Source organism: Butyrivibrio proteoclasticus, from assembly GCF_900115735.1.
In the GTDB taxonomy this organism is placed as follows: domain Bacteria; phylum Bacillota; class Clostridia; order Lachnospirales; family Lachnospiraceae; genus Butyrivibrio; species Butyrivibrio proteoclasticus_B.
The window spans coordinates 173,015-230,685 of record NZ_FOXO01000002.1; the positions used below are offsets into that span (position 1 = coordinate 173,015).

Here is a 57,671-nt window from a genome sequence, read left to right on the forward strand (position 1 = left end):
AGAGATGCCATTAATAGAAAAACTTGTGACTATATGTATGCAGCTTATGGTTGAACCGTGGCAAAGTGTTGTTGCCATCAACCCTGTAATGGAAAGAATTGAGACAAATCCTCAATTTGCACAGGTTATCTCACCGACAGATATGATAGCCATCGTCACATTGAATATAAAGATTGGCGATACAGAAGGTCTTATGAATGTCTGTCTTCCATATTTCACTTTAGAGAGTGTTATGGATAAGTTGAATACAAAGTTCTGGTTTTCTACGATGCAAAAGAATAATGATGAAGATTACCAGGATACTTTGGAAACCATGGTTAAGCATGTAGATGTTCCGGTAAAAGCAATACTTGGACGCTGTAATGTATCTGTGAGTGATTTTGTTCATTTGCAGGCCGGTGACATAATACGACTCGATAACAGAGTAAATAATGATATGCAGATATATGTAGGAAATATTTACAAATTTACGGCATTACCTGGTACAGCAAAAGATAAATATGCTGTCAGAATAACATCAGTTATTAGAGAGGAGGAAGAGTAGGAGCATGGATGGAATGTTGTCTCAGGACGAAATTAATGCTTTACTTTCCGGAATGGATTCATCAGGCGGCCAAGACGCATCAGCGGAAGCTCCTGCCGATTCCGGAGGAGATGCATCAGCAGATGCTGCTGCACAACCTGTTGGAGGCAGTACAATTGATGAGTCGCTTTTAACCGATTCTGAAAAAGATGCTATTGGTGAAGTAGCTAATATCAGCATGGGATCTTCAGCAACAACGCTGTACTCCCTTGTAAACCAAAAGGTTAACATCACTACACCTCAGGTAGAGTTGGCTAATTGGGAAAATGTTATAAATAACTATGAGAGACCATGTGTATTTATTCAGATCAAATATACAGTTGGTCTTGATGGTACAAATATTCTTATTCTTAAGGAACACGATGTAATGGTAATCACTGACCTTATGATGGGCGGTGATGGTACTAATACAGATGGTGAAGTTGGAGAACTTCAGCTGTCAGCTATTTCTGAAGCAATGAATCAGATGATGGGTGCTGCTGCCACATCTCTTTCTACGATGATCAACCAGAAAGTTGATATTAGCCCGCCTCAGGCAACACTTTTGGATATGATCAATGATGACCCTTCTGATATTGCAGATTTCCTGACGGGAACATTTGTAAAGATTTCTTTTAAGATGCAGGTGGGCGATCTTGTTGACTCAACTCTGATGCAGTTGTACCCTATAGAATTTGCAAAAGCATTGAAGGATACGGTTATTGCAGGGGATTCAGGTGATGGTGGTCAGGAAGCTGCTGCTCCGGAACCTGCGCCTGCTCCAGCACCCGGAGCTGATGCTGCCGGAATGCCACAGATGGATCCTTCTATGATGCAGGGACAGCCTATGCCACAGATGGGAATGCCGCAGATGGGAATGCCGCAGATGGGAATGCCGCAAATGGGAATGCCACAAATGGGAATGCCGATGATGGCGCCACAAATGATGAATATGAATGTTCAGCCTGCTCAGTTCCAGAATTTTGCAGGTGGAACTACAATCATGGCAGGTGGAGAAAATATTGGAATCATCAAGGATGTGCCGTTAGAAGTAACTGTAGAGCTTGGACGAACGGCAAAACCTATAGCTGATATTCTTGATTTTGCTCCCGGTACAATCATAGAACTTGATAAAGTTGCCGGTGAACCTGTAGATGTTCTTGTTAACGGAAAGTTTGTAGCAAAAGGCGAAGTAGTAGTTATTGAAGAAAGTTTCGGTGTTCGTGTGACCGAAATTGTTCAATAGGATAAAAAATGACGGCAGATTCTTACATTCAGTTCATTTCTGTTCTCTTAATATTTGTTGTCATACTGGCTGTGACATATTATGTTACCAAATTTCTTGCCGGTTATCAGAAAGAAAAAAGTAATCTTGGTAACATAGAAGTTATTGAGACAGGAAGACTCACCACCAACAAGTATATACAAATAGTCAGGCTTGGAGATAAGTACATGGCTGTTGCTGTTGGCAAAGATGAGATAACGGCTCTATGTGAAATTGACAAGGATTCTCTTAAGCTGGCTGATGATGAAAGTCAGAATGCCAGCTTTAAGGAGATATTTGACAAATTCAAAAGCGAGATAAAGGGTAAATGACAAAAAAACGGGGAGATGGGAATAAAATAACTGGCTTTAAAAGCAGCCTAAAAAGAGGGATACTGGCTGCTTTAGTTTCTATTGCTTTAATTTCTTTTATTTCTATTTCTGTCCCTGTAAAGGTATATGCTACTTCAGAAGTAGTAGTTGATACAGATCCAACAGATCCGACTACAGACAGGGATACGCACCTTACAGGTTCACAGGAGGAGAGAACAAACATAAATCCTCCTGGTACATCAGAAGATCCAGACGATCTAAAAAAATTGAATATAGCCAACACTGTTACAGTTACATATGATAACGGTAATGGGTCTGTTAATGGTGCTTTAAGGATTCTTATAACTCTTACGCTTCTTTCTCTTGCACCGACTCTTCTTGTAATGATGACTTCCTTTACAAGAATCATTGTTGCATTACATTTTACGCGTACAGCCATAGGAACCCAAACATCACCACCAAACCTGGTGATGATTGGGATTGCTTTGTTTATGACACTTTTTATAATGCAGCCGACACTGACTGAAGCGTACAATACTGCTGTTGTCCCATTTGAAGAAGGCCAGATTGACCAGACGGAATTTTTTGAGACAGCAATGAAGCCGTTCAGACACTTTATGTACGGTCAGACATTAAAAAAAGATGTGCTTTTGTTTATGCAGATTGATGGAATTGAATGGGACGGGGAACTTGAAAGTATCCCAAATGTGGTTTTGATCCCAAGCTTTATTGTAAGTGAACTTAGAACTGCTTTTATCATAGGATTTATGATATATATTCCATTTATTGTTATAGATATGGTCGTTGCATCGGTGCTTATGAGTATGGGTATGATGATGCTGCCACCTACTACTATATCGATGCCATTTAAAATTTTACTGTTTGTTTTGGCAGATGGATGGAGTCTTATTATCGGGAATCTGGTCAAGTCGTTTTATTAAGGAGGTGCTCTATGATTACTCTGTCAGATATAAATACAATTATGAACAGTGCACTTTTTCTTGTAATAAAGATGTCACTTCCTGTTCTTTTGACATCAATGATAATAGGTCTTGTGATTTCAATTTTTCAGACTGTTACATCAATTCAGGAACAAACACTTACGTTTGTACCTAAGGTAGTAGGGGTTTTTCTGATGATCATGCTCATTGGAAACTGGATGCTTACTGAATTATCTGGTTTTATTATTTCCCTTTGGTCTGATTTTTCAATGTACGTTAGGTAGAGGAATAACATGATAGATTACTCCTTTAGTTATGGCGATCTTGAAATATTTTTGCTGGTTGTAGTGAGGGTCACCAGTTTTATATTTGTCTGTCCTTTCTTTGGGGGAAGACAGACACCGAATCTTGTAAAAATCGGATTTGGAATTTTGCTTTCGATTTTAATTTATGGTGCTGTGCCTTTTAACCCGCCGGATTATGTTACGACCATAGAATATACAATTATTGTTTTAAAAGAAGTTATGGCAGGATTTTTACTTGGGTATGCAGTTCAGCTAAGTACTCTGATAGTGAATTTTGCAGGTATGATCGTTGACATGCAGATTGGACTTTCAATGGTTAATCTTTTTGATCCTAATACCAATGAACAATCCACTATAACAGGTACATTCTACGCACAGGTATTAACAATTATGCTTATTATATCGGGAATGTATCACTTTATTCTGAAAGCTCTTGCAGATTCTTTTTCACTGATACCTATAAATGGTATCGTTATCAATTCAGACAGGATGTTAAATGCAGTAGTTGCATTTTTGAGAGATTATATTGTTATTGGTTTCAGAATAGCGCTGCCAATCTTTATTATTACCTTTATTACTAACGTTGTACTTGGTATTCTTGCGAAGGTTTCTCCACAGATGAATATGTTCTCTGTTGGTATTCAGATAAAAATAGTTATTGGCCTGGCAATAATGCTTATAACTGTCACAATGCTCGACAATGCAGCTAATTTTATTTATGTAAATATTAAGGAGCTGATGAACGAATTTGTTTACAGTATGCAAAGTAGTTGAATATAAGCCTATATTGATTGCATATGACCTTCAGTTTTTTGCAGAAGATGCAAATGGTGCAGAAAAAACAGAGCAGCCTACTGCTAAAAAGCTTGAAGATGCCAGAAAAGAAGGTCAGGTGGCAAAGAGTCAGGAAGTAGCAACAGCGTTCAGTCTTCTTGCGCTTTTTGTGATTCTTAGATTTACATATGGTTTCATGGGTGAAGTATTTAGCAATACATTTCAATATATTTACAATTCAATTCCAAATGTAGCCAGAACATATGATGGCAATTTGCCAATTGCATATATTAGCAGCCTTGTAATACATGGAATGCTGACACTTCTTATACTTTGTGCACCGTTTTTTATAGTTGGTTTTACAGTGTCTTTAATTTGCGATATTGTGCAGGTCGGTTTTAAGCCAACAACAAAGCCGCTTCAGCCAAAACTTTCCAAGCTTAATCCTATTTCCGGAATGAAAAAAATTATTTCAACAAGAAAAATCTTTGAGCTTGCGAAATCTATTCTGAAGCTGGCAATTATGTCTGTTGTTATAATTTCATTTTTTTCAAAACGTAAAGAATCACTTTTTTTACTCTATGATATTTCGCTTAAACAGGCTATTGGTCTTATGGGAAATCTTATCATAGACCTTGGACTTAGAATAGCAGCTGCGTATATGATAATTGCCTTTTCAGATCTTATTTATCAAAGACGCAAATTTAATAAAGATATGATGATGACTAAGCAGGAAGTAAAGGATGAATTCAAGAATTCTGAAGGAAATCCGGAGATTAAAGGCGCTCAGAAGCGAAGAATGATGCAGGCTTCTCAGCGAAGAATGATGCAAAATCTTCCTAAGGCTGATGTTGTCATAACAAACCCTACTCATTATGCGGTTGCAATAAAATATGATGCCGAAGAGGCAGACGCTCCTATTGTTGTTGCAAAAGGTGCTGATTATCTTGCTCAGAAGATAAAAGAAATTGCAAGAGAAAACAACGTAGAGATCGTTGAAAACAAACCTTTGGCCAGAATGCTGTATGCGAATGTGGAAGTCGGAGAACTTGTTCCGCCTGAACTTTATAAAGCTGTTGCCGAAGTACTTGCTTATGTATATCACTTAAAAGGCAAAGTCTAATGATCATATATAAAAAATATTTCATGGAAAGGAGATAATGGCATGGATTTGAACAAGATGAGAAACAGAGTCTATGATTATGGTCTCGCTCTCTATATTGTAGCGGCTGTTGTAATGCTTATTATTCCCCTTCCTGACTGGATGTTGGATATACTCTTGGCATTTGATATGTCCTTATCGTTCGTTATTATGTTTACGGCAATGTTTGCAACAGAAGTTCTTCAAATGTCTTTTTTTCCAACAATTCTTCTCTTTACGACTATTTTCAGAATTGCTTTAAACGTTTCTTCTACAAGGCTTATTTTGACACAGGGAAGTGCAGGTCAGGTCATTACGGTGTTTGGATCGTTTGTTGGTGGTGGAGATCTTATTGTAGGCGCCATTATATATGTGATTCTTATCATTGTACAGCTCATGGTAATCAACAAAGGATCTGAACGTGTTGCTGAAGTTTCTGCAAGATTTACACTTGATGCTATGCCCGGAAAACAGATGGCTATTGATGCAGATCTTAATACCGGTGCTATAACAGATGCGGAGGCAAAAGAAAGAAGAAATAAGATTCAGGAAGAAGCAAGCTTTTTCGGAGCTATGGACGGTGCTACCAAATACGTTAAGGGAGATGCAACTGCCGGTCTTATTATCACAGCAGTTAACCTTATTGGTGGCATTGCTATGGGTGTTCTTAGAATGGGCATGGATGTAAATACAGCCATAAATACCTATTCAATTCTTACTATGGGTGACGGACTTGTAAGTTCTATCCCTTCGCTGATGATTTCAATGTCAACAGGTATACTGGTAACAAAGGGGTCAAAGGAGGCAGATTTTGGACATGCGCTCATAAATCAGCTTTTTGGAGTTCCCAAGACTCTTTATCTTGTTGGTGGTGTAGTGGCAGGCCTTGGCATTTTTTCTCCTTTACCTACACTTTTATACGTCTCTTTTGGAGCTGGTTTTATCCTTCTTGGAAGAGTGGCAAGTCAGACTATTGAAGAGGTTCAGACTGAATCTGAAGCCACAGCTACTGAAGAAGCTGCTGCCGAGGAGATAAGACAGCCTGAAAATGTAACAAGTCTTTTGCAGGTTGATCCTATTGAGCTTGAGTTTGGATATGGAATTATTCCTCTTGCTGATGTCAATCAGGGAGGAGATCTTCTTGACAGAGTAGTAATGATAAGGCGTCAGGTAGCGCTTGAACTGGGTACTGTTGTACCAATTATTCGTCTTCGCGATAATATTCAGTTGAATCCTAATCAATATATCATTAAAATTAAAGGTATACAGGTAAGTGATGGAGAAATTTTGTTTGACCATTACATGGCTATGAATCCGGGACACGTAGAGGAAGAAATAACTGGTATTCCAACTTTTGAACCATCGTTTCATCTGCCTGCTATCTGGATTACTGAAGGACAGAGGGAGAGGGCAGAAAGCTTTGGCTATACAGTAGTTGATCCTCCGTCTATTATAGCTACGCATCTCACAGAGATCATAAGGGAACACATTGCTGAACTTATGACCAGACAGGATGTTCAGAATCTTGTTGATAATCTCAAAGAAAATAATCCTGCTCTGGTTGATGAACTTGTTCCTAAACTTATGAGCCTTGGTGAGATTGAAAAGGTTTTACAGAATCTGTTAAAAGAAGGCATCTCCATTCGTGATCTTGTTACAATTTTTGAGACATTGGCAGATTTTGCCCCATCTACTCATGATCCGGATATATTAACCGAGTATGTGAGACAGTCACTTAAGCGGGCAATTTCAAATAAGTTTTTTATGCCTGGTGAGACAACAAGTGTTGTCACACTTGATCCCAAAATTGAACAGGAAATCATGAGCAGTGTAAAACAAACTGAAACTGGCGCTTATCTGACTCTTGATCCGGCAAGGACAAAGTCAATTCTTAATTCTGTTGGTGAGCAGGTAAGAAAACTTGAGGAAGCCGGTAAACAGGCAATTATAATGGCTTCGCCTATCGTCAGGATGTATTTTAAGAAGATGACTGAGGACTATTACAAGGATTTGGTTGTTATTTCTTATAACGAAGTTGAGGCTAACGTTGAATTACAATCTGTAGGGATGGTAACTGCATAACATGATTATTAAAAAGTATGTTGGAAAAACAGAGAATGAGGCTACAGAAGAGGCGAAAAAGGAGCTTGGGGCTAACATTGTTGTTATGAATGTTAAACCCATGAAAAAGACAGGCTTCTTTTCATTTTTTAAGTCTCAAAAAATTGAAGTTACAGTAGCTCTTGAAGATGAGCCGGAGATGCCGGTGGTCAGATCTGTTCCTTTGCATAAAGATATGGTTGTGAATAGCCAAAGGGATACAATTGCTGCTGCGACGCTTAATGCAACAAAACTTAGGGAAGACAAAGATATTAGAGAGGATAATAGTGCTATAGAGGAGAAACTTGATAATTTAAGTTCATTACTTGAAAAGAACTTTCTAAAATCCGAAAGAGATGTATCAGAACCTATTCCGGATCAAGCAGAAGATACTGCGGTAAAAACTTCGCAAAAAGCTGCTGTTTCTGAGGAAACGCTTTCTTTTATCAAACTTCTTTATAATACTCTTATCGAAAACGAGGTAGATGAGATATATGTCAATCAGTTGACTGATGAAGTTGAAAAAGTAAGCAAACCAGGTCTTCCTTTTGATTATGCTCTTGCAAATGTCTATCAGAAGATGGTTCTGAAGTTCGGAAAATCAGAACCGATTGATTTGGAAAAATCAGGTCCTCGGGCAGAAATATTTATAGGTCCCACCGGAGTAGGAAAGACGACTACGATTGCGAAACTTGCTTCTGAACTTTCTGTGCCGCAGAAAAAGAAAGTAGCTGTTTTAACTATTGATACATACAGAATTGCTGCTGCTGAACAGCTTCGCACATATGCTTCGATTTTGGAAATACCATTCAGGGTTATCTATTCAGTAGATGAAATGAAGCAGGCTGTAGAAGATTTTAAGGATTATGATTACATCATGGTTGATACAGCAGGGCATTCGCTCCACAATGATGAACTTAAACAGGATGTTGAGAGCTATATCAGAGCTTTGGAAGACATAATTGAATGTGAGAATTTCCTTGTTTTATCTGCGACAACGAAATACAGAGATCTAATTGAAATTGCTGATGCGTACTCAGAAATGGTGACTTACAAGCTTATATTCACAAAGATGGATGAAACCGGTGCTAAGGGAAATCTTTATAATGTTAGGATGCATACTGGTGCTCCAGTTGCTTATATAACAAATGGTCAGAATGTTCCTGATGATATAGCAGTGTTTGACGCGCAAAAGATCGTAAAACATCTGCTAGGTGGTAAGTGAGTAGTTCGACGTTGGGGTAAATTATGGATCAGGCACAACAGCTTAGAAATATAATAAAGAATTCCAGTAAGCCGGTTAGACCTCTTGCCAGAATAATAACTGTTACGAGTGGCAAGGGGGGAGTTGGTAAGTCGAATGTTGCTATTAATCTGGCAATCCAGTTCAAGAGAATGGGAAAAAGGGTTATAATTCTCGATGCAGATTTTGGACTTGCCAATATTGAGATAATGTTCGGAACTGTTCCGAAGCATAATCTGTGTGATTTGATTTACCAAGGTAAGAATATAAAGGATATTATTACCTGGGGGCCTGAAGATGTCGGATTTATATCTGGAGGCTCAGGAATCTCTGGAATGTATAACCTAAGCCGGGATTATTTGGTTTATATTATTGTTAACCTGGCTGAACTTGATGCAATAGCTGATATAATAATAATAGATACATGCGCGGGAATATCTGATGCAGTTATGGAATTTTTGGTTGCAAGTGGAGAAATTATTTTGGTGACAACTCCGGAACCTACATCCATAACGGATTCCTACTCACTACTTAAGGCCCTTAATCAATCACCTAGATTTTCCAGAGAGGACACTATGGTAAAAGTGGTGTCAAACAGAGTAACATCTGAAGATGAGGGACACCAGCTTTTTAACAAATTAAACACTGTTGTTACAAGATATTTGAAATTGCCATTAAATTACATGGGTGCAATACCTCAGGATCAGATGTTGGCAAGAAGTGTAATGCAACAGTCGCCGGTATCAATTGAGTATCCAAATGCAAAATCGACGAAAGCATTTGAGGCAATTGCTTCACAGCTCATGAATCCTGATGATGCAGCACTTATTAAGCCAAGAGGAATGGCGGCTTTCTTTTCACATATTATTACAGGAAGAAAACTTAGCACAGTGCCTTCGGCAAGTCCGAATAGTATTGGTAGCATACAAAATACACAATGATTGGAGATAACTATTCAATGCTTAGTGATTATATTTCGCCTGGAAATAAAGTAGAGTTAAAGGCTACTGGTAAGGTTTGGATGGAAGACGATTCAAGAACCAAGCACATATATATGAGTAAAGTGATGGATGTAACTTCTGATGACATGATAGAGGTATTAATGCCATTCGAACAGGGAAAGCTGGTACTTCTGCCTGTTGATGGTGAGTATAGTTTATGCTTTTACAGTAATAAGGGGTTATTCCAATGCTTTTCAAAAATTGTCGACAGATATAGAAGCGACAATATGTATATTCTTGTTTTAGATCTGACATCTGAATTACAGAAGCTTCAAAGAAGAGAGTATTACAGATTCAGTTGCGCTTTGGAATTAAAATCAAGAATTTGCACCAAAGAAGAATTGGAAGCATTTGAGAAGAACAGAAAATATCTTGTTGATCCGGGTGAACATCTTCAAAGAGCTGTTGTAGTAGACATAAGCGGTGGTGGTTTACGGTTCGTTGCTAACTTCAAATATGAAGAAGAAGATACGATTTACTGCTCATATAAACTCCCGGGTGCTACAAATGCTAATGATTATGAAATGATATGTAATGTATTAAAAGTTCAGGAGCTTGAAAACAGACCTGGACTTTATGAGCATCGTATTCAGTATCTGTTCATTGATGAGACTTCCAGAGAAGATATTATACATTTTATCTTCGAGGAAGAACGAAAAATAAGAAAGAAGCAAACTTAATTATGAAAAAAATTTTGATTATTGATGACTCTGCACTCATGAGAACTGTTCTAAGTGATATCATTAATTCAGATTCAAGATTCCAGGTGGTTGATAAGGCCAAAGACGGAGTTGAAGGTCTGGAACTTCTTAAAAAGAATAGTTATGATGCTGTCGTTCTTGATATCAATATGCCAAGGATGGACGGGATTACATTATTAAGAGAGCTTCAAAAGAATAAGATCAAGGCTAAAATCATGATGTCTAGTACAGATACTAAAGAGGGTGCAAAGGTTACAATGGATGCACTTGATTTAGGAGCACTTGATTTTGTCCATAAGCCAGACCGTGCATCAGAATGTCGTGGTGAAGATTTTACCAAACATTTTATTGAAACTCTTGCAGCAGTAGCAAACTCGAGAGCACCGCTACCTGCAAAGAATTTTTCTATTGAGGAAGTAAAGGAATCGAGAAAAGTAGTCGAACTTGTGAGCAAATCAGCAAGTAAGATTACAGGTAACAGGATTGTTGCGATTGCGTCGTCAACAGGCGGCCCAAGGGCTCTTCAATCTGTAATACCCAAGCTTCCTAAAAATCTTAAAGCACCTGTTGTTCTTGTTCAGCACATGCCGGAAGGCTTTACGGCTTCTCTTGCTGAGAGACTTGATTCTCTAAGTGAGGTAACTGTTAAAGAGGCGGCAGAAGGGGATGTTCTTGCTCCTGGATGTGTTTATATCTCAAAAGGTGGCAAGCACATGCATATTGTAAAGAATGGATCAAAGAGTGTAATTCATTACGTTGATGGTCCTACCAGAGAAGGAGTGAGACCTTGCGCTAACTTTATGTATGAGTCTTTGATGGATTCAGATTACGACGAAATTTGTTGCGTGGTCCTTACCGGAATGGGTGCTGATGGAACAGAAGGAATCAAGAATTTAAAATCCAAGAAGAAAGTTCATGTAATCGGACAGGAAGAAAGTACCTGTACCGTTTATGGAATGCCCAAAGCTGTAGCAACCGCTGGACTGGTTGATCAGGTTGTTAAACTTGAGAATGTAGCCCAGGAAATAATAATGAATGTCGGTGTGAATTGAGGGTTTTCATAATCTTTTAATACTTCTTTAAGTTTTTTTTCTGCATTCCTCCATTCAAAAAGCCGATATTATGTTCAAAAGTATGCGATAATAAAAGCATACTTTTGAAAGACCTATCACTTTTAAATATGGAGGTAAAGTTGTTATGGATGTTTCCCAGTATCTAAGTGTCTTTCTCGATGAAGCAAAGGAGCACCTTCAGTCACTTAATGATAACATTATGACTTTGGAGCAGGATCCTGAGAACGAAGATTGCATTAATGAAATCTTCCGTTCTGCCCATTCTATGAAGGGTATGGCCGGAACAATGGGCTATACCAGGATGCAGAATCTTACTCATGATATGGAGGATGTTTTCTCTGATGTTCGTAGCGGTAAGATAAAGATCAAATCTGCCGACATCGATGTTCTTCTTCAATGTCTTGATGCAATTCAGGGATATGTAGACAATATCACCGAGAATCAGGACGAGGGTACTGATGAACATCAGGATATCATAAAATCTCTCGCAGATATCAGAAATGGTGGTGGCGGCGGACAAGCTGCAGCACCTGCAAAGGCAGATAGTGCTCCGGCTGCTGAAGCTGCGCCTGCTGATGGACCTGCTGAAGGAGCTGACGGTTCTTCGGATTACAGGGCTATTCGCCTTGATCCGTCTGTTAAATCCACATTGGAAGAAGCTAAAAGTCAAGGCAAGAAAATCTATGGTGTTACTGTACATATACAGGAATCGTGTATTCTTAAAGCTGCCAGAGGTTTTCTTGTATTTAAGGGGTTGGAAGAAATTGGTGAAATAGCATGCTCAGAGCCCAATACCCAGGATATAGAAGATGAAAAATTTGATTTTTCCTTTAGTCTGATTTTGATTACGGATGAGTCAAAGGAAAAGGTTGAAGAAATAGTAAAGTCAGTTTCTGAAGTTGAAACCTGTGAATGTGGTGAATTTGATCCTAGCGGAGCGAAATCTTCAGAAGAAAAGGCAGAAAATGCACCTGCGGATGCTCCTGCTGAAACTAAGCCTGCTGAAACTAAGCCTGCTGCACCTGCTGCAGCAAAGCCTGCTGCTGCAGCTGCCGGAGGGGCAGGAAAGAAACCTGCAGGAAAGCCTGTAGTAAACAGAACTGTCCGTGTTGATATTGAAAAGCTCGATGTTCTCATGAACCTTGTAAGTGAGCTTATTATTGCTAAAAACTCACTTATATCAGCGGCAAACACATCTGGTGTAAGCAATGGTAATGTAAATGAACAGATAGAGTACCTTGAGAGTGTAACTACAAACCTTCATGAATCAGTTATGAAAGTTCGAATGGTTCCTATTGAGAGTGTACTTCAGAAATTCCCACGTATGATCAGAGATCTTAATAAGACTCTTGGCAAGAAGATGGAACTTACTATGACTGGTGAGGATACAGAAATGGATCGTACCGTTGTTGATGAGATTGGTGATCCATTGATGCATCTTATCAGAAATAGTGCAGATCACGGTATTGAATCAGCTGATCTTCGTGCTCAGCGAGGAAAGCCTGAAGTGGGACAGATTTTCCTTCATGCCTTCCAGGATGGGAACAGCGTTGTCATTGAGGTTGGTGATGATGGTAATGGTATTGATGCAGAAGCAGTTAAGAATAAAGCTATAGAAAAAGGCGTTGTATCTCCTGAACAGGCAGCTCTTTTGACAGAGAAACAGTGCGTGGAGCTGTTGTTCCATCCGGGATTTTCAACGGCTAAACAAGTATCTGAAATTTCCGGTAGAGGTGTTGGACTTGACGTTGTTAAGTCAAAGGTTGAATCACTTTCTGGTGAAGTAACAGTTAAGACTAAACTCGGCGAGGGATCAACCTGGATTATAAGACTTCCTCTTACACTTGCTATTATCCAGGCATTGATGGTTATCATTGGCGAAGAAAAATATGCGATTCCTCTTGATTCTATCCAAAGTATAGAAGATGTTTCACCATCAGATATAAAGTTTGTTGAAAACAAGGAAGTTATCAACCTTCGTGGTAGTGTTCTTCCTCTTATCAGATTAAGCGAAGTTCTTGATACTGAGTCTACTAAGGACCCGGAAGAGGATATGGTTGTTGTAATTGCCAGAAAGGGCGACCAGCTTGCAGGTCTTGTTATTGACGAACTCATGGGCCAGCAGGAAATCGTTATCAAGCCTCTTGGAAAGTACACTAATAAATGTAAGCTTATCAGCGGAGCTACAATCCTTGGCGATGGCGAGATTGCTCTTATCCTTGATACTAATTCTATTTTCTGATTTAAACCTTAAGTTTGATAAAGGAGAAAAAAGATGAACGAACTTAGAGATAATTCCGAGGTTGGAGAACTTATCCAGTATATTGTTATAAAAATTGATGATGAGCAGTATGGCATCAACATCAAGTTCATTGACAACATAGTTAGAATGCAGCAGATTACAAGGGTTCCGCAGGTTGATGAATACCTCAAGGGTGTTATCAATATTCGCGGTGAAATAGTTCCTGTCATGAGTGTTCGTATGAAAATGGGACTGACAGCTGACGAGATTACTAATAAGTCCAGGATTATTATCCTAAAGACTGAGTCGGGCGACCTTGTTGGAATAATTGTCGATCAGGTAAATCAGGTTCTTACGATCGATTCCAATAATGTTGAGAAAGTAAGATATGATGACAAGAAAGCAAAATCAAATACTTCATTTGTAAGTGGTGTTGGCCACTATGAGGGCGGTCTTGTTTCTATTTTAGACCTTGAAGCAGTTGTTTCTGATAAGGAAGCAAAAGAAAAAGCTGCTAATGCCAGCTGATGGAGGATAAATAATGGGAGAAATGAGTTTGGATAATTTATCCAATCAGTATTTTGATGTATTAAAAGAACTGGGTAATATTGGTGCAGGTAATGCTACCACAGCACTTGCACAGATGATAGGTACTAAAGTAGATATGTCAGTTCCACAGGTAAGGCTTCTTGATTTTAAAGATGTTGGAGACCTGATGGGTGGAGCTGAGAAAATAATGGCAGGTATTTATCTTGCAGTAGAAGGTGATATTGATGGAAGCATCATGTTTCTCCTCGGAAAGCAGGCTGCGAGACATCTTGTAGATAAGCTCATGGGAACTGGTGCAAAGCCGGAAGAGGCGGATTTTGATGAGGTTGAAGTTTCTGCGCTTAAGGAAGTGGGTAATATTATTACAGGCTCTTACCTTAATTCGCTATCAATGATGACAAATCTTAAACTTATTCCTTCCATTCCTTATGTTGCTATTGACATGGCGGCTGCTATACTCAGTGTTCCGGCAATTCAGTTTGGAATGATGGGAGATAAGATATTGCTGATTGAAACACAGTTTTTTGATGAATTAAAGCTTAGCGGATACTTTATTCTTTTACCTGATATGGATGGTTACAGTAAGATTCTCTCTTCACTTGGAATGGGAGATGTTTCATTTTAACGAAGGGGCTATTTATGAGTCAAATAATAAAGGTTGGAATGGCCGATCTGAATATTTGTGTCAGCCCTGACGGGATTACTACACTTGGACTTGGATCCTGTGTAGGAATTGCAATTAGGGATCCTGTAACCAAGATTGGCGGGCTTGCACATGTTATGCTGCCTGATTCAACGGAGATAAAGAACAATTCAAATATTCCGAAGTTTGCTGATACAGGAATCGAAGAGCTTGTAAGGCAAATTATTGCCAAGGGTGCAAGTAAAACACGTCTTGTGGCAAAAATTGCCGGTGGAGCGCAGATGTTTGCATTTCAGTCTGCGTCTCAGACTATGAGAGTTGGTGACAGAAATGTTGCTGCTTCATTGAAGAAGCTGAAAGAACTCAATATTCCGGTTCTTGCTCAGGATACAGGCGATTCATACGGAAGAACGGTCATTTTTTATCCGGAAAATGGTAACTATGTAATAAGAGCAGTTGGAAAACCGGAAAAGATTATATGAAAACCGATAATAGTGAATTAAAAAAGTTTAATACTAAAATAATAACTCCGCTTATAGTGCTTTTTAGTACGTCAATTATTGCTGTTTTTTCGTACTTGAAGCACTATCCCGTGAGGGATTGGTTCATGATTGTTTTCGCCACGGTTGTTATCTTTCTTGTGATAGGTCTTTTAACTGAAAAAATGATCACAAGATTTATTGAGATTAATTATGAGAAGGCTATGTCAGAAAAAGCGGAAGCTGAAAGACTGGAAGAAGAATCAAGGGCAGCCATGGAAGCGGAAGCAAATGGTGAAAGTGGTGTGAAAACAGATTCTTTGGAAGTAAAAGATATTATATAAAATAACAGGATTTGGGGATCTGATACATGGATGAGGCAGCAAGAAATAAGTTATGGACAGAGTATAACAAGTCAAAATCTGCTGATGTAAGAGAAAAGCTTATATTAGAATATGCTCCTTTAGTTAAGCTTGTTGCGGGAAGACTTAGTATGTACCTTGGTTTTAATGTTGAATATGATGATCTTGTTGGCTATGGGATTTTTGGACTTATCGATGCCATAGACAAGTTTGATTTGTTGAAGGATGTTAAGTTTGAGACTTATGCAAGCCTTCGTATTCGTGGTGCAATACTTGATCAGATCAGAAAAATGGACTGGATTCCCAGAACGATAAGGCAGAGACAGAAAAAAATAGATGCTGCTATAAGGGAAATTGAGAGAGATAGCGGACATGTGGCCACGGAGGCGGAAATTGCTGCCAAGATGGATATTACCGAAGATGAATACCAAAACTGGCAAAATCAGATGAAAGTTACCGGTGTGGTGTCTTTGAACGAGTTTATGGACCAGGGAGCTGACATTACTGAGGACGCCAATAATCACACTGCTGGTTTTGTTAAGCCTGAGGATGCGGTAGAAAAAGAAGAACTAAAAAAGATGCTGGCTGAATCATTGGAGCTTTTGACTGATAAGGAAAAAAAGGTGATTCTGTTATATTATTATGAAGAACTTACCTTGAAGGAAATCAGTGAAGTGTTGGAAGTTTCGGAGTCACGAATTTCGCAGCTTCATACAAAAGCTTTACAGAAAATGAGAAAAAGGCTGGGGGACTATTTAGGGATTATAACAAGCTCAAGATAAGGATGGATTGATATGCATGGTTATTTCCAATTGGTAATTACTGATAATGGGACAGGAATAAGAGTTTTTCCTCCAACAAATGGAGATGAGGCCCTTGATGTTAATTTTGTCCGTGATTATCTTGAAGACAGAAAAATACAATATGATGTTGTTGGTTTAAAAGATGCTGTAACAAAGGCTGCGGATGATGTTGTTATCATTACTGCGGCTAAGATTCTGCCGGAAAGAGAGAGCGTAAGTTTTAATCTTTCTAAGGATCATATGACTGTTACAGCTGTTTTTTATCCTCCTACAGAAGGTGCGGAACTTTTGACCGAAAAAGAACTTAGGGATACTTTGACGTACAATAAGTATACCTATGGTATTCAAGACGAAAATATTAAAAAATTTTTTGAACATAGAGAATATTGTAAAGAAATACTTATCTGTCAGGGAAAGCCGGTTAAGCAAGGACAAAATGCAAGTATTGAATATCATTTTAATACCAATTTAAGAGCTAAACCTACTCTTCGTGAAGATGGAAGTGTTGATTATTTCAATCTGAATCTTATCAATAATGTTAATGAAGGAGATCTTCTGGCAACCTTGCATCCTGAAATCCCTGGTGAGCCTGGCGTTAATGTCTTTGGAGAAAACATAAAACCGGCTACTGTTAAAGCAACTTTTATCAAATATGGAAAAAATACAGTATTATCCGAGGATAAGTTGACGTTACGCGCGGAAAAATCAGGCCATGTAACGATAAAAGAAGGAAAGATTACTGTTTCTGATGTCCTTACGCTTGATAATGTTGATGTCTCAACCGGAAATATTGATTACGAGGGAAGTGTTGTTGTAAAAGGGGTTGTTGCAACAAACTTTTCCGTTAAAGCCGGAGGTAATATTGTAATAAAGGGAATTGTAGAGGGTGCAACTCTTGATGCAGGCTCTGATGTTATTTTGGAGTGTGGCGTAAAAACCGGAGGAAATATAATTGCCGGCGGAAACGTAGTTACAAAGTTTATAGAAAATGCTACAATAAAAGCAAAGGGTAGTGTTACTAGTGAATGCATACTTCATTCAAATGTCTCTTCCGGAACTGAAGTAAATGTCACTGGTAAAAGAGGCTTTATAGCAGGTGGTAAGGTTGTAGCTGCTGATAAGGTAACGGCCAAGATCCTTGGATCTGAAATGGGAGCGAATACTATAATTGATGTGGGTTCAGACCCACAGCTTAAGCTTCGTCTCAAAGAACTTCAGAAAAATATTGCTACAGCACAAAAAAATATTGAAAGCATTAAACCGACAGTCGATGGTTTTAGCAAAATGCTTAAGGCTGGAGCTAAGTTTTCTCCTGATCAGGTTGCAAATGTAAAAAAACTCATTGAGATGAACAGAACATTAACTGCAAATATAAATAATGATTCCGAAGAATATAATCAGCTAATGGAAAAATTACAGGAATCCAAGGATGCTGAGGTTATTGTTGAAGGGACTGCATTTCCCGGAACTACCGTTAACATTGGGGAATTGTCAATGATAGTTAAAAAGCCGGTGAAGTATAGCAGATTTGTTGTAAAAGAAGGCGATGTAAGACTGGCACCTATTTAAGGGGGAGGGTGCAAACGGAGGAGAATATTTATGTCAATTAACCGAATTGATTTTGGGGTAATTGCAGCTTCCAATGAAGTGTCCCATGTTAAAGCTGCCGAGGATTCACGTCCAATTATGGATAGACAGAATTTTCAGACTCAGTTCAATGAACAAGTCGACAATCAAAAGAATTCTGTAAATGAAAAAGATGATGTAGGCCAAGGCGAGATGAATTCTGATGCCCAGGGTAAGGGCAGCAATGAGTATATGGGCGATGGCGGAAGGAATAGAAAGGGATCTAAAGAAGAAAAAAAACCAATTCTAGAGAGGCAATTATCTGTTGAAAAAATGGAAAAAATGGCCAGTAATATGATGGACAGAAATGGAAAACCTGTAGATCTTAGATTGTCATCGGGATTCGATTTGAAGATTTAAGGTTTCTATATTATAATAAAATATCGAATCAAAATAATTTTTTTATGGGGCATGTGGGCGGAGACAATGATAAGTATCACTGAAATCGTATTAATTGTCGCTGGATTTGCGGCGATCATATTGGGGTATCTTCTTCCTGCAACTAGAGAAATTGATGAAGGGGAGAAATCGCTCATGGAGAGGGAGATTCGTGAGCTTGTTCGTCGTGAAGTAGAAGATCAGAAAGAAACCATTGAAAACATGGTTGATGATTCAGTTGATATTTCTTTGGATAGAACGGAACGCGCGATGGAGCGCATATCTAACGAAAAGCTTTCTGCTATTGGTGAGTATTCTGACACAGTCATAAATGATATCCATAAAAATCATGATGAAGTAATGTTTATGTACGATATGCTTAATGATAAGCATAAAAATCTTACAAGTGTAGTCTCTGAAGTTGCAAAAAAAACCGATGAAGCCAAGCAGGCTGTTTTGGATGCTGAGGCAACAGCACGAGAAGCTGCAGAAAAAGCAGAATCATTAAAAAGTATACAGGAAGTTGTAACGCCTGACAGGCATTTGAGAGCAATTCTCCTGGATGAAGATAAAGATACTTTGAGTGGTATACAGATTCCTTATAAAGAAAAGAGTGCACCTCCTCCTGTTCCAAAGGCAGAAAAGCAGGTAGCTGCACCTAAGATTGATAAAAAACCTTCAGTCGAAAGCGGCTATATTGATAAGGGAAATATAAAAGACCTTAATGAACTTGGTTCGATACCTGCTCAGTTTATTTCAAGAACACAGGCTGCAGGTCTTCATGTTATAGGAAATACAGGTACAGAGCAATCTGAACCTAAAGATATAGTAAGTGCAAAAGTTGTATCAATATCTGAAGGTAAGACGACAAATCCGGATAGAAATATGAGGGAGCTTACAGCGATTGATCCTGCATCTCAAAATAAGCAAATAATAGAAATGCATAAGGCAGGAAAATCCAATATGGTTATTGCCAGAGAACTTGGTCTTGGTATAGGAGAAGTTAAATTAGTTATTGACCTTTCGAATAAACACAGGAAAGTAAAATAAGGAAGTTAAGGGGAATGAATTTGAAATATTATCTTCGGGGTATAGGAATTGGAGTTATTCTCACAGCGATAATAATGGGATTTGCACTGGGAGGCAGAAAAGCCACCATAAGTGATGCTCAGGTAATTGAGAGAGCAAAAGAGCTTGGAATGACAGAAGGTGGTGTACTTACAGCAAGTTCAGGAGAGGCAAATAATGATGCGGCATCTTATGCGTCTTCATCCGTTAAGGCATTGGATGAAGCAGGAGAAGAAATATTTGAAAAAGTCGACGAAACAGTCGCTTATGCAAGTGAATCTGTTTCTGAAGTGGTTGAAGAAAAGGAAAAAACAGAAGTTAAGAAAACTGAGGAGAAAGCAGTTGCTGAAAGTGCTTCTGAATCATCAACAAAAGACAATAAACCGGTAAGTGATCTTGCAGCCGTAAAATCAGGTGTCAGACCGGCTACGGATTCAGCCGAAGCTTCAAGTACGCTTATATCAACTACAGATATTGAAGAGGATGCTGCTTCAGAAGCTGTAAGTGCTCCGGAGGTAAAGGACACAAATACAGAAAATGCAAATATAGATAATACAAATCAGGATTATGCTACACAAAATACTGATGGTGTTTCGTTAAATACGGAAACAAAAACAGTTACAATTCCCAGTGGACTTGGATCTGATGGTGTTGCAATTGTCTTGTATAACGAAGGCGTTATAGATAATGCCACTGTGTTTAATAAATATCTTGTGGAAAATGGAAAAGACAGACTGATCAGATCCGGAACAAAAGTGATACCTGCAAATGCTACTTATGCAGAAATTGCTGCTATTATAACAAAATAATTAACAAAAACCTGTTTCATATGAAATGGGTTTTTTTATTAATTTTGTGTTGAATTATATTTTTGTCTATGATAATATTATAAAGCTGTGTGGATGGGGGTATTATGCCTTGTTGCACAGGCTGCCGATTGGCAGTAACCAAAATATGCACGTATATTTAATTCCTGATATGGTGTCAGCAGAGTGCTGATCTGATCGGGAGCCGCCTGTCTGATAACGCGCGGATGGGAACTACGGCCAGGAGTATACGGAAGATTTTAACCAAATGGAGGTAATAACATGAGCGTTGTATCAATGAAACAGTTACTTGAAGCAGGTGTTCACTTTGGACATCAGACAAGAAGATGGAACCCTAAAATGGCTCCTTACATCTTCACAGAGAGAAATGGAATCCACATTATCGATCTTCAGAAGTCAGTTGTAAAGGTTGATGAAGCTTATAAGGCTGTATTTGAAATTGCACAGCAGGGTGGAACTATCCTTTTTGTTGGAACAAAGAAGCAGGCACAGGATGCAGTTAAGACTGAAGCTGAGCGTTGCGGAATGTATTATGTAAATGAGAGATGGCTTGGTGGTATGCTCACAAACTTCAAGACAATCCAGAGCAGAATCGCAAGAATGAAAGCTATCGAGAAGATGCAGGAAGATGGAACATTTGATGTTCTTCCTAAGAAAGAAGTTGCTCAGCTTAAGAAAGAGCTCACAAAGCTTCAGGCTAATCTTGGCGGAATCAGAGATATGAAGAGAATTCCTGATGCTATCTTCGTTGTAGATCCTAAGAAGGAAAGAATCTGCATTCAGGAAGCAGAGTCACTTGGAATCACACTTATCGGTATCGGCGATACAAACTGTGATCCTGAAGAACTTGACTACATCATTCCTGGTAACGATGATGCTATCAGAGCTGTAAAGCTTATTGTTGGCAAGATGGCAGATGCTGTTATCGAAGCTAATCAGGGGGCAGAGTCTGATGCAGCAGCTAACTATGTTGCAGAAGAAGCTGTAGAGGCTGAGGAAGTTACAGAGTAATCTGTTTTTGAATGGAATTAAAACGCAGTCAATCATTTTTGGTTGGCTGCGAATTTGAATAAATATAAAACATCGGAGGATAAATTAATGGCTATCACAGCAGCATTGGTTAAAGAGCTTCGTGAGTCAACTGGCGCAGGTATGATGGAGTGCAAAAAAGCTCTTACAGAGACTAACGGAGATATGGACGCAGCAGTAGAATACCTTAGAAAGAATGGTATCATGAAGGCTGAGAAGAAAGCTAGCAGAATTGCAGCTGAAGGTCTTACAAGAATTGCTGTTAAGGATGACACAACAGCAGCAGTTGTAGAGGTTAATTCTGAGACTGACTTCGTTGCTCAGAACGATAAGTTCCAGGCATTTGTTGAGGCAGTTGCAACACAGGCTGTTAATTCAGATGCTAAGGATATGGAATCATTCCTTGCTGAAAAGTGGAATCTTGATGAGTCTAAGACTGTTAATGATGCTCTTGTTGAAATCACAGCAGTTATCAGTGAGAAACTCAGCATCAGACGTTTTGAAAAAGTTGTTGCTTCAAACGGTATCGTAGTTCCTTATGTTCACGGTAATGGTAGAATTTCTGTTATCGTTGAGGCTGAGACAGATGTTGTTAATGATGACATCAAAGAAGCTGTTAAGAATGTAGCTATGCAGGTTGCAGCTCTTAGCCCTAAGTATGTTGCTTCTGAAGACGTTTCTGAGGAATACAGAAATCATGAGAAGGAAATTCTTCTTGCTCAGGCTCTTAAAGAGAATGAAGAACTTCCAGAAGGAAAGAGAAAACCTCAGGAAATCATCGAGAAGATGCTTATCGGACGTCTTAACAAAGAGCTTAAGGAGATCTGCCTTAATGAGCAGGTATATGTAAGAGCAGAGGATGGAAAGCAGACAGTTGGTCAGTATATTGCGCAGGTTGCTAAGAAAAACAATGCTAAGCTTTCTATCAAGAGATTTGTTCGTTTTGAGACTGGTGAAGGAATCGAGAAGAAGAACGAAAACTTCGCTGAAGAAGTTGCTAAGCAGGCAGCTGGAATTAACTAATCTTTTTATTTAATAAAACTAATGGGCTTGGTTTCTTTTATTCTAATTCAGAACGGAAACCAGGCTCATTTTATTTATTGGTTGATTATTAACCTTTTGTGGACGTAAATTCGTACTTTGATTTTAAGAACTAATGTTTTATACTGTATAGGTATGAATTTTTGATAGATTGGTGGTGAAATATTGAATCAGGCTGTTACGATAAAGGGCACCAAATCAGGAATAATACTGGTTCTTGATAAAGAAACGCCATTTGAAGATATAAAAGTTGAGGCTGCTAAAAGATTTGAAGAGGCATCCGGCTTTTTAGGCCATAACGCTATGGGACTTATAGTGAGAGGCCGTAGACTTTCTGAACAGGAAGAAAATGAAATAGTAAATATTATTACAGAACATTCACAATTAAGAATTGTTTGTGTTATAGATGAAGAATCTGAAGCGAAGAGATTATTTGAATCCGTCAATTCTCCAGATAAGGAATCAGTTGAGGAAAATGTATCTGCAGATTCAGAAACTGTTGAGCAGATTGTGCATGACTATAGTAATAATGCTTTGATCTATAATGGAAACCTGCGATCAGGACAGGATATATCCTGTGAGCAGAATGTAGTTATACTTGGTGATGTTAAACCTGGCGCAAGTGTTGTTTCTTATGGAAGTATTTTTATATTAGGTGAACTTAGAGGAAATGCTTTCGCTGGCGCAGGTGGAGATAAAAATGCTTTTGTTATGGCGCTTGATTTGAATCCTTTGCAGGTTAGGATTGCTGATTCGATTGCTATTTCACCTGATGCTGAAAAAAGTACAAAATTCAGGTTGAGAAAGAAAAAACTACTGGCAAATGCTGATAGTAAAAGCAATGAGCCTGAAGTGGCATATATTGAAAACGGCCATATAGTTAAAACATCATATGGTCCGGCATTTTTAAGACAGTTGAACAAATAATAATTGGAGGAATGATATGGGAGAAGTCATAGTAGTTACATCAGGCAAGGGTGGTGTTGGAAAGACAACCACTACTGCCAATATTGGTACAGGTTTAGCAAAGCTTAATAAAAAGGTTGTTCTTATCGATACAGATATAGGACTTAGAAACCTTGATGTAGTAATGGGTCTTGAGAATAGAATAGTTTATAATCTTGTAGATGTAATCGAAGGGAATTGTAAGCGCAATCAGGCTCTTATCAGAGACAAGAGATATGAGAATCTTTTTCTTTTGCCGGCAGCTCAAACTAAGGACAAAACAAGTGTTACTCCTGAGCAGATGAAAAAACTCACAGAAGAGTTGAAGGAAGAATTTGATTATGTAATTCTTGATTGCCCTGCAGGTATAGAACAGGGATTTAAAAATGCCATTGCAGGTGCTGACAGAGCACTCGTAGTTACAACGCCTGAGGTATCTGCTGTTCGTGATGCAGACAGAATCATTGGATTATTAGAGGCTAATGAAATCAAGAAGACACATCTTATTGTTAATAGATTACGTGCGGATATGGTTAAGCGCGGCGATATGATGTCAGCTGATGATGTTATTGATATTCTTGCTGTTGATCTTATAGGTCAGGTTCCTGATGATGAGAGTATTGTTGTAGCTACAAATAACGGTGAACCACTTGTTGGTGATAGTTCACTTGCAGGACAGGCTTACATGAATATTTGTCGTAGAATTGAAGGAGAACAAGTACCATTTCTTGATTTGGATCCAAAGAAAGGAATTTTTTCTTGGTTTAAGAAAAAATGATAAGAGGGGGAATCTTTATGAAGATATCAGATATTTTCAAGAAAAAATCTTCCAGTGATGTTGCTAAGGATCGTCTTAAACTGGTTCTTGTTTCTGATCGCGCGTCATGCTCACCTGAAATCCTTCAGAAGATCAGAAGTGATATCATAGAAGTACTTTCAAAATATGCAGAAATTGATATGGAAGGAATAGATATCAATATTACAAATGTTGATACAGAAACAAATGATGGCAAAACTGTTCCGGCTTTATATGCTAATATTCCTATCAAGAATATGTCTCATAATCTTAAGTAATATTAACCCCGGAAAGATAGCATGCTTTCCGGGGATTTTTTGTAAATGGGGATTACAAAATGGATAATACAAATTATGGCCTTAGTTCTGCAAAAGCAAAAGAACTGTTTGTTTCCGGAAAAGGCAATATTCAAGTTGATAATACTGCAAAGACAACAGTGGATATCATTAAAGAGAATGTTTTCACATATTTTAACCTGATTTTCTTTATTATGGCAATATTACTTATCTTATCAGGTGCGTTTAATTCACTTACTTTTCTGCCGATTATAGTATGTAATTCGTTAATTGGAATATTTCAAGAAATAAAAGCCAAAAAAGTACTTGATAAGCTGAAAGTAATAAATCAGTCTAAAGCTGTTGTTATAAGAGATGGAGAAGAGACTTCCATCCCGATTGATAAGCTTGTTGTGGGTGACTATGTTGTCCTTTCATCCGGAAATCAGATATGTGCTGATGCAATTGTTGTTGAGGGAGAAGTTTCTGTTAATGAAGCTCTTTTAACGGGGGAAGCTGATGAGATAAGCAAAGGAATAGACAGTGAACTTATGTCCGGTAGTTTTGTTGTTTCCGGAAAATGTATAGCAAAGCTCACAAAAGTTGGGGCTGATTCGTATATATCAAAGCTGATGCTGAAAGCCAAAAACATGACTAAAGCATCGAAATCAGAAATGGTAAAAGCGATTGACTATATTGTTGCAGCTGCAGGACTTCTTATTATTCCTATTGGTATAGCGCTTTTTTGCCAAAGTGTATTTATTCAGGGGAATTCTTTTTCCGAAAGCATACCTTCTATAGTTGCTGCTCTTATCGGGATGATACCTGAAGGACTATATCTTTTGCTTAGCATAACACTTGGTCTAAGCACTGTCAGACTTGCTAAAAAGAAAGTAATGCTTCATGACATGAGGAGTATCGAAACACTTGCACATGTTGACACAATTTGTGTAGATAAGACCGGAACAATAACAGATAACGATATGCTTGTAGCAGAAGCAATTCTCTCATCAGGATCCAGAGAAGATAAACAGCTTTTAGATACCTATTGTAATTTGCTTTCCGAATATTTGGGATGTCTTCCTGATGATAATATTACAATGCATGCTCTGGAAGAGTATTTTGGTTTTACAACTAGCAGAAGTTGTGTTTCTTTTCAGCCTTTTTCTTCAAAATATAAATACAGTAGTGTCGAATTTGATGATGCAAGATATGTTTTGGGAGCGCCTGAGTTTTTGTTAAAAGGAGAAATGTCTTCATATCAGGATATGATTGAGTGTTATGCCAAAAAGGGACTTAGAGTTTTGTGTTTTGCCCAATATGATGGTGAGACGGGAGATGTTCTTGACGGACGTCTTACGCATCCGCTTTTATTTATAACCCTTAAAAATCCTATAAGGGAAGCTGCATTTGAGACATTTAAATATTTTGATAAACAAGGTGTGGATGTGAAGGTGATATCAGGAGATAATCCTGTTACTGTTTCTGAGGTTGCCAAAAATGCGGGAGTAAAAAACTATGATAAATATGTAGACGCAAGTACTTTGGATGACAGTGATATTCCCAAAGCTGTAAGAGAGTATTCTGTGTTTGGAAGAGTATCACCGGAGCAGAAGCAGAAAATAGTAAAAGCACTAAAAAAAGATGGCCATATTGTTGCTATGACAGGTGATGGAGTTAATGATATTCTGGCTATGAAAAATGCAGACTGCTCAGTCGCTATGGCATCTGGTTCTGAAGCAGCTGTACAGGCAGCACAGGTTGTACTCCTTGATAGTGATTTTTCACATATGCCTAAAATAGTTGCAGAGGGTAGAAGAGATATTAATAATATTGAAAGAACAGCTACGTTGTTTTTGGTTAAAAACATTTTCTCGCTTTTACTTGCTGTTTTTTCAATTATAAATGTATTGGTATATCCTTTGCAGCCATCGCAGATAACTATTGTAAGCCTCGTGAATATTGGAATTCCGGGATTCTTTCTGGCTATGGAGCCCAATAATAAAAAGATAGAAGGACATTTCCTGTTTAAGGTTTTGCTTAAGGCGATGCCTGCGGCACTTACTGATTTTTTTGCAATAGCAGCTCTTGTTGTTTTTAGCAATACTTTTGGTGTAGAACAGACCGATGTATCTGTAGCGGCAACATTCCTTCTGGCTATAGTTGGCTTTATTATTCTGGCAAATATTTCGTCGCCACTAAATAATTACAGACTTAAAGTAATAATTGGCTGCATGATAGTTTTTGTGTTGGGAGCAATATTCTTTAATGATCTGTTTTCAATTTCTTATGTATCAAAACCTTGTATAATGCTTTTTGTATTATTTGCTATTGCAACAGAACCATTTATGCGATACCTTACTAAATTGTTTAGATTTATAGAACTTAAATTTCAGATTATTTTTTTGAAAAAATAATTAGTATTTTTTGAATAATAATGTATAATTAAATAGCATAAAATTATATTTAGGAGTTTATTTATGACAGATAATGAAGAAAAATATGAATCATTAAAGCTTGAAAATCAGCTTTGCTTTCCTCTATATGCATGTTCAAAGGAAATAATCAGAAGGTATAAACCTTATCTTGACAGGATTGACCTTACTTATACTCAATATATTACTATGATGGTTATGTGGGAGAAAAAAACAGTTAATGTTAAGACTTTAGGAGAGTGCCTTTATCTTGATTCCGGTACACTTACTCCTGTACTAAAAAAACTTGAGTCAAAGGGCTATATTACAAGGGAAAGATCCAGTGAAGATGAGAGAAACCTTGTCGTTTCTATTACTCCGGATGGTGAAAAGCTTAAAGATGAAGCGATAAGCATACCTTCATCAATTGGTTCATGTGTAAAATTGTCTGAAGATGAGGCTAAAATTTTGTATAATCTTTTATATAAGATTATAAGAAATGTTAGATAATCTTTATTGATTTTTTTTGCGGATAGAAATATAATAAATTTCGGCTTGATGTGCGGTTTTGTTGGACTTTTATATTAGCTTGTAATCAAAAGTCAAAAAATTAACGAAAACGCACATTGTTTTTTGGAGGTTTTTTATGAGTTCTCATACCCATAATCATCACCATGATCCCGCAAAAATGAAAGCTATTGTAAACCGTCTGTCAAAAGCGATCGGACATCTGGAGTCCGTAAAGAGGATGGTTGAAGATGACAAGGATTGTACTGAAGTACTTATCCAACTTGCAGCTGTAAGGTCGGCAATTAACGGCTGCGGAAAAGAGCTCCTTAAAGAGCATATAAGTCATTGTATAGTTCATGCGGTTCAGGATGGAGATGAAGATGCTGTCAATGAGTTAAATGACGCCATCGATAAATTCTTAAAAAATTCATGAGCTAAAAAAATTTGAAAAAGCATTTGAAAGGGGTGAAATACCTTGGCTATTACTATGTTAAATGCAGTAAACTTTCTTATCTTATTTCCTTTTTTAATGGCAGTGATCATAGGTTTTCTTAAAAAGGCAAGTCCTTTGAGAAGCGCAGTTATTATAATTGGCGGATTTTCAATTATGGTAACTGCTATTTATGTTGCTGTTAATGTTCTTACATCCGGGGATACATCCCGGTTTGTATACCTGGAACACACGCATGTGCCTGATATGCTCGTTATTGCCGGCGAGATTTTCCTTATGGGTCTTGTATGTTTTCTTAGCATTAAATACAAAAAGTATTATGCTATTATCTTTTCTCTTGTTGGAACCATTCCGGTACTTTGGATGGATCTTACAGGAAAGGCTGTAGAGGGCAATACACATATTCGTATTGATACTTTTGCAGCTGTTATGTATCTGATCGTAGGTATTGTTGGTATTCTTATTTGCATCTATGCATCAGGATATATGAAGGACTATCATCATCATCACACAGATGTGCAGGATCGTTCTAATTATTTCCTTGCTCTTATGTTTGTATTCCTTGGTGCAATGTTCGGACTTATTTCTTCTGATAATCTTGGCTGGATCTATTTCTTCTGGGAGATCACAAGTGTATGTTCATTCCTCATGATTGGTTATACAAGAACACAGGAAGCTGTAGACAATTCTTTCAGAGCTCTGTGGATGAACCTTCTTGGTGGATGTGGTTTTGCTGCAGGTCTTTTGTACTGCAATTTAAATCCGGAATTACAGATTTCTAATCTCAGCCAGGTTACACATACTTCAGCACCAGCTATTGTCATTGTGCCTGTAACATTATTCGCATTTGCAGCTTTGACAAAGAGTGCACAGTTCCCATTCTCAAGATGGCTTCTTGGCGCCATGGTTGCACCTACACCATCTAGTGCGCTTCTTCACTCAGCTACGATGGTAAAGATTGGTGTGTATATGCTCATCAGAGTAGCACCTGTCATGGCTGGAACTCTTACCGGAATCATGATAACCGTTATTGGCGGTTTCACATTCTTTGCAGCATCACTTCTTGCTATTACAGTTAGTGATGGTAAAAAGGTTCTTGCTTATTCAACAATCTCAAACCTTGGACTTATTACAGCCTGTGCCGGAACCGGTACTACTGAAGGTGTTTGGGCTGCTGTAATGCTTGTTTTGTTCCATGCTGTTTCTAAGTCACTTCTGTTCCAGACAGTTGGTGATATCGAGAACTGTATGCACAGCCGTGATATCGAGGATATGCATGGTCTTATCATCAAGCTTCCAAGACTTGCTTTCATTATGATCATTGGTATTTGTGGAATGTTCATGGCTCCATTTGGAATGCTTGTTTCAAAGTGGGCTGCTCTTAAATCATTCGTTGATTCAGGTTCAGTATGGCTTGTTCTTTTCCTTGTTTTTGGTTCAGGAAGTACATTGTTCTACTGGGCAAAATGGCTTGGTAAGATCTGTACAGTTATTCACCAGTCATTTGAGCTTGAAGATACAACTCCCAGAAGTGAAATGGTATCTATTTTCCCATTAACATCTCTTATTGTTATCATGTGCTTCGCATTTCCATGGATGTCAGGTCATATGATTCAGCCTATTCTTGATGAGGCTTATCATACAAGTATTCCTGATGTTATCGGCGGCAGTGATATCATTATCATGATGATAATGGTTGCAATGGTATTTATGATTCCTATCGGAGCAAGATTCTTGTCAATTGGTAAGAATTCCAAGATGACAATGTCTTATGTTGCAGGTGTTAATGCAGGAGATGACAGACACTATATTGACTCTTTTGGAAAAGAGAGAGCTCTTTATATGTCTAACTGGTATATGACAGATTACTTTGGTGAAAAGAAACTTCTCAAACCTTGTATTTACATAGCTACTGTTCTTGTTGCAGTAATGCTTATCATTGTTGTTGGAGGTGCTTTCTAATGTCTATGATCATACTTAAGGCTGTACTTTATATTATTTTGGCACCACTTATTGGAGGACTTCTTTCAGGAGTAGACCGTGTTATTTCTGCTCGTATGCAGGGTAGACAGGGGCCTCCGGTTTTCCAGCCATTTTACGATGTATATAAGCTTCTTAACAAGCAGACAACCGTTGTTAACAGCATTCAGGTTTTGTTTGTTACAGGTTACCTTATCATGACAATCTTTACAGGTACATTGTTCTTTGCAGGCGGAGATATGCTTTTGGTTTTCTTTGCTCTTTCAATGGCCGAAGTTGTTATGGTTATGGCTGCATTTTCTACTAATGGTCCTTACAGTATCATGGGTGCTCAGCGTGAGCTTTTACAGATGATGTGTTATGAGCCTATGACACTTTTGGTAGCAATTGGTTTTTATTATGCAAACGGAAGCTTTATGGTAAATGATCTGATCCAGGCAAGGGTTCCTGCAATCGTTCAGATCCCTGGTTTCTTTATAGGATTTGTATTTATTCTTATAATCAAACTTCGTAAATCACCTTTTGATCTTAGTACTTCACATCATATGCATCAGGAAATGGTTAAAGGTCTTACTACCGATCTTTCAGGTAATAACCTTGCATTTGTTGAGATAGCAGAGTGGTATGACACAGTACTTATGATGGGTATTGTTGGAATGTTCTTCTTAACAGCAAATCCTATCAGCAGAGTTTGGGCTCTTATTGCATGTGCAGTTGTATTTTTCCTTGAGACACTGATTGATAATCTGTTCCCTCGTGTAAAATACATTACAATGCTCAAAGTTACATGGTCAGTAATTTTAGTTTTTGCAGGTACAAATCTGCTTATTCTTAATGTGCTTAAATAACACGGGAAGGGAATGTGAGATCAATGAAAATATCTAAATCACCATGGGTGTTACATTATGATGCATCCAGCTGCAATGGCTGTGATATAGAAGTTCTTGCCACAATGACTCCACTTTATGACGTAGAGCGTTTTGGTATTATAAATACTGGTAATCCTAAACACGCTGATGTTTTACTTTTAACTGGTGGCATCAATGCTCAGACAGCCCCTGTAGTAAGACAGTTATATAATATGATGCCTGATCCAAAGGTTGTTGTTGCCTGCGGAATTTGCGCATGCGACGGCGGTATCTTTAAAGAGTGTTACAACATTTTAGGAGGAGCTGATAAAGTAGTTCCTGTTGATGTATATGTTCCTGGATGCGCTGTAAGACCTGAAGCCCTTATTGAAGGAGTTGTTAAGGCTGTTGGCATTCTTGAAGAAAAGAGAAAGAAACTTAAAGAATCAATGAAACAGGGCTATTGTACTGTTGATTACAGTAAGATGGCTGTTCATATGACTGCTGATGACTATGATCCGAGCACACAGTATGATGCAGTTCTTACTGAAGAAGCTTTAAGAGAGCAGGCTGAAGAAAAGATCAAGGCTACAGCAAAGCCTGCACCAAAGCCTGTTGCGCCTGCAGCTCCAGCTGCAAATGCTGCTAAGCCTGTTAATGCTCAGGCAGCCCCAGTTGCAACCAATAATGCTGAGAAAGGAGATAATAAATAATGAATACAGAATTTATTAATGTCAATCCTGAAAGCATTATAGATGAATCTCAGAAGCTTAAGTTTAATGGTTATCATCTTATGCAGCAGTGTGCTACAAGAATACCTGATGGATATGAGCTTATTTATTCTTTTGGAAAAGAGCTTGAGGTTAAACAGCTTAAGATAACTCTTCCTGAAGAGAATGAAATATCAAGTATAACAAGTATTTTCCCATGTGCTTTCATATATGAGAATGAAATGCATGACCTTTTTGGTGTAAAGGTTAAGATGATAAATATAGACTATGAGGGTAAGCTTTATCGCACAGCGATAGAGACACCATTTAAGTAATTGGAGGAACTGTAATGTCTACTAGAAGTGTTATTCCATTTGGACCCCAGCATCCGGTTCTTCCGGAACCAATACATCTGGACCTTGTTATGGAGGATGAGAAGGTTATTGAAGCTATCCCTTCAATAGGTTTCATTCACAGAGGTCTTGAAAAGCTGGTTGATAAAAAAGATTTTAATGAGATGGTTTATGTAGCCGAGCGTATTTGCGGTATCTGCTCACTTGGCCATGGACTTGGATATTCAGAAGCTGTTGAACATATTATGGATATTGATGTTCCTGCAAGAGCAAAATATCTTAGAACTATCTGGTCAGAGCTTTCAAGAATCCATTCACATCTTCTTTGGCTTGGCCTTTTGGCTGATGCCTTTGGATTTGAGTCTCTTTACATGGATTGCTGGAGACTTAGAGAGGATGCCCTTGATATGTTTGAGGCATCTACAGGCGGAAGAGTTATTTTCTCTGTTATGAAGATCGGTGGTATAAGAAGAGATGTATCTGATGAAATGCTTAAAGATTTTTATCAGAGAATAAATAAAATGGAAGAGGATCTTAAGGCTATTGCTAAGCCATTCCTTAATGATGCTGCTGTTCAGACACGACTTCGTGGCGTTGGTATACTTACTCCTGAACAGGCTGACGCACTTGGATGTACAGGACCTTTCCTTAGAGCAAGCGGAATCAGTCGTGATATTAGATCAACAGGATACTGTGCTTACGGCGATATTGATTTTGAGCCAATTATTTCTACAGAGGGTGATTCATATGCCCGTACTGAATGCCGTATCAAGGAGATTTTCCAGGCATTTGATATTATTCGTCAGTGTATCGACAAAATTCCTTCAGGAGATATTGATGTTCCTGTTAAGGGTATGCCAAATGGCGAATATATGATGAGAATCGAGCAGCCAAGAGGAGAAGCTCTTTATTATGTAAAGGCTAACGGAACAAAGTTCATAGACAGAATGAGAGTTAGAACTCCCACATTTGCAAACCTTTCAGGCCTTGTTGAGACATTAAAGGGATGCGATCTGGCAGATGTACCTATTCTTGTACTTACTATTGATCCTTGTATCAGTTGTACTGAAAGATAATGAAATATTTATTTGGGATGGAGATTAGAGATGGCATTTGTAAGTTTTAAGAAAACAATTCTTCGTAACCTTGTATCAAAGCCATATACAAGAAAGGCAGAAAAGCAATTTCCTGAAGGTACCAGGGGACATGTTGAAAATGATATGGACGTATGTGTCCTTTGCGGCCTTTGCTCAATTAAGTGCCCAACACATGCGATCACTGTAGATAAGGCAGCAAAGACATGGTCTATCAGACCTATGAGCTGCATACAGTGCAGATGTTGTGTTGATAATTGTCCTAAGAAATGTCTTTCAATGGGTGTCAGATTCCAGGAACCCGGCGATGAGAAGATTACTAAGACTTTTAAACAGTCAGAGAAGGCAATTGCAGCTCAGGAAGCTTTGATGAAGGCTGCAAAAGAGCGTGCGGCTGCTGCAGCTGCAGCTAAGGCTGCTGCCGCAAATGCAAACGGAGGAGCTGCAAACGCTAATCCTGCTGCTACAGCAAATACACAAGAAAAGAAAGATTGATGACAGAAAAAATCTTAGTCAAAGGGGCGGTGCAGGGAGTAGGCTACCGCCCTTTTGTTTTAAAAAAAGCAATTGAATATGGTCTTAAAGGGCAGGTAAAGAATATAGGAGCTGCAGTAGAGATCATTGTTTCCGGCTTGGAAAAAACTATAGATGATTTTTGCGATGAGCTTAAAAATGTTCAGCCTGAAGGTTCATTTGTATTAGATATTGTCAGAGAAAAGCTTAATGAAAGCAATTATTCTTTTAATGATTTTGCTATTGTAGAAAGCTCAGTTGTGGACCTTAAATCTGAACTTCCAATAGTATTACCTGACATAGGTATCTGCGATAAATGCCTTAATGAGATGCTTTCAAAAGACGATAGGAGATATAGATATCCGCTGATAAGCTGTGCTTCATGTGGGCCTCGTATCAGTGTTTTGGATTCTCTTCCCTATGACAGACATACGACCACAATGGTCGATTTTGAAATGTGTCCTAACTGCCTTTCGGAGTATAAAAGTGGACGTAGAAGGCATGCACAGACAATTTCCTGTCATGATTGTGGCCCTTTCATGATTCTTGACTACTATAACGGGGCAGAATCTGTTCACCTTGAAAGGGAAGATGCTGTGAAAAAAGCAATTTCTCTTTTAAACGAAGGTAAGATCATAGGACTAAAGGGTGTATCTGGTTATCAGCTTATATGTAAGCCTGAGAATCCTGTTGCTTTACGTTTAAGACAGATAAAAGGCAGAGAGAATAAGCCTTTTGCTGTTATGTTTTCGACAGTTGATAGTATAAAAAAATACGCTGAAGTTAACGAGAAGGAAGAAGAGCTTTTATTGTCTTTGGCAAGACCTATTGTTTTATTAAATAAAAAGCAGGACTTTCCTTATGAAGTCTGCAAGGACAGTAATTATATAGGGGCTTTTTTGCCATCAGCAGGCATACACAGATTATTAACTGATGAAGTTGGTCCACTAATCTGTACAAGCGCCAATATTTCTGGTCAGCCCATAATTATTGATCATGATTCTTTTGACCAAAAACTAATGGATGGATCAAAAGAATATTATGTTGACGGAGTTCTTTTCCATAAAAGAAGGATAAATCAGCCTCAGGATGATTCTGTGGTATTTGTTATCCAAAATGAGAACGGGGAGTATTCTTCCCAGTTTATCAGAAGGGCAAGAGGTTTTTCACCGCTTCCTATAATCTGCAAAGGCTCAGATAATAACACTTCAACTATTTGTTTTGGTGGAGACCTAAAGAGCACATTTTCGTTTGCCAAAAAAGACAGAGTTGTTCTTAGCCAGTTTATAGGCGATTTAGAAGATGCTGACACATATGAGCTTTTTAATAAACTAATAAAAAGAAATTCAGATCTTTTTTCATTTGTTCCAAGGAGAGCTGTTTGCGATAAGCATCCTTTGTATTTTTCATCAAAATATGCAAAAGAATATGCAGAAAAAAGGAACATAGAACTGATAAGATTGCAGCATCATTATGCTCATGTTTTATCCGTAATGGCAGAAAATGAATTAAGATCATGTATTGGAATTGCCTTTGATGGTACAGGCTTTGGCGATGACGATAAAGTCTGGGGCGGAGAAGTTTTTCTGTGTAATGGCACAGATTATACGAGAAAGAGCCACTTATCATATATTAAGCTTATGGGCGGAGATGCAGCACCCAAGAAGGCAAATATTGTAAAAGAATGCTATGAGATAGCTCTTAATGATAACGGCAGTGATATCGTTAAGGCTGCTCTTAAAAATAATATAAATACTTATGAAACTTCCAGTGTCGGAAGATTATTTGACTGCGTATGTGCACTTTTGGGAATAAAGGACTATAATTCATTCGAAGGTGAGTGCGCGATCTTACTTGAAAAAGAAGCTTCGCTCTGTGATGGAAGTCATTTTCCTTTGTTTGATGTAAAAATCATCGAAAATGAAGAAGGAGAAATTATATTCGATCAGCTTGATCTTTTTTCACAGATAAAGGGATGTATTGCAGATGGAAGTTTTGAAACAAAGGACATTGCATATGGTTTTCATTTAGCTTTGTCTTATTATATCGTGAAAATATGTAGTATACTTAGAAGCAATGTCAAGGAATCAAAAGTTTGTTTGTCCGGAGGAGTATTTGCGAACCGGATACTTTTAAAGAATACAATAGCTCTTTTGACAAAAGAGGGATTTGATGTTTATTGGAACAGGCTTGTTCCGTCAGGGGATGCTGGAATTGCCCTTGGACAGGCATATTATGGATTATTGAAAGAGGATTAGATATGTGCGTTGCAATACCGGGAAAAGTTATTAAGATAGATGGAACAAAGGCTACTGTCGATTTTAGCGGTAATACGGTTATAGCAGAAGCAGGCCTTGTAAACGTTAAGGTTGGCGACAGGGTTTTGGTTCATGCAGGCTGCATCATTCAGACTATGGATGATAAAACGGCTGATGAGATGGAAGAATTATTTAATGAAATTGAGGATTTGACTGTTTAATGGGATCAATTACTTTTGAAGAAATTCTTGATAAATTAAAGAACTATGATGGTGAAGAAGTGCATATTATGGAGGTTTGCGGCACTCATACCGCAGCAATCTCAGAAAATGGTATCCCTTCAATGCTGTCTCCAAAGATAAAGCTCATTTCAGGACCCGGTTGTCCTGTCTGTGTTACAGTTACAGCTGTAATTGACAGACTTGTCGAGCTTTCAATGGAAGAAAATACTATTGTACTTACCTTTGGAGATCTTATAAGGGTAAGGGGAACACATAAGTCACTAGCCGATGCAAAGGCGGATGGCGGTCACGTGAGAATGGTTTATTCTCCAATGGAAACTGTTAAGCTTGCAAAGGAAGATCCTTCACATACATATGTTTTTGCTGCAATTGGCTTTGAGACCACAACCCCTGTGTACGCAATGGTATTAGAAGAAGCGGTAAAAGAAAATGTTAAAAACCTAAAGCTTTTGACATCACTTAAAACTATGCCTGAAGTTATCAGATGGGTAGTGAAAAATGGCGGCGGAATTGATGGCTTTATTGCCCCGGGACATGTATGTGCAGTCACAGGAAGTGATACCTTCAAAGAATTGTCTGATGAACTGGGAATTCCTTTTGTGGTTTCTGGTTTTGAAGGTAAACAGCTTATCATGACAATATATGCTCTTTTACAGATGAAAGGTAAATCCGGTATAAAGAATCTGTACAAGAATGTAGTGACAGAGGAAGGAAATACTAAAGCTAAAGAAGTCGTTGAAAAGTATTTTGAAGTATCAGATGCCTCCTGGCGTGGCATGGGTAAAATAAAAGGATCAGGCATGGCTTTGATAAAAGAATATGCTGATTTTGATGCCGGAAGCATAGGACTTGACGAGGATCATATGCCTCCTGGATGTTGCTGTGCAAGCGTACTTGTAGGTAAATTAAAGCCCTATGAATGTCCTTTATTTGGAAAAACATGTACACCGGATAATGCTCATGGAGCCTGCATGGTATCAACAGAAGGCAGTTGTTATAATTATTTTGTATCAGGAAGAAGATAGGAACAGATTATGAAGATTACAATGGCACATGGAAGTGGCGGTGAGTCAACTTCCGCTTTGATCAGAGATATATTTGCTAAACATTTTCACAACGAAATACTTGATAAGCTTGAGGATTCTGCAGTTGTAAAAGGGTGTGGCAGACTTGCAGTTACTACTGACAGTTTTGTTGTTACTCCTATTGAATTTCCGGGCGGAGATATAGGAAGGTTGTCTGTTTGCGGAACAGTCAATGATCTTCTCATGAGCGGTGCAAAGCCAATGTACCTTACCTGTGGCTGCATCCTTGAAGAAGGCCTTGATATGGATGTTTTGGACAGAGTAATAAGTTCTATGGCCAATACGGCAAACGAAGCCGGAATAAAGATAATTACTGGTGATACTAAGGTAATTGAAAATAAAGGAGGCGAGCCTGGACTTATTATAAATACGTCAGGCGTTGGATTTATTTCTGATTCTCTTGATGTTCCCGGTCCATTTAAATTGCAGAATGGTGATAAAATAATCATATCCGGTAATCTTGGTGATCATCATGCAGCCATTTTAGGTTCAAGAATGGGAATTCAGAATAATATAAAGTCAGATGCAGCACCTCTTGTTGAGATGGTAAAGGGACTTTTAGATAATAATGTTGAAGTGCATGCCATGCGTGATGTTACAAGAGGCGGCCTGGGAACTGTATTAAATGAGTTCTGCGAAAGTTCAAAATGTTCAATAGACCTTTTTGAAGATAGAATGCCTGTTTCACCTGCAGTAAAAGATTTTTGCGGACTTCTTGGCTTGGATCCTATGTATATGGGTAATGAGGGAAAGATGGTTCTTTCAGTAGCGGCTAATGATGTTGAAAAAGCTCTTTCTATTATAAAAAAGTCAAAATACGGTGAAAATGCCTGCGTGATTGGTGAGGTACGTAAAATAAAAGGATCAGCCGATAAAAATAATGTGGTTCTTAACACCAAAATTGGCGGGAAACGTATAATTGGTCTGATGTATGGAGAGGGACTTCCAAGAATTTGCTAAATGATGTAAAATATATGTCGTAACTTTCGTTTTCTTGAAAGGATAAGTATTTAATGGAATTTAAAAGAATCAATAAGGATACCGTAACTTGTATCATCACAGAAGATGATATGGACGAGCAGGGAATCAAGCTCGAGGATTTATTTGAAAAGAAAAAAGAAGCAATGGATTTTTTACATGATGTAATGCGCAAGGCTCAGGAAGAGGTTGATTATAAGCCAACCGGTTCATTTATGCCTATGCAGATTACAGTTTTACCTGATCACTCCATTTCTTTGACACTTTCTGAAAATGCTTCAGCTTCATTTGGCGAGATACTTAAAAATCTTACTGAAAAAGCTGGAATCACAATACCTAAAAATGTATTGGAAGATATCGGTGACTCAGAAAACGGAGACCGAATAAACAGATTAAATGAATACTTGAAGAGCCTGAAACAGTTTACCAATTCCGTAAAAAATATTATGGAAGAATCTGGTTTGGCTGAAAATCATGATAAGATTCCGATAAATCAGAATACTTCAGCTGCTGATAATAAAGAGAAAGCAGATAAGATCACAAACAGTGCTTCCAAGAAAAACAAAGATAAAGAGCGACTTAAGTTCCACGAATATGTTTTCTCTTTTGGCAATATCAATACTGTTATTGAGTTTTGTAAAAAGGCACCTTCAGATCTTAATATTTCAAGCTCTCTCTATAAAAATGAGAAGGATGGCAAGTATTATCTGGATTTAAAGAGACTTGATGAAGAACCAAAAGTATTTGCGTCACTATTTACAATGGCATATGAGTTTGGCCATTTTCAGGCATCAAATCAGCATGTGATCGCACATATCCGTGAGTCTTATGACCTGATCATTAAGGATGATGCAATAAATTCTTTGGCGCAAGTTTAAGAAAACTAATGAATTATGAGTCGAGCGTATATGACGAATATATGCTCGACTTTTAAATTATTATTGTGGTTAGGTATTTTCATGAGATTAAATAAATACATTGCCAGCTGCGGCGTATGCTCCAGGAGAGAGGCAGATAAGTTAATAGATGAAGGAAGAGTCACTATAAATGGTGAGAAAGCAGTATTTGGTATTGATGTAACTAATAATGATATTGTTTTTGTTGATGGCAAAAAGATAGAGCTTCAAGATGAAAAGATAGTGATCGCATATTATAAACCGGTTGGTGTCACTTGTACTGAAAAAGATAAATATGCAGAAAAGACAGTTATAGAAGATATTGGTTTTGACAAAAGAGTTACCTATGCAGGAAGACTTGATAAAGATTCAGAGGGACTTCTTCTTATGTCCAATGACGGAGAACTTATAAATGCGATGATGAAAGGCTCTATGAAGCATGAGAAAGAGTATGAAGTCACTGTAGATATAGATGTGACTGGAGATTTTTTAAAAGCCATGTCTTTGGGCATGTATTTAGAGGAAATTGATAGAAGAACAAGGCCCTGTGAAGTAAAAAAGACAGGCAAAAGATCTTTTAACATCATCCTTACGCAAGGTCTTAACAGACAGATCCGAAGAATGTGTGCAGCTTTAGGAGCAAATGTAGTTAAACTAAAAAGAATAAGAGTTATGAGCGTGAAATTAAAGGACTATGATCTAAGACCCGGGAAATATGTGGTTCTTTCAGAACAGGTGGTAAAAAAACTCTATAAAGATGCTGGAATTGCCAGATAAATAATAATATACTGTTAGTATTATAGTTTTTTGGGAGTTTGTATGGATAAAGAATTGATCAGGAAAGAATATGATGATTTGGTAAAAGAAATCAAACATCATATGGATTTATATTATAATCAGGATGAGCCTGAAATCTCAGATTATGAGTATGATAAACTCATGCAGAGGCTTAAAGAAATTGAAAAGGAAAATCCTGAATTTGTTACAAAGACTTCTCCAAGCCAGATTATTGGCGGAACTACAAAGAGAGAAGCCGGAGTTAAGGTAACTCATAATGTACCTATGCTTTCTATTGAGGACGTTTTCAATAAAGAAGACGTTTCTGCCTGGATAGAGAAGGTACATCTTATGCATCCCGATGCTTTATTTTCTGTTGAACAGAAAATTGACGGTCTTAGTATGTCGCTTAGATATACAAAAGATGAATCTGATGGCAAACTTCATCTTTCTCTTGCAGAGACGAGAGGCGATGGTCTTATCGGCGAGGATGTTACTTTAAATGCTCTTGTGATACCTGATGTTAAGCAGGTTCTTGAACTTCCCTATGATTATCTTGAGCTTCGTGGTGAAGTATATATGTCACACGAAAGTTTTGATACATTCAATGAGCAGCAGGAAAAGCTTGGCAAAAAGCTTTCTGCTAATCCCAGAAACCTGGCAGCCGGAACTTTAAGACAACTTGATCCTGAAATTACAAGATCAAGAGGCCTTAAGATGTTCATTTTTAATATCCAGGATGGACCAATGGAACTTATGCAGTCCCATTGTAAAGGACTTGATATACTTGAAAATGCAGGTGTTAAGACTGTTTTTCACAAAAAATGCAGTACAGCAGCAGATGTTTTAAATGCTATTGATACAATTGGTGACATGAGAGAAAACCTGGATTTTGACCTGGACGGCGCTGTTATAAAAATAGATCAGGTTCAGTGGAGAAATGATTTTCCATCAGGTTCAAAGTACTCCAGCGGACATATAGCATATAAGTATCCGCCTGAAGAAAGAGTTGTTGTTATGGATGAAATCCTTGTAGATGTGGGAAGAACCGGCAAGCTTACATTTACCGGCAGCTTCCACGACAAGGAAACCGGTAAGCCTGCCAGGCTCTGCGGTACCAGTGTTTCAAGAGCAACTCTCCATAATCAGGACTATATAAATGAAATGCAGATTGGAGTTGGTGGTGAGTACAAGCTTTTCAAAAGCGGTGAGATTATTCCAAAGCTTAACGGCTGCGTGAAGAAACCAGAAATTGTATATAAAGCTCCCGATAAATGCCCTGTTTGTGGCGGCCATTTATTTAGAGAAGAAGATACTGCTGATATCAGATGTGTTAATCCTACTTGCCCTGCCCAGGTTACAAGAACAATTTCATACTTTACTTCAAGAGATGCCATGAATATCATGGGACTGGGTGATACACTAGTAGAAGCACTTGTTTCAGAAGGCTTTTTAAAAAGCTATGCTGATATCTACCATTTATTTGAGCATAGAGATGTTCTGATTGAAAAGGGAATTATCGGTAAAGAGAAAAATACTGATAAGCTTCTTGCGGAAATAGAAAAGTCAAAAGAAAACGATCCGGTAAGACTTCTTACTGGACTTGCTATCAGAAATGTCGGTAAGTCAACAGCAAGAGAAATCATGAAACATTTTGACAATCTTCTTGATCTTAAGAAAGTTTCAAAGGACGGCTTTTTACAGATTCCTGATATTGGTGAGACTACAGCAGAGGATTTATATGATTTCTTCCATGATGAGAACAATCTTTCTATCATTGATGAGATGGAAAAGATGGGGCTTAATATGGTTGTTACAAAAGACAAAGATGCATCTGATAAACTTTCAGGTCTGACCATTGTAGTTACAGGAACATTGCCTACTCTTGGAAGAAAAGAGGCAGAAGAGCTCATTGTTAAAAACGGTGGCAAAGCTTCAGGAAGCGTATCGAAAAAAACATCGCTTGTTCTTGCAGGTGAAGCTGCAGGAAGTAAGCTTACAAAAGCCAATGATCTTGGAATCAAAGTAATTGATGAAGCTCAGTTTTTAGACATGATCAAATAAATAATACGGAGTGATGAAAAATGCCAATTAAGATTAAAAATGATCTACCTGCGAGGGAAATCCTTGAACAGGAAAACATATTTGCTGTTGATGAGAACAGAGCCCTGCATCAGGACATCAGATCTTTACAGATCTGTATTCTTAATCTTATGCCATTAAAAGAAGATACTGAATTACAGTTACTTAGATCTATGTCCAATACTCCTTTGCAGATTGATGTTTCTTTTATGCAAATGAGTTCCCACCATTCATCAAATACGTCGCCTAACCATCTTAACAGATTTTATCATCCTTTCGATGAGTTAAAGGAGAATACCTATGATGGTCTGATTATAACGGGTGCACCAGTTGAACAGCTTGATTTTGAACAAGTTGACTATTGGGATGAACTCTGCAGAGTATTTGAGTGGTCAAAAACAAATGTAACATCAACATTCCACATCTGCTGGGGAGCACAGGCAGGAATTTATTATCACTATGGAATAGATAAAAAACCATTGCCTGAAAAGAGATTTGGTATTTACAAGCATAGGGTAATGAACAGGAAAGTGCCTTTAGTCAGGGGATTTGATGATGTGTTTTCAATGCCTCATTCAAGGCATACAGAGACTCCTTCACAGGCAATTCATGATTGCGAGGATCTTGTTGTTCTTGCAGAATCTGATGTGGCTGGAATTTTCCTTTGCATGAATAAATCAGGAAGCCAGATATTTGCAATGGGACATGCAGAGTATGACAGATTAACTCTTGATAGTGAGTATAAAAGAGACTTGTCAAAAGGCCTTGATATCAAAATGCCTATTAATTATTATCCTGATGATAATCCTGAAAATGTGCCGGATCTTTTATGGAGAAGTCATGCAAATATTCTTTACACGAACTGGTTAAATTACTACGTATACCAAAACACACCTTATCAATGGGGACAGATATTAGACGAAGAAAAAAGAAAGCTCGCATCTAAGATGCTGACTAAAATAATGTAAGTGAGGGAGAAAAATGGAACTTAGGAATATTTATACCTGCTTTCCGGGAGGAAAACACAAAGTATTAACACTTAGCTATGATGATGGCAAAATTGCTGACAGAAGACTTGTTTCATTATTCAATGAGTATGGACTTAAGGGAACTTTTAATGTTAATTCAGGCCTTGTAGACAGACCATATACTAATGCATATGATGAGCGTATTCCAGTTTCAGAGTATAAAGACCTTTATACGGGACATGAAGTTGCTTGTCACACTGTCTTACATCCTACGATTGCAAGAAGCCCCAAGGAGCAGATGGTGCTTCAGGTAATAGAGGATAGAAGAAAGCTTGAAGAAGCACTAGGTTACACTGTAAGGGGGCTCGCATATCCTAATGGTTCATGTGATGACAATGTAGTTGATGCTTTAAAGGCATGTGGTATCAGACATGCAAGAACAGTTCATTCAACTTTAGGATTTTCGATGCCGTCTGATTATCTTAGATGGAACCCTACATGCAGTCACAAAAATGAAGCATTGGATAGACTTTCTGAAGAATTTATTAATCTTCATAAAACACAGTATCTGTACATGATGTATGTATGGGGACACAGTTATGAATTTGAAATCGATAATAATTGGCATGTTATCGAGAACTTTGCTAAAAAAGTTGGAAAAAAAGATGATATTTGGTATGCAACAAATATCGAGATTGTTGATTATATGGATGCTGCATCAAGAGTACAGGTATCTGTAAATGGAGATTTTGCATATAATCCAAGTGCCATAAGTGTATGGTTGGAAGTTGATAAAAAACATATCGAACTCAAACCAGGACTAACATCTACGTTATAAATTTATAATATTTTAAGGGCATCGCTATCATTGTTTTTTCTATTAAAATAAGTTAAAATATATATGTTAGGTCGTTTATTTTATTGGAGATAGTTTAGACAAGGAGAATTATCATATGGCCCTTAATGTTGAGAACGATGACCTTGAAGTAAAGACAGATACAAAAAAGAAACCTACAAAGAAGACTAAAGAGATGCTAGAAGAAAATGCTAAACAGATAGAAGAGCTCAAGGCTCTTCAGACAGAATTGGATCATGAGCTTGATGCACTTGATCAGGATGAAAAAGAACTTGGTGAAAGATCTGCCCTTAATCTAATTGTTACACATAAAAAGTTTGGTGAAGGCACAGTCATCACTCAAGATGGTAAGTACATAGAAGTGAAGTTTAATGATGTTGTTAAAAAATTTGTGCTTCCAGGTTGTTTCGCTGATAAATTTCTTGAGCTTGAAGATGAAGATATCTACGATTATTATGTAAAAGCTAATGAGATTCATAAGAAACGTATGAATGCTGAGCTTAAGACAAAATCAGCAACCTTCGCTATTCAGCGTCATGAAGATGCCATCGAAAAATTAAATGCCAAATTTAAATAATTGAGTATTTATATAAGGGGCTGTCGCACTAATTTAGTGTGACAGCATTCTTGGCACCCAGCCCCTCAGGCATCTGCACAGAAATGTTTGTGTTCGTCTACGGTGTGATTTTCTAAAACTCATTAAGCATCAAATGCCTCATTTCGACGTTGCTCAGAGAAATCGGCATTTGATGCTTTCTTCGTTTTGAAAATCATCATCCTCGTCCGAGAACTGCACATTTCTGTACAGACGTCCGAGGGGCTGGTATGTCAATAAATATCTTCACATAACAACACAAAAACCAGACTTCGAAAAGCCTGGTTTTGCTGTAAAATTAGTTTATGCAACTAAACAAAATCTTACAAGGAGATTATACAGTATCTTCCTTGTATCATCAAATCAAACTTCCGCTCGACATAGAAATATCTATTCCCTCTGATGATCCGGTGCGCCTGGTTAGTGCATTTGTGGAGGAGATGAATCTTTCTGATCTTTATAAGACTTATGACAGAATCAGAAAGAATCAGGCCTCACCGCGTCAGATGCTTAAGATTGTGATCTATGCTGCAATGAACAGAATCTATTCAAGTCGTGATATTGAGTCTGCCTGCAAGAGAGACATTAATTTCATGTACCTTCTAGACGGAGCACCTGCTCCTGATCATTCCACCATAGCAAGATTTATATCAATTCATCTCTCACAGTGCGCCAAGCAGATCATGGCACAGGTAGGAACCATACTGCTGGAACTTGGTGAGATTTCAGGCGAAAACATCTTCATTGACGGAACCAAGATAGAGTCAGTGGCCAACAAGTATACCTTTGTATGGAAGAAAGCTGTATCAAAAAACATGATAAAGCTGACTGAAAAGATATGTGTTTTCTGTGCCGAATGTGAAGAACTCTATGGGATAAAAGTAGTCTATAACAACCAAATCTCATTACATACATTGAAACGGCTTAGGAAGAAGCTTTGTAAACTCAAGGATGATGAAGGGATTGAGTTCGTGCATGGTATTGGAAAAAGAAAGACTCCGCTCCAGCGTTCAATAGAAAAACTTGAAGAACACATAGAAAAGCTCAAAGAATACAACCATAAACTTTATGTATGTGGCACCAGAAACAGTTATTCAAAGACTGATACAGATGCAACATTCATGAGGATGAAGGAAGATGCTATGCTCAATGGCCAGCTTAAGCCAGCATATAACCTGCAACATGGAGTGGATTCAGAGTATGTCACATGGCTGAATGTATTCCCGGCTCCAACAGATACCATTACGCTGATTCCGTTCCTTAAAGACATGGAGGAACATCTTACATTCAAGTATAAAAATATCGTTGCTGATGCAGGCTATGAAAGTGAAGAGAATTATATATTTATCGAATCAAATGAGCAAACTGCATACATCAAGCCTCAGAATTATGAGCTTTCGAAAACAAGAAAGTTCCGGCATGACATTAGCAGACGTGAAAACATGGACTATGATCCCGAATCAGACAGCTACATATGTAGAAATGGCAAACAGCTCACTGCAGTATCCAAGAGAACCCAAAAAACAGCAACGGGATATCAGCGGGAAGTAACTATATATGAGTGCGAAAGCTGCAACAACTGTCCATACAAGAAAGACTGTATTAAAGGCAATAACTGCAAGACCGCGTTTGAAGACAGAAACAAGAAGCTTTCCGTTTCAAGAAAAATGGAAGAAAAACGAGCAGAATGTCTTGAACGGATAACCAGCGATTACGGAACTCAGCTGAGAATGAACCGTAGTATTCAGGCGGAAGGATCATTCGCAAACGTGAAAGAAGACATGAACTTCAGAAGATATCTGTATCGTGGAAAAGAAAATGTTCTTGCACAGAGCATACTTCTGGCAATCGGCTATGACATAAATAAGCTGCATCACAAGATTGCTTCTGAGCGAACCGGAACACACCTGTTTGAATTGAAAAAAACCTCATAATTTTTGATACTTCAAAATAGAAAAGTCAACGTTGCCCCGATTAGTACATCGGCTTATTAAAGTACACTATTTTTGACAACAGGAAAGATATCCATTCCTCAAATCCACAATTCATGGTATGGAAAAAGGGCTTCGCCCAGATGATTTAATCATCTAAAGCGACAGCCCCTTATATTTTGCACACTATTTCATTAGATAGCCTTTTTCATTTTATCGTCAACCTTCTTTTGAGCTGTAGAAAGCATAAGCTTGATTCTGTTAAGCTGATTTACTTCAGAAGCACCCGGATCATAGTCGATAGCAACTATGTTGCAGCCAGGATACATGTGCCGCATCTGTTTGATAACACCTTTACCTACAACGTGGTTAGGAAGACATCCAAATGGCTGTGTGCAAACGATATTAGAAGCACCGCCTTTAATAAGTTCAACCATTTCTCCTGTTAAGAACCATCCCTCACCTGTCTGATTGCCGATATTTACGATAGGTTTTGCATATTCAACAAGCTTATAGATACTTGTTGGTGGTTCAAAGTGTATGCTCTTTTCAAAGGCTTTTGTTGCACCGCCTCTAAGCTTTTCAATAGCCCAAATTGCTACACGCATGAGAGCAGCTGTTTTCTTGGAAGTTCCAAGTTCTTTTGCCTTATAGATCTGGTTGTAGAAGCAGTAGAGCATGAAATCGATAAGGTCAGGAACAACTGCCTCAGCACCTTCTGCTTCAAGAAGATCAACAAGATGGTTATTGGCTGCCGGTGCAAACTTAACAAGAATCTCACCTACAATGCCAACTCTTGGCTTTACTTCATCTGTTATCTCTATTTTATCGAAGTCTTCAATAATCTCTCGGCACATTTTCTGGAACTTTGTAAAGCTCATATGCTTGGATGATACGAAGTCGATACATTTCTTTTTCCATTTCTCATGAACGGCTTCTGTAGATCCCTTGACCTTTTCATATGGCCTCATCCTGTATACACAGCGCATGAAAATATCTCCAAAAACAGCACCATAAGCAGCTCTTTTAAGCATTTCAAAGTTAATGTGGAAGCCGGGATTCGCTTCAAGCTTTGAAAGGTTAAGCGAAACTACAGGAATCTGTTCCATACCTGCTTTTTTAAGAGCACGTCTTATAAATCCTACATAGTTTGTTGCTCTGCAGCCGCCACCTGTCTGTGACATGATAACAGCAGTTCTATTGAGGTCGTATTTACCGGAATGGAGCTCATCCATAATCTGACCAACAACCCAAAGTGAAGGGTAACAGGCATCATTATTAACATACTTAAGCCCCATATCGATCGCATGTCTGTTATCATTCTGCATTACAACAAAGTTATATCCACAAGCTCTGAAAGCTGGCTCTAAGATATCAAAATGAATAGGAGACATCTGAGGGCAGAGTATTGTATAGTTCTTTCTCATTTCTTCTGTGAAAAGAACTCTGTTATTAGCTGTTGAGCGAATTGTTCTCTGAGTATTTTTTTGCTTTCTAACTCGAATTGCAGCTAAAAGAGAACGTACTCTGATCCTTGCGCTTCCAAGACTGTTTACTTCATCAATCTTAAGGCATGTATAAATCTTATCTGAACCGGAAAGAATATCATTTACCTGGTCTGTAGTAACGGCATCAAGACCACAACCAAAGGAGTTAAGCTGGATAAGATCCAGGTCATCCCTTGTTCTTACGTAGCTTGCTGCAGCATATAATCTTGAATGATACATCCACTGATCAGACACAATAAGAGGTCTTTCTGGCTTGCCAAGATGTGAAACGCTGTCTTCTGTTAGAACAGCAACGCCGTAAGAACAGATCATATCAGGAATGCCATGATTGATCTCAGGGTCTACATGATAAGGTCTTCCTGCAAGAACAATACCGTGCTTATTATTTTCTTCCATCCACTTAAGTGTCTCTTCACCTTTTTGCTGGATGTCTTTTCTTGCTTTTTGCATTTCGTCCCAGCCTGCTTTTGCAGCTGCGATAACTTCTTCTGCAGGAATCTCAGAAAATTCTTTTACGAGAGCTGCAGTAGCTGTATCAAGATTTGTGAATGCCATAAATGGATTTCTGAATTTAACTTCGCCATTTGTTATAGCTTCAACATTGTTTTTGATATTTTCTGAATATGAAGTAACAATAGGGCAGTTGTAATGGTTGGTTGCGCCTTCAACTTCCTCCCTTTCATAGAAAAGTCCGGGATAGAAGATGAAATCAACCTTTTGTCTTATAAGCCATTCAATATGTCCATGGGACAATTTGGCGGGATAGCATTCTGATTCACTTGGAATTGATTCAATACCAAGCTCATAGATCTGGTGTGTTGATCTTGGTGAAAGAACAACTTTATATTGGAGCTTTGTAAAGAAAGTAAACCAGAATGGATAGTTCTCATAAAAGTTAAGAACTCTTGGTATACCAACGCTGCCTCTTTTTGCCTTATCAGCTTCAAGTGGCTCATATCCAAATATTCTCTTATATTTATAATCAAAAAGATTAGGGATGTTATCAGCATTCTTTACTTTGCCGATACCTCTTTCACATCTGTTACCTGAAATATGAGTTCTTCCGCCTGTGAATTTATTAACTGTAAGACGGCAGTGGTTTGTACATCCCTGACAGGTAGTCATGCTTGTTGTGTATTCAAGTTTATTGATCTGCTCAATACCAAGCATTGTTGTTTTATAGTCGCTTGTCTCAAAATATCTGTCTCTGGCGATGAGTGCAGCACCAAAAGCACCCATAATTCCTGCAATATCAGGGCGAATAGCTTCAGCACCTGAAATAATCTCAAATGCTCTAAGTACAGCGTCGTTATAGAAAGTTCCGCCCTGAACTACTATGTGTTCGCCAAGGTCCTTGGCATCAGAAACTTTAATAACTTTAAAGAGAGCATTTTTAATTACTGAATAAGCAAGACCTGATGAAATATCTGAGACATCAGCACCTTCCTTCTGTGCCTGCTTAACTCGAGAATTCATGAATACAGTACATCTTGTTCCAAGATCAACAGGAGATTTTGCATAAAGAGCTACTTTAGCAAAGTCCTGAACGCTATATCCTAAAGATTTGGCAAAGGTTTCAATGAAAGAACCGCAACCTGATGAACATGCCTCATTAAGCTGAACAGAATCAACTGAATTATTCTTTATATGAATACATTTCATATCCTGTCCGCCAATATCCAAGATACAGTCAACCTTAGGATCAAAGAATGCAGCGGCATTGTAGTGAGCAATCGTCTCAACTTCTCCATCATCAAGTAAAAGTGCAGACTTAAGAAGCGCCTCACCGTAACCTGTTGAACATGATCTGGCGATTGAGACACCCTCCGGCATGAGCTTATATATTTCCTGAATAGATGAGATGGCTGTCTTTAATGGGCTTCCGTTGTTACTTGAATAGAATGAATAAAGAAGATCTCCGTCTTCACTGATAAGTGCACATTTTGTAGTAGTAGAACCGGCATCGATTCCAAGGAAAGCCTTTCCTTTATAATCATCAAGCTTTCTTGTTTTAACTTTATATTTGTCCTGTCGGTTTCTGAATTCAGAATAGTCATTTTCATTTTTGAAAAGAGGGTCAAGACGTGAAACTTCAGCTTCCATAACTATTTTATGGGAGAGCTTATCAGTCATTTCATTCATAGAATATGAAACATCTTCTTTGGCATTTAAGGCAGAACCTATAGCAGCAAAGAGATGGGAATTGTCAGTTTCAATCGTATGTTCCTCATCAAGTTTAAGTGTGCGAATGAAGGCAGCTTTAAGCTGATCAAGGAAGTGAAGAGGACCACCTAAAAATGCTACATGTCCTCTTATTGGTTTACCACAGGCAAGGCCTGAAATAGTCTGGTTAACGACAGCCTGGAAAATGGAAGCAGAAAGGTCTTCCTTTGTAGCTCCTTCATTTATAAGTGGCTGAATATCTGATTTTGCAAAAACGCCACATCTTGCAGCTATTGTATAAAGAGAATGGTAATTCTTGGCATACTCATTAAGACCTTTAGCATCTGTCTGTAAAAGAGAAGCCATCTGGTCTATAAATGAACCTGTACCACCGGCACATATACCGTTCATACGCTGTTCAACATTTCCATCCTCAAAATAAATGATTTTGGCATCCTCACCACCGAGCTCAATTGCAACATCAGTTTTTGGAGCAAGCTCTTTAAGTGCAGTAGAAACAGCTATAACTTCCTGTACAAAAGGAACTTCCAGGTGCTTGGCAAGTGTAAGTCCGCCGGATCCTGTTATGACAGGGTGGATAGTTATATCGCCGCTTATTTTATAAGCTTCCTGCAAAAGATCTGATAATGTCTCCTGAATATTGGCAAAATGTCTTTTGTAATCAGAAAAAATAATCTTGTGATTGTTATCCAAAAGGGCCACCTTAACAGTGGTGGAACCAATATCAATACCTAATATGTAGTCCTTTGAAATCATATTTTAACCTCAACTTCTAAATCTATTGCTAAGCTATATCTTCTAATTAAATGTAGCTAAAGACAATCTATATGATTATAATGCAGTGCCATATAAAAATCAATTATGATAAATTGTATAAAATTTAAAAAACTGCATTCGCTTATGGGAGTTTTTGTGTTATGATAACTCTGTATGAGCATATGAAGGGGATTATTATTTATGAAATCAAAAACAAAACGACTTTTTCTGTTATTATTATCAGTTATTTTTGTTTTTAATTTTAATAGCATCAAGGGAACTGCGGGGAAGAGTGTAACCAAGACTGTAAGGGTTGGTTATTATCAGAATGAAGTATTTCAGGAAGGTGCTTCAGATAAGGCAGTCAAAAGCGGCTACGCTTATGAGTACTATCGAAAACTATCTGAATATACCGGATGGAACTATGAATATATCTATGGCGATTTTGTAACAGTATACAACATGCTCTTAAATGGTGATGTTGATCTTGTTGCAGGTCTTGCTTATACAGAAAGCCGCAGCCATCTTATTTCATATCCTGATAAGCCACAGGGCACAGAGCAGTATAGTATTGTCAAGCACCAGGGCGATGATACTATTACCACAAACCCGACTACTCTCAAAGGTAAGAGTATAGGAGTACTTGATAGTGCTATCAAAGTTGCTTTGGAAAACTTCCTGAAAGAAAAAAATATAGCTGCTAATGTTGTTACATTTTCAGACTATGATGCGCTTCTTGAGGCCTTTGACAAGAGGGAAGTTGATACACTCGCAGGTGAAAGCGATGGTATATACGACAGAAGCCACGCTGAAACACTTTATCCATTTGGCGAAACAGACTATTTTATCTGCACAAGTAAAGACAGACCGGATCTTTTAAAAGAACTTAATGAAGCTCAGAGTCAGCTCTTTTTAGAGTATCCTGATTATATAAGTGTATTAAGAAATAAGTATTATCCTGAGTCGTTGGCCAGCAGAGCCTTTACAAGCTCTGAAAAAGAATGGCTTACTTCACATGAAAGTGTAGCAGTCGGATATCTTAATAATTATCTTCCATACAGTGATACTACAAAAGATGGCAAAGTAACAGGGCTAATTAAAGAGCTTGTTCCATATTTGTTTAAGCAGCTTGGATATGAAACAGTTGCTATTGAGTATGTTGGATTTGATACATACGATGAACTTGTTAAAGCTATGGATGATGAAGAAATTGAACTTGCATTTCCTGTTGGCGGAGGCCTTTTCTTCTCTGAGGAAGATGGCATGTTCATATCAAAGCCTGTTATATCCACGCTTACAGATCTGATATATTCTACGAATTACTATGATAATTCAAAGCAGATATTTGCAGTTAATGAAAGCAACAAGCTTCAATATTATTACATTGCCAATCATTTTCCAGATGCTACAATAGAGTATTATCCATCCATTGATGCGTGCCTTAAGGCTGTATTAAAGGGTGAAGCTACATATACGACATTAAATGGCCTTAGAACTGCATCAATGCTCAAAAAACCTGATTACGAAAAACTTTCGTTCAGGCAGCTTGGATACGCAGACGACATGTGCTTTGGTGTAAAGATTGGTAATGAAGGACTTTTGAAACTTATTGACAGAGGACTGAGCAGAGCAGGAACAGAGTATGTCAATAATCTTGGTTCAGTTTATTCCGACGACATGTATAAATACACCTTCAAAGATGTTTTGAGAGAGAATTTTATTGGTGCATTTATTGTATTTTTAATTATTCTTGCCATTTTGATCTTACTTTTGCTTTATTCAGTGCGTATAAACAGGAAGCGTATTCGTGAAAAAGAAGATGCAAAGCGTGAGATTGAAGCTGTAAACCAGGAGAAGTTTGTTTTCCTTAATAAGATGAATAACTATATGAGAGAGCCAATCAACAATATTGTTTCTCTTATTAGGATTTCAGAGAATATGAATGATCTTACAAATATTAAGAATAACCTTGCTAAGATGGGCTCATTCAGTAAAGAGCTGACAACAATTCTTAATAATATTCTTAATATAAGCAGCTTTGAGAGCGGTCAGGTAAAAATAGACGATAGCTTAAGCCTTTACAATTTCTTTGGCAAAAGAGTTCTTATTGTTGAGGATACACTTCCGAATCAGACAATTACAAGCGATATTATGAAAAAAGCCGGAATGGAAGTTCAGATTGCCAACGATGGACTTGATGCCTATGAGAAAGTCAAGGCAGCTCCTTCAGGATATTTTGATGCTGTTTTGATCAATGTAGATGACAGAAATATTCAAGGGTACTTGTTTATTAAGAAAATCAGAGATATGGAAAACGATATAAGGTCAGAAGTTCCTGTTATCGCGATCACCGCCGATGAATCTGAGAGCGGAAAAGAAAAAATAATCAAGTCCGGCATGAATGGATTTATTACTAAGCCTTATGATGTAAAGGCTATACTTGATAAATTATCAGGCATAATATTATGACAGAATGAGGATTTTCTATGAATGAATTTTTGAACAATATGGAAAGAAAGTTTGGAAAATATGCAATTCCAAACCTGACTTTGTATATCATTGGACTTTACGTTTTGGGATATGTATTACAGCTTGCTCCGCCAAGTGTAAATATCCTTGGATTTTTAACTCTTGATCCTTACGCAATTTTACATGGACAAATTTGGAGGCTTGTTTCGTGGCTTCTGATTCCGCCAAGTTCTTTTAATATCCTTATAATAATCACTTTGTTCTTTTATTATTTTGTTGGTACAAGTATGGAAAGAACAATGGGAACATTCAGGTACAATGTCTTTATCTTAGGAGGCGTTGTGCTTATGATCATTGCATCATTTGCAACTATGCTTGTGTACAAGTTCTTTTTTGGAATTGATGGTGATGCTCTTGGCACAGTCATGAGCGCTTTTTCAATCTATTTCAGTACCTCATATATTCAGGAAATGGTATTTTTGGCATTTGCAATGTGCTTCCCTGATGTGCAGGTTCTTTTGATGTTTATCATTCCTATAAAAGTTAAATATCTTGGCTATTTCTATGCAGCGCTGCTTGCATATAATGCATTTACAGGCGTTGCCAATAGCAATTATTTTGTATTTTTTGCTATTGTATTTCAGTTTGTCAATTTGCTTCTTTTCTACTTGCAGACAGGCAAGATCAGTCATTTGAGACCAAAAGAGGTAAAGAGAAGGCGAGAATATCGCAATGCATCAAAGATGATGCCTAAGGGCATAACAAGACATAAATGTGCAGTTTGTGGACGTACAGAAGCTGAGTATCCGGATCTGGAATTCAGATTCTGTTCCAAATGTAATGGCAATTATGAGTATTGCCAGGATCATTTGTTTACACATCAGCATGTAAAATAAAGGAGCACCATGGGTAATTTAGAAAACAAAGAAAAAGAATTTGCGGCTATTTTAAAGAATGTTACAAGAACAGCCAGAGAAAATAAAAACATAATCACATCAGAGGAAGTTAAAGAAGCTTTTTCTGATCTTGAACTTGATGAAAAGCAGTTTGAAATGGTCTTTGAATACCTGAAAAGCCATAAGATAGGTGTTGACGAAGAGGCTGTTTTTACTGACGAGGATCTTTCTGAAGAAGAAAAGAACTATTTAGATGATTACATTGAAAGTTTAAATGCACTCCCAAGTTATACTGATGGTGAAAAAGAAGCTATAGCAATTGCTGCTTTGGCAGGGGAAAAGGATGCGCAGGAAAAGCTTATTTCCATGTATCTTCCCCTTGTAGTAGATGTTGCAAGGATGTATTCCGAACAGGGGGTATTTTTGGAAGACCTTATAGGGGAAGGAAATGTAGCTCTTACCAAGGGCGTTACAATGCTTGATGCTGTTGGGGAGCCATCTGAAGTTGAGGAATTTTTGTATAAACTGATGCTTGATGCTATGGAGAATATTATTCAGGAGAATCTTGCAGAAGATACAGGAAGCCAGAAGGTTCTTAAACTTGTTCAGGAAGTTGCGGACAGGGCAAAAGAGCTTGCTGATGATCTCAGACGTAAAGTCACCGTAAAAGAGCTTATGGATGAGACAGGATGGGATGAAGATAAGATCAGAAGTGCCATAAAGTTCAGCGGCGACAACATTGAAGATCTTGACAGCGGAGAGAAGTAATTAAGCATATGCAGAATATTGTAAATGAAGATGATTTCAAGTATTACATGCAGGATATTGAAAGATATTATTTTGGAGCTCGTTATAACTATAATGAGCTCTTAAATAATGAGATGGTCCCATTTAAGTTCAAGACCATAATAACAAAATATATTAAAGATGAAGTTGATCTTGATACAAGTCTTGAGAGTCATCTCTACTATATAGAAAAAGATAGTTTTGATTATAAACTCTATAGGCAGCTCAGACTCAGGATCAGAACATCTCAATATAAAGATCCTTTAAATCATGAAAAGGGTTTTAAAGAGAAAGTCTATACAATAGAACAGCTTGTAAAAATGAATAAGGATGAAAAAGAAGAGAAGGGAATCATTATCAGAGAACTAATCATATCAAAACTCGCTCTTTTGGGTTTTTCTATATAAAAAATAGAAGAGTAATAAGCAATAAAAAACTACCTGACTCCAGGTAGTTTTTATTATTACTTATTAAGCTCTTTCAACCTTGTTAGATCTAAGGCAACTTGCGCAAACGTGCATTCTCTTTGACTGACCGTTGACCTTAACAGCAACGTGCTGAACGTTTGACTTCCAAACTCTGTTAGATCTTCTATGAGAATGGCTTACGTTGTTACCGAAATGAACGCCCTTGCCACAAATATCACATTTAGCCATTTTGACACCTCCTTATAAGCCATGTAATCGCAAATAAATAGCATATTATTGCTTTGTTTCGCAACATTGATATATTAGCAGAAACGAAAACTAATTGCAAGAGAAATATACAAAATTTATGGTTTATTTTTTTATTAACTGCTATTATAATACTATATGGTATGCGAAAAAGGCAGTCAGTAGCACTGCTTGTTAAGGAGGAATTATATGAAAGCTTCTGTGGTAAACACACACATGGGAAATATTTCTATTGATAATGAAGTTATTGCCCAGTATGCTGGTGCAGTCGCAATGGAATGCTTTGGAATTGTCGGAATGGCCAATGTTAACGTCAAGGATGGCCTTGTTAGCCTTCTTAAGCTTGATTCCATGACAAGAGGCATTAACGTTACACTTGATGATAACAACAAGCTTAGACTTGACTTTCATGTTATAGTAGCTTATGGAGTTAGTATATCAGCAGTATCTGATAACCTTATCGACACTGTAAAATATAAAGTAGAAGAATTTACCGGGCTCGAAATCGAGAAGATTAATATCTACATCGAAGGCGTCCGTGTTATAGATTAATTGGCTCGATTGAGTTCTAGGAGGAATTAAGTTTTGAGTAATAATGTAATTGACGCTAAGCTGTTGTCAAAAATGTTTTTAGCTGGTGCCAAGAATCTTGAGGCAAAAAAGGAATGGATAAACGAACTTAACGTTTTCCCTGTTCCGGATGGAGATACAGGCACAAATATGACAATGACTATCATGTCAGCAGCTAAAGAGGTTTCAGGTCTTGGCGATAGCAGCGACATGGCATCCATTTGTAAGGCTATTTCATCTGGTTCACTTCGTGGAGCCAGAGGTAACTCCGGAGTTATTCTTTCACAGCTCCTTAGAGGATTTACCAAGATTGTAAAAGAACATGATGAAGTTAATGTAGAGATTCTTTCAGCTGCTTTTGATAAGGCTGTAGAAACTGCATATAAGGCTGTAATGAAGCCTAAGGAAGGAACAATCCTTACTGTTGCAAAGGGAGCGGCAGAAAAAGCCCACGAACTTGCAGTAGAGGGAACGGATGATATCGAGTATTTCTGCAGCGAAGTTATTAAATATGCAGATGAAGTGCTTGCCAAGACACCGGATATGCTCCCTGTTCTTAAGCAGGCTGGTGTTGTAGACTCTGGCGGACAGGGCCTTATGCAGGTTCTTAAGGGTGCTCTTGATTGCTATCTTGGAAAAGAAATTGATCTTTCCATAAATGAAGAAGCTATGACACCTGGTGCAAAGGCTGGCGCAGCTGGCAAGGAAGTTGAAGAAGCTGATATTAAATTTGGTTATTGCACAGAATTTATTGTTCTTTTGTCTAAACCTCTTAATATCAAGCAGGAGATAGACTTTAAGTCTTTCCTTGAATCCATTGGTGACAGCATTGTAATGGTGGCTGATGACGAAATCTGTAAAGTTCACGTACATTCCAATGATCCTGGTCTTGCTATTCAGAGAGCTCTTATGTATGGTCAGCTTTCAAACATGAAGATTGACAATATGAGAATGGAGCACAGAGAGAAACTATTCCATGAAAATAATGATGGTTCTTGGGCTGAAATTAAGACTGAGATAAATGGTGCTGCTGAGCTTACACCTACATATTTACCTGGTGATGATATTCCGCTTGGTGATAGGGTTGAACTTAATGATGAGAAGGAAGAAACTCCTGAGATGCCTCACAAAGAAGTTGGTTTTGTTACTGTATGTGCTGGCGATGGTCTTGCAGAGATATTCAGAGGACTTGGTGTTGATTATGTCATTGAAGGTGGACAGACAATGAACCCTAGCACAGCAGACATTATGGATGCTGTTGAAAAGGTTAATGCTGATACTGTCATTGTGCTTCCTAATAATAAGAATATTATTCTTGCAGCTAATCAAGCAGCAATTATGGCAGAGGATTCAGATGATGGTAAAAAGATTGTAGTTGTTCCTTCAAAGACAGTGCCTCAGGGAGTAACGGCTATAATCAACTTCGTTCCTGATGTGGCGCTTGAAGATAATATAGCAGCTATGACGGATTCTCTTTCAACAGTTAACACAGGTGAAGTGACATATGCTGTAAGAGATACAGTTATTGATGATGTTCAGATTAAACAGGGCGATTACATGGGTATTGGCGATTCAGGAATTCTTTCGGTAGGAGCTGAAATCGCTGATGTAACTTATAACATGCTTGAAAAGATGATGAATGACGATCTAGAACTTATCAGTGTTTATTATGGTGATGAAGTTGAAGAAAAAGATGCTGAGGATTTAAAGAATAAAATCAGTGAAAAGTATCCTCAGTGTGATGTGGAACTTCAGTATGGCGGGCAACCAATATATTACTATATAGT

The 57,671-nt window shown here is 38.0% G+C and carries 55 protein-coding genes (2 of these 55 running past the window's edge); 53 read left to right on the forward strand and 2 right to left on the reverse strand.

Going from position 1 to position 57,671, the window contains the following annotated elements; genetic code table 11:
• The 47 genes from fliM to BM146_RS02195 all read left to right on the forward strand — a co-directional run.
• Positions 1 to 544 carry the 3' portion of a flagellar motor switch protein FliM gene (fliM, locus tag BM146_RS01965; RefSeq protein ID WP_074883562.1) on the forward strand. The gene continues 440 nt to the left of window position 1, outside the view, so the window shows 544 of its 984 coding nt (coding positions 441–984); its start codon lies beyond the left edge, outside the window; its stop codon occupies positions 542 to 544.
• A gap of 4 nt (positions 545 to 548) precedes the next feature.
• Positions 549 to 1,808: a flagellar motor switch phosphatase FliY gene (gene fliY / locus BM146_RS01970; protein WP_074883565.1), complete on the forward strand. Its 1,260-nt coding sequence runs from the start codon at positions 549 to 551 to the stop codon at positions 1,806 to 1,808.
• Positions 1,809 to 1,816: 8 nt separating this feature from the next.
• Positions 1,817 to 2,158, forward strand: a complete 342-nt coding sequence (locus tag BM146_RS01975) for a flagellar biosynthetic protein FliO (protein ID WP_074883567.1) — start codon at positions 1,817 to 1,819, stop codon at positions 2,156 to 2,158.
• A complete protein-coding gene (gene fliP, locus BM146_RS01980; protein ID WP_074883570.1) occupies positions 2,155 to 3,099 on the forward strand; it encodes a flagellar type III secretion system pore protein FliP in 945 nt (314 codons plus the stop codon). The genes BM146_RS01975 and fliP overlap by 4 nt, the downstream gene beginning before the upstream one ends.
• 11 nt (positions 3,100 to 3,110) lie before the next feature.
• Positions 3,111 to 3,383: a flagellar biosynthesis protein FliQ gene (fliQ, locus tag BM146_RS01985; RefSeq protein WP_074883573.1), complete on the forward strand. Its 273-nt coding sequence runs from the start codon at positions 3,111 to 3,113 to the stop codon at positions 3,381 to 3,383.
• A 9-nt stretch (positions 3,384 to 3,392) separates the two neighbouring features.
• Positions 3,393 to 4,178, forward strand: a complete 786-nt coding sequence (fliR, locus tag BM146_RS01990) for a flagellar biosynthetic protein FliR (RefSeq protein WP_074883576.1) — start codon at positions 3,393 to 3,395, stop codon at positions 4,176 to 4,178.
• Positions 4,153 to 5,301: a flagellar biosynthesis protein FlhB gene (gene flhB / locus BM146_RS01995; protein ID WP_074883579.1), complete on the forward strand. Its 1,149-nt coding sequence runs from the start codon at positions 4,153 to 4,155 to the stop codon at positions 5,299 to 5,301. The genes fliR and flhB overlap by 26 nt, the downstream gene beginning before the upstream one ends.
• 42 nt (positions 5,302 to 5,343) lie before the next feature.
• The gene (flhA, locus tag BM146_RS02000; protein WP_177201564.1) at positions 5,344 to 7,401 is read left to right on the forward strand and encodes a flagellar biosynthesis protein FlhA; all 2,058 of its coding nucleotides are present in this window, start codon (positions 5,344 to 5,346) and stop codon (positions 7,399 to 7,401) included.
• A gap of 1 nt (position 7,402) precedes the next feature.
• The gene (gene flhF / locus BM146_RS02005) at positions 7,403 to 8,644 is read left to right on the forward strand and encodes a flagellar biosynthesis protein FlhF (protein WP_074883581.1); all 1,242 of its coding nucleotides are present in this window, start codon (positions 7,403 to 7,405) and stop codon (positions 8,642 to 8,644) included.
• Positions 8,645 to 8,667: 23 nt separating this feature from the next.
• Entirely contained in the window at positions 8,668 to 9,603 is a 936-nt protein-coding gene (locus tag BM146_RS02010) for a MinD/ParA family protein (protein WP_074883584.1), read from the forward strand.
• Between the two features lie 17 nt (positions 9,604 to 9,620).
• Positions 9,621 to 10,343, forward strand: a complete 723-nt coding sequence (locus BM146_RS02015) for a flagellar brake protein (RefSeq protein ID WP_074883586.1) — start codon at positions 9,621 to 9,623, stop codon at positions 10,341 to 10,343.
• Positions 10,344 to 10,345: 2 nt separating this feature from the next.
• Positions 10,346 to 11,416, forward strand: a complete 1,071-nt coding sequence (locus BM146_RS02020) for a protein-glutamate methylesterase/protein-glutamine glutaminase (protein ID WP_083413358.1) — start codon at positions 10,346 to 10,348, stop codon at positions 11,414 to 11,416.
• A gap of 145 nt (positions 11,417 to 11,561) precedes the next feature.
• Positions 11,562 to 13,679, forward strand: coding sequence for a chemotaxis protein CheA (locus BM146_RS02025; RefSeq protein ID WP_074883593.1), 2,118 nt, complete (start codon positions 11,562 to 11,564; stop codon positions 13,677 to 13,679).
• Positions 13,680 to 13,712: 33 nt separating this feature from the next.
• Entirely contained in the window at positions 13,713 to 14,207 is a 495-nt protein-coding gene (locus tag BM146_RS02030; RefSeq protein ID WP_074883597.1) for a chemotaxis protein CheW, read from the forward strand.
• 13 nt (positions 14,208 to 14,220) lie between these two features.
• Positions 14,221 to 14,853, forward strand: coding sequence for a chemotaxis protein CheC (locus BM146_RS02035; RefSeq protein WP_074883601.1), 633 nt, complete (start codon positions 14,221 to 14,223; stop codon positions 14,851 to 14,853).
• A 14-nt stretch (positions 14,854 to 14,867) separates the two neighbouring features.
• A complete protein-coding gene (locus tag BM146_RS02040; RefSeq protein WP_074883603.1) occupies positions 14,868 to 15,353 on the forward strand; it encodes a chemotaxis protein CheD in 486 nt (161 codons plus the stop codon).
• Entirely contained in the window at positions 15,350 to 15,694 is a 345-nt protein-coding gene (locus BM146_RS19115; protein ID WP_143087400.1) for a hypothetical protein, read from the forward strand. The genes BM146_RS02040 and BM146_RS19115 overlap by 4 nt, the downstream gene beginning before the upstream one ends.
• A gap of 26 nt (positions 15,695 to 15,720) precedes the next feature.
• Complete coding sequence (locus BM146_RS02050) at positions 15,721 to 16,494, forward strand: FliA/WhiG family RNA polymerase sigma factor (protein WP_074883608.1); 774 nt, start codon at positions 15,721 to 15,723, stop codon at positions 16,492 to 16,494.
• A 12-nt stretch (positions 16,495 to 16,506) separates the two neighbouring features.
• Complete coding sequence (locus tag BM146_RS02055; RefSeq protein WP_074883611.1) at positions 16,507 to 18,084, forward strand: DUF342 domain-containing protein; 1,578 nt, start codon at positions 16,507 to 16,509, stop codon at positions 18,082 to 18,084.
• Positions 18,085 to 18,114: 30 nt separating this feature from the next.
• Complete coding sequence (locus tag BM146_RS02060; protein ID WP_074883615.1) at positions 18,115 to 18,501, forward strand: hypothetical protein; 387 nt, start codon at positions 18,115 to 18,117, stop codon at positions 18,499 to 18,501.
• 66 nt (positions 18,502 to 18,567) lie between these two features.
• A complete protein-coding gene (locus BM146_RS02065; protein ID WP_074883618.1) occupies positions 18,568 to 19,569 on the forward strand; it encodes a DUF6115 domain-containing protein in 1,002 nt (333 codons plus the stop codon).
• 14 nt (positions 19,570 to 19,583) lie between these two features.
• A complete protein-coding gene (locus tag BM146_RS02070) occupies positions 19,584 to 20,396 on the forward strand; it encodes an MltG/YceG/YrrL family protein (protein WP_074883621.1) in 813 nt (270 codons plus the stop codon).
• Between the two features lie 279 nt (positions 20,397 to 20,675).
• Complete coding sequence (gene rpsB / locus BM146_RS02075) at positions 20,676 to 21,425, forward strand: 30S ribosomal protein S2 (protein ID WP_074883624.1); 750 nt, start codon at positions 20,676 to 20,678, stop codon at positions 21,423 to 21,425.
• 87 nt (positions 21,426 to 21,512) lie between these two features.
• Entirely contained in the window at positions 21,513 to 22,466 is a 954-nt protein-coding gene (tsf, locus tag BM146_RS02080; protein WP_074883629.1) for a translation elongation factor Ts, read from the forward strand.
• Positions 22,467 to 22,649: 183 nt separating this feature from the next.
• Positions 22,650 to 23,411: a septum site-determining protein MinC gene (minC, locus tag BM146_RS02085; RefSeq protein ID WP_083413359.1), complete on the forward strand. Its 762-nt coding sequence runs from the start codon at positions 22,650 to 22,652 to the stop codon at positions 23,409 to 23,411.
• A 16-nt stretch (positions 23,412 to 23,427) separates the two neighbouring features.
• Positions 23,428 to 24,207 (forward strand): septum site-determining protein MinD, encoded by a 780-nt coding sequence (minD, locus tag BM146_RS02090; RefSeq protein ID WP_074883634.1) that lies wholly within the window; start codon positions 23,428 to 23,430, stop codon positions 24,205 to 24,207.
• A 17-nt stretch (positions 24,208 to 24,224) separates the two neighbouring features.
• Positions 24,225 to 24,503, forward strand: coding sequence for a cell division topological specificity factor MinE (gene minE / locus BM146_RS02095; RefSeq protein ID WP_074883635.1), 279 nt, complete (start codon positions 24,225 to 24,227; stop codon positions 24,501 to 24,503).
• Between the two features lie 59 nt (positions 24,504 to 24,562).
• Positions 24,563 to 26,917: an HAD-IC family P-type ATPase gene (locus BM146_RS02100; protein ID WP_074883638.1), complete on the forward strand. Its 2,355-nt coding sequence runs from the start codon at positions 24,563 to 24,565 to the stop codon at positions 26,915 to 26,917.
• Between the two features lie 63 nt (positions 26,918 to 26,980).
• Positions 26,981 to 27,424 carry a MarR family winged helix-turn-helix transcriptional regulator gene (locus tag BM146_RS02105; protein WP_074883640.1) on the forward strand — a complete coding sequence of 148 codons (444 nt, stop codon included), beginning with the start codon at positions 26,981 to 26,983 and terminating at the stop codon, positions 27,422 to 27,424.
• Positions 27,425 to 27,560: 136 nt separating this feature from the next.
• Positions 27,561 to 27,857 carry a metal-sensing transcriptional repressor gene (locus tag BM146_RS02110; protein WP_074883643.1) on the forward strand — a complete coding sequence of 99 codons (297 nt, stop codon included), beginning with the start codon at positions 27,561 to 27,563 and terminating at the stop codon, positions 27,855 to 27,857.
• 54 nt (positions 27,858 to 27,911) lie between these two features.
• On the forward strand, positions 27,912 to 29,837 hold the full coding sequence (locus BM146_RS02115) for an NADH-quinone oxidoreductase subunit 5 family protein (RefSeq protein WP_074883878.1): 1,926 nt from the start codon (positions 27,912 to 27,914) through the stop codon (positions 29,835 to 29,837).
• Positions 29,837 to 30,703, forward strand: coding sequence for a respiratory chain complex I subunit 1 family protein (locus tag BM146_RS02120; RefSeq protein ID WP_074883645.1), 867 nt, complete (start codon positions 29,837 to 29,839; stop codon positions 30,701 to 30,703). The genes BM146_RS02115 and BM146_RS02120 overlap by 1 nt, the downstream gene beginning before the upstream one ends.
• Positions 30,704 to 30,726: 23 nt before the next feature.
• Positions 30,727 to 31,416 carry an NADH-quinone oxidoreductase subunit B family protein gene (locus BM146_RS20265; protein WP_074883648.1) on the forward strand — a complete coding sequence of 230 codons (690 nt, stop codon included), beginning with the start codon at positions 30,727 to 30,729 and terminating at the stop codon, positions 31,414 to 31,416.
• Complete coding sequence (locus tag BM146_RS02130; RefSeq protein ID WP_022773946.1) at positions 31,416 to 31,748, forward strand: NADH-quinone oxidoreductase subunit C; 333 nt, start codon at positions 31,416 to 31,418, stop codon at positions 31,746 to 31,748. Before BM146_RS20265 ends, BM146_RS02130 begins: the two co-directional genes overlap by 1 nt.
• Positions 31,749 to 31,762: 14 nt before the next feature.
• On the forward strand, positions 31,763 to 32,842 hold the full coding sequence (locus BM146_RS02135; RefSeq protein WP_074883651.1) for a hydrogenase large subunit: 1,080 nt from the start codon (positions 31,763 to 31,765) through the stop codon (positions 32,840 to 32,842).
• 30 nt (positions 32,843 to 32,872) lie between these two features.
• The gene (locus BM146_RS02140; RefSeq protein WP_074883654.1) at positions 32,873 to 33,355 is read left to right on the forward strand and encodes a 4Fe-4S dicluster domain-containing protein; all 483 of its coding nucleotides are present in this window, start codon (positions 32,873 to 32,875) and stop codon (positions 33,353 to 33,355) included.
• Positions 33,355 to 35,631: a carbamoyltransferase HypF gene (gene hypF, locus BM146_RS02145; RefSeq protein ID WP_074883657.1), complete on the forward strand. Its 2,277-nt coding sequence runs from the start codon at positions 33,355 to 33,357 to the stop codon at positions 35,629 to 35,631. Before BM146_RS02140 ends, hypF begins: the two co-directional genes overlap by 1 nt.
• 2 nt (positions 35,632 to 35,633) lie before the next feature.
• Positions 35,634 to 35,852, forward strand: a complete 219-nt coding sequence (locus BM146_RS02150; protein ID WP_074883659.1) for a HypC/HybG/HupF family hydrogenase formation chaperone — start codon at positions 35,634 to 35,636, stop codon at positions 35,850 to 35,852.
• Positions 35,852 to 36,898 (forward strand): hydrogenase formation protein HypD, encoded by a 1,047-nt coding sequence (gene hypD, locus BM146_RS02155; RefSeq protein ID WP_074883662.1) that lies wholly within the window; start codon positions 35,852 to 35,854, stop codon positions 36,896 to 36,898. The genes BM146_RS02150 and hypD overlap by 1 nt, the downstream gene beginning before the upstream one ends.
• A 9-nt stretch (positions 36,899 to 36,907) precedes the next feature.
• Positions 36,908 to 37,918 (forward strand): hydrogenase expression/formation protein HypE, encoded by a 1,011-nt coding sequence (gene hypE / locus BM146_RS02160; RefSeq protein WP_074883665.1) that lies wholly within the window; start codon positions 36,908 to 36,910, stop codon positions 37,916 to 37,918.
• Between the two features lie 53 nt (positions 37,919 to 37,971).
• A complete protein-coding gene (locus BM146_RS02165; protein ID WP_074883668.1) occupies positions 37,972 to 38,814 on the forward strand; it encodes an adaptor protein MecA in 843 nt (280 codons plus the stop codon).
• An 81-nt stretch (positions 38,815 to 38,895) separates the two neighbouring features.
• Positions 38,896 to 39,609 carry a pseudouridine synthase gene (locus BM146_RS02170; protein WP_143087401.1) on the forward strand — a complete coding sequence of 238 codons (714 nt, stop codon included), beginning with the start codon at positions 38,896 to 38,898 and terminating at the stop codon, positions 39,607 to 39,609.
• 42 nt (positions 39,610 to 39,651) lie between these two features.
• Positions 39,652 to 41,673 carry an NAD-dependent DNA ligase LigA gene (ligA, locus tag BM146_RS02175; RefSeq protein ID WP_074883676.1) on the forward strand — a complete coding sequence of 674 codons (2,022 nt, stop codon included), beginning with the start codon at positions 39,652 to 39,654 and terminating at the stop codon, positions 41,671 to 41,673.
• Between the two features lie 20 nt (positions 41,674 to 41,693).
• On the forward strand, positions 41,694 to 42,659 hold the full coding sequence (metA, locus tag BM146_RS02180) for a homoserine O-acetyltransferase MetA (RefSeq protein ID WP_074883677.1): 966 nt from the start codon (positions 41,694 to 41,696) through the stop codon (positions 42,657 to 42,659).
• 13 nt (positions 42,660 to 42,672) lie between these two features.
• The gene (locus BM146_RS02185; protein ID WP_074883679.1) at positions 42,673 to 43,497 is read left to right on the forward strand and encodes a polysaccharide deacetylase family protein; all 825 of its coding nucleotides are present in this window, start codon (positions 42,673 to 42,675) and stop codon (positions 43,495 to 43,497) included.
• Positions 43,498 to 43,612: 115 nt separating this feature from the next.
• Entirely contained in the window at positions 43,613 to 44,092 is a 480-nt protein-coding gene (locus BM146_RS02190) for a hypothetical protein (protein ID WP_074883682.1), read from the forward strand.
• 323 nt (positions 44,093 to 44,415) lie between these two features.
• Positions 44,416 to 46,044, forward strand: coding sequence for an IS1182 family transposase (locus BM146_RS02195; protein WP_074883686.1), 1,629 nt, complete (start codon positions 44,416 to 44,418; stop codon positions 46,042 to 46,044).
• 191 nt (positions 46,045 to 46,235) lie between these two features.
• On the opposite strand, the gene BM146_RS02200 is transcribed toward BM146_RS02195, so the two are convergent.
• On the reverse strand, positions 46,236 to 50,489 hold the full coding sequence (locus tag BM146_RS02200; protein ID WP_074883688.1) for a 2-hydroxyacyl-CoA dehydratase: 4,254 nt from the start codon (positions 50,487 to 50,489) through the stop codon (positions 46,236 to 46,238).
• Between the two features lie 201 nt (positions 50,490 to 50,690).
• Between BM146_RS02200 and BM146_RS02205 the strand changes: the two genes are divergently transcribed.
• The 4 genes from BM146_RS02205 to BM146_RS02220 are packed head-to-tail and all read left to right on the forward strand — an operon-like array spanning position 50,691 to position 55,047.
• Positions 50,691 to 52,958: a response regulator gene (locus BM146_RS02205; protein WP_074883691.1), complete on the forward strand. Its 2,268-nt coding sequence runs from the start codon at positions 50,691 to 50,693 to the stop codon at positions 52,956 to 52,958.
• 17 nt (positions 52,959 to 52,975) lie between these two features.
• Entirely contained in the window at positions 52,976 to 53,854 is an 879-nt protein-coding gene (locus tag BM146_RS02210; protein WP_022773966.1) for a hypothetical protein, read from the forward strand.
• A gap of 9 nt (positions 53,855 to 53,863) precedes the next feature.
• Positions 53,864 to 54,622 carry an RNA polymerase sigma factor region1.1 domain-containing protein gene (locus tag BM146_RS02215; RefSeq protein WP_074883696.1) on the forward strand — a complete coding sequence of 253 codons (759 nt, stop codon included), beginning with the start codon at positions 53,864 to 53,866 and terminating at the stop codon, positions 54,620 to 54,622.
• Positions 54,623 to 54,630: 8 nt separating this feature from the next.
• A complete protein-coding gene (locus BM146_RS02220; protein WP_074883700.1) occupies positions 54,631 to 55,047 on the forward strand; it encodes a hypothetical protein in 417 nt (138 codons plus the stop codon).
• A 63-nt stretch (positions 55,048 to 55,110) separates the two neighbouring features.
• Here BM146_RS02220 and rpmB read toward each other — a convergent pair whose 3' ends face one another.
• Positions 55,111 to 55,296 (reverse strand): 50S ribosomal protein L28, encoded by a 186-nt coding sequence (gene rpmB / locus BM146_RS02225; protein WP_022773970.1) that lies wholly within the window; start codon positions 55,294 to 55,296, stop codon positions 55,111 to 55,113.
• Positions 55,297 to 55,503: 207 nt separating this feature from the next.
• Here rpmB and BM146_RS02230 point away from each other — a divergent pair, with 207 nt between their 5' ends.
• Positions 55,504 to 55,866 (forward strand): Asp23/Gls24 family envelope stress response protein, encoded by a 363-nt coding sequence (locus BM146_RS02230; protein ID WP_074883703.1) that lies wholly within the window; start codon positions 55,504 to 55,506, stop codon positions 55,864 to 55,866.
• 33 nt (positions 55,867 to 55,899) lie between these two features.
• On the forward strand, positions 55,900 to 57,671 hold the 5' portion of the coding sequence (locus BM146_RS02235) for a DAK2 domain-containing protein (RefSeq protein WP_074883706.1). Its footprint extends 13 nt past the window's final position; the window shows 1,772 of its 1,785 coding nt (coding positions 1–1,772); the start codon lies at positions 55,900 to 55,902; its stop codon lies beyond the right edge, outside the window.

Bases quoted from the DNA above. Each gene is read 5' to 3' on its own strand.
- fliY (WP_074883565.1), top strand. From the start codon at position 549: ATGGATGGAATGTTGTCTCAGGACGAAATTAATGCTTTACTTTCCGGA.
- BM146_RS01975 (WP_074883567.1), top strand. From the start codon at position 1,817: ATGACGGCAGATTCTTACATTCAGTTCATTTCTGTTCTCTTAATATTT.
- fliP (WP_074883570.1), top strand. From the start codon at position 2,155: ATGACAAAAAAACGGGGAGATGGGAATAAAATAACTGGCTTTAAAAGC.
- fliQ (WP_074883573.1), top strand. From the start codon at position 3,111: ATGATTACTCTGTCAGATATAAATACAATTATGAACAGTGCACTTTTT.
- fliR (WP_074883576.1), top strand. From the start codon at position 3,393: ATGATAGATTACTCCTTTAGTTATGGCGATCTTGAAATATTTTTGCTG.
- flhA (WP_177201564.1), top strand. From the start codon at position 5,344: ATGGATTTGAACAAGATGAGAAACAGAGTCTATGATTATGGTCTCGCT.
- flhF (WP_074883581.1), top strand. From the start codon at position 7,403: ATGATTATTAAAAAGTATGTTGGAAAAACAGAGAATGAGGCTACAGAA.
- BM146_RS02010 (WP_074883584.1), top strand. From the start codon at position 8,668: ATGGATCAGGCACAACAGCTTAGAAATATAATAAAGAATTCCAGTAAG.
- BM146_RS02015 (WP_074883586.1), top strand. From the start codon at position 9,621: ATGCTTAGTGATTATATTTCGCCTGGAAATAAAGTAGAGTTAAAGGCT.
- BM146_RS02020 (WP_083413358.1), top strand. From the start codon at position 10,346: ATGAAAAAAATTTTGATTATTGATGACTCTGCACTCATGAGAACTGTT.
- BM146_RS02025 (WP_074883593.1), top strand. From the start codon at position 11,562: ATGGATGTTTCCCAGTATCTAAGTGTCTTTCTCGATGAAGCAAAGGAG.
- BM146_RS02030 (WP_074883597.1), top strand. From the start codon at position 13,713: ATGAACGAACTTAGAGATAATTCCGAGGTTGGAGAACTTATCCAGTAT.
- BM146_RS02035 (WP_074883601.1), top strand. From the start codon at position 14,221: ATGGGAGAAATGAGTTTGGATAATTTATCCAATCAGTATTTTGATGTA.
- BM146_RS02040 (WP_074883603.1), top strand. From the start codon at position 14,868: ATGAGTCAAATAATAAAGGTTGGAATGGCCGATCTGAATATTTGTGTC.
- BM146_RS19115 (WP_143087400.1), top strand. From the start codon at position 15,350: ATGAAAACCGATAATAGTGAATTAAAAAAGTTTAATACTAAAATAATA.
- BM146_RS02050 (WP_074883608.1), top strand. From the start codon at position 15,721: ATGGATGAGGCAGCAAGAAATAAGTTATGGACAGAGTATAACAAGTCA.
- BM146_RS02055 (WP_074883611.1), top strand. From the start codon at position 16,507: ATGCATGGTTATTTCCAATTGGTAATTACTGATAATGGGACAGGAATA.
- BM146_RS02060 (WP_074883615.1), top strand. From the start codon at position 18,115: ATGTCAATTAACCGAATTGATTTTGGGGTAATTGCAGCTTCCAATGAA.
- BM146_RS02065 (WP_074883618.1), top strand. From the start codon at position 18,568: ATGATAAGTATCACTGAAATCGTATTAATTGTCGCTGGATTTGCGGCG.
- BM146_RS02070 (WP_074883621.1), top strand. From the start codon at position 19,584: ATGAATTTGAAATATTATCTTCGGGGTATAGGAATTGGAGTTATTCTC.
- rpsB (WP_074883624.1), top strand. From the start codon at position 20,676: ATGAGCGTTGTATCAATGAAACAGTTACTTGAAGCAGGTGTTCACTTT.
- tsf (WP_074883629.1), top strand. From the start codon at position 21,513: ATGGCTATCACAGCAGCATTGGTTAAAGAGCTTCGTGAGTCAACTGGC.
- minD (WP_074883634.1), top strand. From the start codon at position 23,428: ATGGGAGAAGTCATAGTAGTTACATCAGGCAAGGGTGGTGTTGGAAAG.
- minE (WP_074883635.1), top strand. From the start codon at position 24,225: ATGAAGATATCAGATATTTTCAAGAAAAAATCTTCCAGTGATGTTGCT.
- BM146_RS02100 (WP_074883638.1), top strand. From the start codon at position 24,563: ATGGATAATACAAATTATGGCCTTAGTTCTGCAAAAGCAAAAGAACTG.
- BM146_RS02105 (WP_074883640.1), top strand. From the start codon at position 26,981: ATGACAGATAATGAAGAAAAATATGAATCATTAAAGCTTGAAAATCAG.
- BM146_RS02110 (WP_074883643.1), top strand. From the start codon at position 27,561: ATGAGTTCTCATACCCATAATCATCACCATGATCCCGCAAAAATGAAA.
- BM146_RS02115 (WP_074883878.1), top strand. From the start codon at position 27,912: ATGTTAAATGCAGTAAACTTTCTTATCTTATTTCCTTTTTTAATGGCA.
- BM146_RS02120 (WP_074883645.1), top strand. From the start codon at position 29,837: ATGTCTATGATCATACTTAAGGCTGTACTTTATATTATTTTGGCACCA.
- BM146_RS20265 (WP_074883648.1), top strand. From the start codon at position 30,727: ATGAAAATATCTAAATCACCATGGGTGTTACATTATGATGCATCCAGC.
- BM146_RS02130 (WP_022773946.1), top strand. From the start codon at position 31,416: ATGAATACAGAATTTATTAATGTCAATCCTGAAAGCATTATAGATGAA.
- BM146_RS02135 (WP_074883651.1), top strand. From the start codon at position 31,763: ATGTCTACTAGAAGTGTTATTCCATTTGGACCCCAGCATCCGGTTCTT.
- BM146_RS02140 (WP_074883654.1), top strand. From the start codon at position 32,873: ATGGCATTTGTAAGTTTTAAGAAAACAATTCTTCGTAACCTTGTATCA.
- hypF (WP_074883657.1), top strand. From the start codon at position 33,355: ATGACAGAAAAAATCTTAGTCAAAGGGGCGGTGCAGGGAGTAGGCTAC.
- BM146_RS02150 (WP_074883659.1), top strand. From the start codon at position 35,634: ATGTGCGTTGCAATACCGGGAAAAGTTATTAAGATAGATGGAACAAAG.
- hypD (WP_074883662.1), top strand. From the start codon at position 35,852: ATGGGATCAATTACTTTTGAAGAAATTCTTGATAAATTAAAGAACTAT.
- hypE (WP_074883665.1), top strand. From the start codon at position 36,908: ATGAAGATTACAATGGCACATGGAAGTGGCGGTGAGTCAACTTCCGCT.
- BM146_RS02165 (WP_074883668.1), top strand. From the start codon at position 37,972: ATGGAATTTAAAAGAATCAATAAGGATACCGTAACTTGTATCATCACA.
- BM146_RS02170 (WP_143087401.1), top strand. From the start codon at position 38,896: ATGAGATTAAATAAATACATTGCCAGCTGCGGCGTATGCTCCAGGAGA.
- ligA (WP_074883676.1), top strand. From the start codon at position 39,652: ATGGATAAAGAATTGATCAGGAAAGAATATGATGATTTGGTAAAAGAA.
- metA (WP_074883677.1), top strand. From the start codon at position 41,694: ATGCCAATTAAGATTAAAAATGATCTACCTGCGAGGGAAATCCTTGAA.
- BM146_RS02185 (WP_074883679.1), top strand. From the start codon at position 42,673: ATGGAACTTAGGAATATTTATACCTGCTTTCCGGGAGGAAAACACAAA.
- BM146_RS02190 (WP_074883682.1), top strand. From the start codon at position 43,613: ATGGCCCTTAATGTTGAGAACGATGACCTTGAAGTAAAGACAGATACA.
- BM146_RS02195 (WP_074883686.1), top strand. From the start codon at position 44,416: ATGCAACTAAACAAAATCTTACAAGGAGATTATACAGTATCTTCCTTG.
- BM146_RS02200 (WP_074883688.1), bottom strand. From the start codon at position 50,489: ATGATTTCAAAGGACTACATATTAGGTATTGATATTGGTTCCACCACT.
- BM146_RS02205 (WP_074883691.1), top strand. From the start codon at position 50,691: ATGAAATCAAAAACAAAACGACTTTTTCTGTTATTATTATCAGTTATT.
- BM146_RS02210 (WP_022773966.1), top strand. From the start codon at position 52,976: ATGAATGAATTTTTGAACAATATGGAAAGAAAGTTTGGAAAATATGCA.
- BM146_RS02215 (WP_074883696.1), top strand. From the start codon at position 53,864: ATGGGTAATTTAGAAAACAAAGAAAAAGAATTTGCGGCTATTTTAAAG.
- BM146_RS02220 (WP_074883700.1), top strand. From the start codon at position 54,631: ATGCAGAATATTGTAAATGAAGATGATTTCAAGTATTACATGCAGGAT.
- rpmB (WP_022773970.1), bottom strand. From the start codon at position 55,296: ATGGCTAAATGTGATATTTGTGGCAAGGGCGTTCATTTCGGTAACAAC.
- BM146_RS02230 (WP_074883703.1), top strand. From the start codon at position 55,504: ATGAAAGCTTCTGTGGTAAACACACACATGGGAAATATTTCTATTGAT.